Below are 49429 nucleotides of genomic sequence, written 5' to 3' on the forward strand. Positions count from 1 at the left end.
GTAAACCTTCTTTACCGAAAGCTTTATAAGCTCGTACCCATTGTTCAATCGGAGTTGAAGATGGCATCTCATATTTTTTCGATAATAGCTTATAACCCAACTTATCTTGTAAATACTCCTGAACAACTTTCAGTTTAAATCCTTCACTGTATTTTGCCATAGAAAAACACCCCAAAAGTTAGTTTTAACTCTAACTTTTGGGGTGCAGCACCTTTGGACCGCCCTTTTTGGGTTTGGCAGCTAAATTTTAAGAAGGTAAGGGTTGTGGACAACTAATCTTTAGATCCAGCCCTCAGCAACTTTTTTTCTGGGAAATAAGACCCAAGACAAGGAACGCTTCGGCAGCGATACATCGGACGAAACAAAGGGCAGCTTTGTGAGGACGCAGCGATCCTAGCGGTTCTTTGCTTAAAAATCCGCCAGTTTCGCTTACAACAGTAAGGTTTTCACTTAATTCCAAAGATTTTTATTAAAGCTCCTTTTCGGTTAATTGATGTTGTCATGATTCGAAACCAATTATTGTCCAGCTAGCGTAATTGGTAGTAGTCAAAGCATGAATCAATGACAAAGCCACAGTTTTCATATAGTTTCAAAGCATGGGTGTTAGTTGTTTCTGCTTCTATCCTGATGTTTTTTTGCCCTTGTTTAATGAGCATTTCCACCATAAGCAGAAGAATTTGACGGCCATATCCCTTTCTTTGGTAATTAGGGTGAACTGCAAAGGCGGTCAATGTGATGGAATCGATTTCCTGTGTGGCAGTTATTGTGCCTACCGCTTCTTTTCCATGCATAGCAAGGAAAAGGGAGTGTTCTGGCCCCTTGATATTTCTCCTAATCAATTGAAAAGCGTGGTCTTCGAGGTCTCCAAAGGAGGCCATGAAAATCTCCTTTAATATTTCCATGTCATCTTCACCAGGAGATATAAGCTGAATAGGCGAAGGCAAATAGGGCCGTTGGATGGAGTCCGGTCGGAGTTCAAGGCTCGCCTCGGAAAATGATAATGTTCCGCCTGCTGCTTTAATCCACCTCTTACCTGATTCTGAAAAGTGGTCGTTTACACCAAAAATCTTAACGGTTCCCCGTTTTAAACATTCCTTTTTAGCTGCCTCAAACATCATTGTGAAAATGCCCTGCATCCTAAATGACGGGTGAACCATGCCAGTCAATTCCACCTCGTCTTCCTTTACAAAGGAAAACATTCCTAAAAAACCGACTAATATGCTTTTTTTATAATATAAGAAGCTGTTATATTCACCTGATGGCCGGTCCAACAAAAGAGGAATATTCAAAGGGAGCTCCATTTTTATGTGATCATGATTATTACAAATTTGGGCAAGCTGTCTGATTTCTTCGACTTTAGCGTATTTGCATGTATCTTTTATGTACAGGCCCTCTCTTGGTTCCTTTTCATACGTATACAACTCCAATTGCTCCATTCTAAAATTGTATAAAAGAAGACCCGGAATCAGCAGCGAGCAAGATCCCGGGTTTTTTGCAGCTTCAAATTAAAGTGTACTTTGTCCGCATAGCGCCCAGCAACTATAAAAGAGTTTACAGTAAAAATTCGCGGCTGGTGCTCGAGCTGTGGCTTCAGCATTCCTAATCTAATCTGTTATATAAGAAAAATTTTATCTTGTGCTTTATTATTTTGCTTTAATCTTTCCAGTCCATTGCTTAAAGCCGCCTTTAAGCTGGGATAAGTCTTTATAACCTTTCCGGCTTAGCATTTGGGCAGCTTGCCCGCTGCGCATACCGCTTTGGCAGTATAAATAAACAGGCTTGTCCGGACGGACTTCTTTAATTCGAGTTTTAATTTGGGATAACGGGATATTTCTGGCACCAAGAATATGGCCAGCATTAAATTCATTTGGTTCGCGGACATCTATCAATTGAGCCTTACGGTATCCGGCAATAAATTCCTCCTGGGACAGCGTTTTAACAATCCTGCGCTGACGAAGCCAATTATAGACGCCGTAAACAATAACGGCAGCTAGAATAATCAATAAGTATAACAAAGCAACAAACCCCTTTCTCAGGTAAACACTCAAGCAATATTCATTATATAATTGAAATAAACGGGAATCAAAGGAATTTTGTATTATATTGAAAAAAGCAGTTTGCTTTTTATTATGTAAAGCTTTTGATAAACTAAGCAAGTATTATTTCAGGATAAAGAGGGTTTTATATGAAAAAAGAGGTATGGGCTTTTATTGATTCAGGAAACTGTTCACCTGCTTTTAATATGGCATTGGATGAGGCATTGCTAAATTGGCACAGCGCCGGAAAAATACCTCCGGTTATCCGGTTTTATGGCTGGCAGCCTGCTACTCTTTCAATCGGATATTTTCAGAAAGCCGAAAAGGAGATTAACCTTGAAACAGTTAAAGAGCTTGGTCTTGGTTTTGTAAGAAGACCAACAGGAGGGCGCGCTGTCCTTCATGAGCATGAACTTACATATAGCGTAATCGTCACGGAAGAACATCCGGAAATGCCGAAAAATGTGACAGAAGCCTATCGGGTCATTTCGGAAGGAATTCTTGAAGGTTTTCGGAATTTAGGGTTCGATGCCCATTTTGCTGTACCAAAAACGGAAGAGGAGCGAAATGCTCTTAAGGAGCCCCGATCATCTGTATGCTTTGATGCTCCAAGCTGGTATGAGCTGGTGGTGGAAAATCGGAAAGTGGCGGGCAGCGCCCAAACGAGACAAAAGGGAGTAATCCTGCAGCACGGATCAATTTTGCTTGATCTTGAGGATGAAAAGCTTTTTAGTTTATTCCGCTTTTCAAGTGACAGGGTAAAAGAAAGAATGATGAAGAATTTCAAGAATAAAGCAGTTGCGATAAATGACCTTTCCGACCGAACTGTAACAATTGAAGAAGCTAAGCAGGCTTTTGAAACTGGATTTGCAAAAGGGCTGAACATTGAGCTGGCACCCTATACTCTTTCTCCGGAACAGCTTCAAGAGGTACAAAATTTGTCGAAGACGAAATATGAAACAGATGAATGGAATTTTATGCGCTGACCACAATTTTACATAATTTCAACAAAGGACTCATCTTCTCTGAGTTCTTTCTTTTTAATAAAGCAAGCTAAAAATTTTTTCTTTTTTATAAGGTGAGTCTCAATGAATGTGTACGCGTGACAAGCGATTCAGCTAGCTTGCAAAAAATCAAACGCTGAAATCTTTTAAATTCGGTGAAAAAAGTGTTCAAATCGTCCGTATTCTCATTTTTTCGCACTTTATTAAGCTCTTTTTAATTTGACAAAATTAGATAAAATCCAACAACCACACAAGATGTAGTGGTGTCGAAAATATTTGGTACACTATATATTGATTTTCGGGTTTATCGTATGGTACGGTATGGGTATTGTAATTTTAATCGTAAATATAATTCACTACATAGAAAATCTGCAACTTAGATGAAAATTCAATAAAGGGAGAGTCTGCTAATGTCTGTTGTATTAACACAAAATATGAAGGTCAATATCGAGAGGCTAAATAAGGATATTGCCTTATTCCCGCAAGTCCACCCGATAACCTCGGATATGAACATTACACATAAGGGAGTATCGCGCCTGGTCATGATCGACCGTTATTCTTTTAAAGATACGGAGAAGATCACGCTCACCAATGGAGATTTTGTTGTCCTCACCATTAAGGAAGATCCGAAGTTCCCAGCACGGGGAACAGGATTCATCGTGAGCATTGATTGGGAGAAAAAGAAGGCGAAGGTTCTTGTGGAAGATGAATACCGCGGGGTTTTGGACAAGCCTGAGGAAGTTGAAACAGGCATTGTAGACAGGCCAATCGATGTAATTGAAAAGCCGCTTGAAATTTATTACGAGCAAATCGCAAAACGTAATGCAACTGGGCTTGCTTCTGTGGAAACCACTGAAGCAAAACAGAAGGAATGGTTCGAAAAGTTTTATCAGGAGCTAGTCGGCATGAATTTTGTTCCTGCTGGCCGAGTACTATACGGAGCGGGCTCTGATACAGAAGTAACGTTCTTTAACTGCTACGTTATGCCTTTTGTCCAGGATTCACGCGAGGGCATCTCCGAGCACCGAAAGCAGGTTATGGAAATTATGAGCCGGGGCGGCGGAGTAGGAACAAACGGCTCAACACTTCGTCCGCGGAACACGCTGGCTAAAGGGGTAAATGGAAAATCATCAGGATCTGTATCCTGGCTTGATGATATTGCTAAACTTACGCATTTAGTTGAGCAGGGAGGATCAAGAAGAGGCGCCCAAATGATTATGCTGGCGGATTGGCACCCAGACATCATTGAATTCATCATTTCAAAAATGCAAAACCCTAGGATTCTTCGTTACTTAATGGAGAATACCAATGACGAAACGATTAAGAAATATGCTAATGAAAAATTAAAGTTCACGCCTTTCACTGAGCAGGAAACAGCGATGTACCAAGGAATCATCAACTATAAAAACATTCCTGGCCAGGGCGGTTTTAACGATAAAATTATTAAAGATGCAGAAACTAAATTAGCCACTGGCGGAACTTATAGCGTTCATAACTCTGAATTCCTCACTGGTGCCAATATTTCAGTATGCCTAACAAAGGAATTCATGAATGCGGTAGAGAACGATGAAGTATATGATCTGCGTTTCCCTGATGTTGAAAAATATGACCAAGAGGAAATGAAAATTTACAACGAGGAATGGCACCAGGTCGGTGACGTACGCGAATGGGCGAAACTCGGCCATAAAGTGCGCGTTTACCGTACCATTAGAGCAAAAGAGCTTTGGAATCTGATTAATATTTGTGCAACTTACTCCGCCGAGCCTGGGATCTTTTTCATCGACAATGCGAACGAAATGACGAATGCAAAAGCGTATGGACAGCAGGTAGTGGCAACGAATCCTTGTGGTGAACAGCCACTCGCACCATACTCCGTCTGTAACCTTGCAGCGGTTAATCTTGCTAAAATGGCAGATATTGACAATAAAACAGTTGATTTTGAAAAATTAAAGCGTACTGTTGAAGTAGGTGTGCGGATGCAGGATAACGTTATCGATGCAACGCCATACTTCCTTGAAGAGAATAAAAAGCAGGCGTTAGGGGAACGCCGTGTCGGCCTTGGAGTAATGGGGCTGCATGACCTTCTTATCTATTGTGAAACAGAATATGGCTCAGAAGCCGGCAATGAACTTGTTGATAAAGTGTTTGAAACAATTGCCGTGTCTGCTTACCGCGCTTCTATTGAACTGGCAAAGGAAAAAGGCAGCTTCCCGTTCCTTGCTGGAGCGTCCGAGGCGGAAACAAACAGGCTTCGCAGCCGTTTTAGCGAAACAGGATTCATGGAAAAAATGCCGCAGGATATTAAAGACGGTATCATAGAATATGGTATCCGAAATTCACATTTGCTGACTGTTGCTCCTACGGGTTCCACAGGTACAATGGTGGGGGTTTCCACAGGGTTAGAGCCTTATTTCTCTTTCACATACTTTAGAAGCGGCCGACTTGGCAAGTTTATTGAAGTGAAGGCAGATATAGTACAGGAATATCTGGACCGCAACCCTGGCACAGACCCAAATCAGCTGCCGAAATGGTTTGTTTCAGCAATGGAGCTGGCACCTGAAGCACATGCAGATGTTCAATGCATTATCCAGCGCTGGATCGACAGCTCGATCAGCAAAACGGTAAATGCGCCAAAAGGATACACTGTTGAGCAGGTGGAGAAAGTGTATGAGCGCCTGTACAAAGGCGGGGCAAAAGGCGGAACTGTCTATGTAGATGGCAGCCGTGACAGCCAGGTATTAACGTTAAAGGCAGAAGAAAACAGCTTTGAAGAGCATGACGAAATTCAAACAGTATCTTCAGAGAAAAAGAAAGTGGTTTTAGTTGATACAATTAACGAATTGCGCTCCACAAATGTCACAATTGGTTCTGAAGTTGGAGATACATGTCCGGTTTGCAGAAAAGGCGAAGTAAAAGAAATGGGTGGCTGCAATACTTGTACAAATTGCGGTGCCCAATTGAAATGCGGACTCTAAAAGCTAACAAAGATCCCTTCCAAATAAATGGAAGGGATTTTTGTTATGCAAAATTAGCCTCTGAGAAGGGAAAATCTACATAAACAGCAATGATTTTTTAAAATAGATAAATTGTTAAGGCCTGGGCAAAATAAAGCTATGACTTATATGTAAAGATGAGGTGGCAGTTGGTGAAAGAAAATGCCGAAGAAACAAAAGTCAGCCGCTGGTGCCTGGTCAGCATGGCTTCTATCCCGCTCGTTATGACTCTTGGTAATTCAATGTTGATACCTGTGTTGCCGATTTTTGAAGAGAAAGTTGGCATCACGTCCTTCCAGACGAGTTTGGTTATTACGAGTTATTCAATAGCGTCGATTTTTTTGATTCCGGTAGCAGGATATTTATCAGACCGGGTGGGTAGAAAGAAAATTATTTTGCCCGGATTAATTCTGGCTTTGCTTGGCGGCCTGATTGCAGGTTATGCCTCGTGGAAGATTGAAGATCCGTTCACTTGGATCATTATCGGCCGAATCCTTCAGGGTGTTGGTGCATCAGGTGCCGCCCCTATCATTTTGCCGCTCGTCGGTGATTTGTACAAAGATGATGATGAAAAAACGAGCTCCTGCCTCGGAATAATTGAAACGGCGAATACATTTGGCAAGGTTCTGAGCCCGATTCTCGGCTCGGCTTTTGCAGCCTTTCTTTGGTTTTTACCGTTCTTTTCTATTTCTATTTTTAGCTTAATATCGATTTTATTAGTATTTTTCTTTATTAAAGTTCCAAAGGAAGATGATGAAGAACCTGAAAAATTTAAAGAGTTTTTAAAGAAGACAAAGAAAACTTTCAAAAAAGAAGGAAAGTGGCTATACACTGTCTTTATCCTGGGCGGCTTCGCTATGCTGGTATTGTTTGCGGTCCTATTCTTTCTCTCGGACATTTTGGAAAAAAAGCATGGCTTACATGGCATGAAAAAAGGCTTTGTCCTAGCAATTCCTTTGTTCTTTCTTTGCCTTTCCTCATTTATTACCGGTTTGAAGATAAAAGGGAACAAAAAAGTAATGAAATGGATTGTGATTATTTCCTTAATCATTATGAGTGTATTCATTTTGTTTATGGCAAGGAATACTGACAATTTAGTGTTTCTTCTCGGACTTGTTACAATGATTGGCATTGGAATTGGGGCCATGCTTCCTACACTTGATGCGCTTATTACCGAGAATATTGAAAAAGACGAGCGGGGCACCATCTCATCCTTTTATAGTTCAGCAAGGTTTATCGGTGTTGCTGCAGGACCGCCGCTTATGTCTATAGCTAAGAAGGATTTTTTAAGTGTTAGCTTTATTGCCGCAGCAGCAGCCGGTACCATCTTGATTTTCATGGTGATGAAACTCATTAGCGGAAAAAACAATAAAGCAGATCAGGCTGAAGCGTAAATGAAAAACTCTGCCAATTATATTGCGGCAGAGTTTTTCATTTCATAAATTATCGTTCTGCTGACGGATTTCTTCACCGCCAATGATGCTATTTGCAATTTCCTGATCTTCATGCCCATCAACTGAATCACCGGGAATATGCTTCAAGTTAGGAAAATTACCGCCTGTCTGGACCGTCATCACGCTCTCTTCCGGTGCATTGGTCGAATATTGCTTTGTGTTTTTTATATCCTTCATCTCTTTCATCTTCTATGGCTCCTTTAGCTAAATTGAACTGCCTTTAATCATAGAGTATCCGGGGAAATTAGGATATATCCATTAATAGCGTTTACGAGAAGCACTGTTGAATTATTCAGATTTACAGAAGACGTTGCGGGCTTAGCCGTTTTTCCTTTCAGCAGGGCGCTTCCGCTTTTCCATTCGCATTTTCTCGTGCGGTGTTTTTCGGGGAGGCCAACTCAACGTCCTGCGGGAAAAGCGGTTAAAGGGAGAACATCTCAGGCGCAAGCGCCGAGGAGGCTCCCGTACCGCCACTAGAGCGGAAATCAACAGGCATGTTTAACAAAGTCAAAGGAAAAAATAATAAAAGCCGCTATTGGCAAATAACAGAGAACGTGGTGAACAGCATGGAACCTTTTATTCCGCAACTAGTATATATAGAACCGAAGGCGCTTGAATATCCGCTTGGCCGGGAACTGAAAGAGAAATTTGAATCGATGGGGATCGAGATCCGGGAAACAACTTCCCATAATCAAATCAGAAACCTGCCAGGGGAAAATGATTTTCAGAAATACAGGGTAGCTAAGTCAACATTGGTTGTAGGAATCAGGAAGACTTTGAAATTTGATACATCCAAGCCGTCAGCAGAATATGCTATTCCGCTTGCAACGGGGTGCATGGGCCATTGCCATTATTGCTATTTGCAGACTACCCTTGGCAGCAAGCCGTATATTCGGACATATGTAAATCTGGAAGAGATTTTTGAACAGGCTGAAAAATATATGGAAGAACGGAAACCGGAACCGACAAGGTTTGAAGCCGCATGTACCTCAGATATTGTCGGTATTGACCATTTAACTCATTCTTTGAAAAAAACAATTGAATTTATTGGCAGGACTGAATATGGGAGGCTCCGTTTTGTTACAAAGTTTCACCATGTGGATCATTTATTAGATGCAAAACATAATGGAAAGACGAGATTTCGCTTCAGTGTAAACTCGAGATATGTCATAAAGAATTTTGAACCAGGTACCTCTAGCTTCGATGAAAGATTAGAGGCCGCCCGAAAGGTAGCAAAAGCGGGCTATCCGCTCGGATTTATTGTAGCTCCGATCTATCTTCATGACGGCTGGAAGGATGGCTATCTTGAATTGTTTGAAAGATTAAGCAATGCGCTCGATGGGCTTGAACTGCCTGCTCTCACGTTCGAGCTGATCCAGCATCGATTTACGGCTCCAGCAAAAAAAGTTATTCAAAAAAACTATCCAAAATCCAAGCTAGAGCTGGATGAGAGCAAAAGGAAATATAAATGGGGGCGGTATGGAATCGGCAAATACGTTTACCAGCCGGAAGAAGCTAAGGAAATGGAATCGGTTATGAGGGAATATATCGCGCAATTTTTTCCAGAAGCAGAAGTGCAATACTTTACTTAAGCCCCTGATCAATACAAAAAGAAAAACCGGCTTTTTAAAATAAAGCACGGTTTTTCTTTTTGCCCTTTTTGCCTTCAATTACTGTTAATTGGGCTTCTGACTTTTTTCTATTTCTTATTTTCCTTGAAGTTTTGGCCAATGAAAAGCTTGCAACGTTATCGTGCTTCCCCTTGGAGGCACTTTCCCGTCCCTTTTGCCGCTGGACTGATTGTTTAGCAGCCTTAGAGAATGAACGTTGCTCTTTTTTGTTAGGTTTATCCTTTGTTAATCGTTTATATAAAACATAAACAATTCCCGCTGTAATTGCGATAATTAATAGATTCCTGAAGAAACCAACTGGATCAGTAAACATCCGACTAATTAATCCAATGGCACCTAATGCGATGATGCCATAAACAATGTATGAGAATGAACGATTCAACAAAGTCACCTCCTTAAGAGCATCATGAGCAATTTTCAAGGTTTTTAAACTTTGAAAAAGGAAAAAATTCTTTAAATCCGGATTCATTGCCTAATGTTATTTTCTTTACACTATATCCTCGTCTTTTAAACCTTGTTCACCACTTTTTTCTAAGCGAAGCAGTTCGTTAAAGGACGCAATTGCCACATCTACCTGGTCATCGCTTGGTTCCTTTGTTGTTAAAAGCTGAAGCCATAAACCTGGATAGCCAAGGTAACGTAGAACAGGCACATCCCTTAATTTGTTTGTCAGCTGAAGAACTTCAAATGAAATACCAAGTACCACTGGGATTAGAGCAATACGATTCAAAATTCTTGCCCATAATGGATCTGTCGGAACTAAGGTGTATACAAAAACACCGACTATGACAGTGAATAGCATGAAGCTGCTGCCGCATCGATAGTGGAGCCGGGATTGCGACTGGACGTTTTCTACTGTAAGCTCTTTTTGATTTTCAAATGCGTTTATTACTTTATGTTCTGCTCCATGATATTGAAAGACCCTTTTAATTAAAGGTGTCATCGACACTACGTAGATGTATATCAGCAGAAGGAGCAATTTGAAAAATCCTTCAATTAAAATTTGGCCAAAGTCACCTGAGATGACAGGCCGTGTAAGTTCCGCCAGAAAAACGGGAATAAGAGTGAACGCGAATTTTCCGAAAAGGAAGGAAATGACGCCAATGGCGGCTACACCCAATACCATCGCAATTTTCGACGGTTCTTCTTTCTTAACTGTTTCGTCTTCAGACGGGTCAACATCATACCGTTCCGATGAGAAATTTAAATGCCTGGAGCCGGTTGCACTCGCTTCAATGATTGCTACAATTCCGCGTAAGAATGGTATTTTTTTAAATTTTGAAGCGAGCGGCTTGTTTTCCCGGGGAAGCCGGAAGAAGTCTATTGTGGAATCTTTTCTGCGGATGGCGGTAACCGTATGTTTTTTTCCTCCAAACATGACGCCCTCTACAACAGCCTGGCCTCCATATACCCGTTTATTTTGCTGAGACATTTTTCACCAACCTATGCTTTGTTTTTTACACTGCAGGTAGAGATTTAGCTGCACTGGATTATTATCTATTTTACCGAAAAAAAGAAAAAACCTCCACAATAGATTCGCTTTACACATGAAAACAATAATTATAAGATAATCCAGTTTTCGGGCATACTAAGCAGGGAGGTGATGACGGTGTCACAGCACCAAAATGAAAACAGGAATGAAACCATAATAGGATCGTTCATAATGATGGTGGTTATCACAGGCTTTGCTGGCGGGATAATCTGGGGATTCATCGCTCAGGCTGCCTATTTTTTTAATTTTTTGGATATCAGCCCCAAGTTTATTCTAACTTCCTGGAACGGAGCAAAATGGGTATACGGCTGGCTTGGCGTAGTGATTTCCGTATTGCTTCTAAGCCTGTTTTCCATCGTTGCAGCTCTTATATATTATGCATTAATGAGGAGAATCAAGAGTGTAATTGGTGGAGTCATATATGGGTTGCTACTCTGGGCGATTACAATGATTGTGTTTCCGCCTGTATTTCCTGATATGCCCGTATTATCCAAAATGAACAATATCACGATTATCACGGGAATATGTATTTACATAGTTTATGGGGTGTTCATTGGATACTCTATTTCATTCGAGTATTCGGAGCGTGAAAGAATAAAAGAAGTGGATGCATCTGAATAGGCATATCAATAATCAGCCTCGCCTGAAAAAGTAGTAAGCCAATTTTGAATTGTGGTAGAATGTCCGTATTGGACATTCTTTTTCCATTCGGGCTGAATGTGCAAACAGAGCTACTATTTAAAGCGGGTGGACAGATGAAATTTTTATTGATGAATGGCCCTAATTTAAACAGATTGGGGAAAAGGGAACCGGAATATTATGGGACGGCAACGCTTGCAGATCTTGAAGCGGAGCTTGTTGAAGAGGCACGGGCATCAGGGGTTGAGCTTTACTGCTATCAATCCAATCATGAGGGCAGCCTAATTGACGAACTTCACAGGAGAGCGGATGAAGGCATAGATGGAGCAATCCTCAATGCAGGGGCTTTCACTCATTATAGCTATGCATTGCGCGATGCGATAGCGAGTGTAACATATCCGGTTATAGAGGTACATATTTCGAATATTCATGCCCGCGAAAGCTTTCGGGAGGTATCGGTCATTGCTCCTGTTACTAAGGGGCAGATTGTGGGACTTGGATTTGATGGATACCACCTTGCCCTATCGGCATTAATTAAGATGGTAAAGGGGAGAAATTAAATGGAGAAACTGGAGAAATTGCGTACAGCTTTAGAAAAATACGATATAGACGGACTTTTAATTACAAGTACATATAATCGCCGGCATATCGCAAACTTCACCGGTTCTGCAGGAGTTGTGCTTGTCTCGGCTTCTGAAGCTAAATTTATAACTGATTTCCGTTATGTTGAGCAGGCGGCTAAGCAAGCGCTGGGTTTTGAAATAGTCCAGCATAAGGCATCTATAATTGAAGAAGTTGCCCTGCAGGCAAAAATCATGGGGATGCATAAGCTTGGATTCGAACAGGAGCATATGACTTATTTTACATTTAAGGCCTATGAAGCAGCATTCGAGGGTGAGCTTGTACCAACTTCCGGTGTAGTGGAGAAATTACGCTTGATAAAGACACCTTCAGAGATTAAGATATTAAAGGAAGCTGCAGAGATTGCAGATGCAGCGTTTAAACACATAGTCGGCTATATCCGCCCAGGTTTGACAGAGCTTGAGGTATCAAATGAGCTTGAATTCTTTATGCGGAAGCAGGGAGCCACATCCTCATCCTTTGATATTATCGTTGCTTCAGGTCATCGTTCGGCATTGCCGCATGGGGTGGCATCGGATAAAATGATTGAAACAGGAGACTTTGTGACACTTGACTACGGAGCTTATTATAACGGATACGTATCTGATATTACGCGGACATTGGCGGTTGGCGAGCCGGGGGAAGAATTGAAGAAGATTTATGACATTGTCCTCGAGGCACAGCTGCGCGGAATGGCGGGAATCAAGCCAGGCATGATCGGTAAGGAAGCCGATGCTCTGACGCGTAACCTAATTGAAGAAAAGGGATATGGCCAATATTTCGGCCATTCTACGGGACATGGAATCGGCCTTGAAGTACACGAGGGCCCAGCGCTATCTGTAAAGTCAGATACGATCCTTGAACCGGGAATGGTTGTTACTGTTGAACCGGGTATTTACATACCGGGTGTAGGCGGAGTCCGTATTGAAGATGATACGATCATTACAGATAGCGGCAATGAATCGCTGACCCATTCGACTAAAGAATTGATAATTTTGTAATAGAAGCAGGAGGAAAATTAAATGATTTCAGTTAATGATTTTCGTACAGGGTTAACAGTTGAGGTGGATAACGGAATTTGGCAGGTTCTTGAATTCCAGCATGTAAAACCGGGGAAAGGTGCGGCATTCGTCCGTTCCAAGCTTCGCAACCTTCGTACTGGTGCTATCCAGGAAAAAACTTTCCGTGCAGGAGAAAAAGTAAGCAAAGCTCATATTGAAAACCGCAAAATGCAATACCTGTATGCAAGTGGCGACAACCATGTTTTCATGGACTCCGAGTCTTATGAGCAAATCGAGCTTCCTTCAGCACAAATTGAACGCGAGCTTAAGTTCCTTAAGGAAAACATGGAAGTATACATCATGACATTCCAAAGCGAAACGCTTGGAGTTGAACTTCCAAACACAGTTGTTCTCGAAGTAACTGAAACAGAACCAGGCATCAAAGGGGATACAGCGTCGGGCGGAACAAAGCCTGCTACTCTGGAAACGGGATTAACCGTACAAGTGCCATTCTTCATCAACCAGGGAGATAAACTGATCATTAACACCACAGAAGCATCCTATGTATCTCGCGCATAATTAACGCCTTTAATAAGTTTGCAGTATAATCTGCAGTGCATAAATCTTAATTGAACAAAAAAGCTGATTCAATCTGCCGTACATAGCGGCATGGTTGAGTCAGCTTTTTTTATAAGGAAAGAAGTATGACTTTTTAACTGGTACAATGTCTAGCTCCAGCTCCCGGCAACTTTTTTTACGGAGTAAAATAAGGCCCCGACGCACACGACGTGCTAATGCCGGCATCGCCACAGCACGCGGCGAACTTAGTCGGCCTCGAATGTTGTGACCAAGTTGCGATCAAAAGCCATCGACCAAAGGCCATCACAACTCTGTGTTGCGATCAAGTGCCATCGCAACCTTGGTCATAAGCCAATCACTCCGGAAGGCAAAAAACGCCTTCTGTCAGCACTTGTCTTATGCTTGCCGGACTTGCACAGGACGTGCTGGCGTCGGCGTTTGGCACAGGACGTGCCAGACCTTAGCCGATGTTCCTTTGTCAGGATGTGGGTCAGAACGGCGTTGCCACAGGACAAGGAACGCTAGGCAGCGAGGCATCGCACGAAACAAAGCGACAGCTTTGTGAGGACGTGGCGATTTTAGCCGTTCTTCCTATATCCATGGTTGCACTTTTCTTTCCAGAAATCATTGGACGATAGTTCGTAAGGATTGGTCATAAAGTGTACAGGCAGGCATACATTTTTAGTAGTGGACCAGAGTATTTTAGGGGGATGTATCATGAGAAAAATTCTTTCCATGCTGCCCAGCAGGATCGCAGAGCAGATAATGTTAGTTCCTCCAGACACCGCAAGCACGATTGAAGAAATAAGGATCCGGATTGGCAGGCCGCTTGAAGTGATTGCGGCTGGCAGGGTTTTATTTTTTCCGTATGTGGTCAATGAGGAAGATGCGCAGCAGCTGCTGAACCATTTGAGCCAATTTTCCCTATATATGCTGGAGGAGGAATTGAAACGGGGATATATAACAGTATCCGGGGGACATAGGGTAGGACTGGCTGGAAAAGTAATTTTAGAAAACGGTGCAGTCAAGGCAATCCGTGATGTGTCGTCTTTTAACATCCGCATTGCCCGCCAAAAAATTGGGGCCTCAGAACAGCTGGTTGGTTTAATCTATCAAAAACAATGGCTAAATACCCTGATTATCGGGCCGCCGCAGACTGGAAAAACGACTCTATTAAGGGACCTCGCGAGACTGATTTCAAGCGGAAGCGAGAGAGGAAACATCTCTCCAAGAAAGGTTGGAATTGTGGACGAGCGTTCAGAAATTGCCGGTTGCATAAAGGGAATTCCGCAGCTTGAGCTGGGGCCAAGAGTGGATGTTCTTGATGGCTGTCCGAAAGCTGAAGGGATGATGATGCTGATCCGCTCAATGAGTCCGGAAATACTGGTAGTGGATGAAATCGGCAGGCCGGAGGATGCTGCAGCTGTCCTCGAAGCAGCAAACGCGGGGATTAAACTGATGATTACTGCACATGGAACAAGCCTTGAGGAAATAAGGAGGCGCCCAAACATGAAGCATATTCTGGATCAGAATATATTTGAAAGATTTATAGAGCTGAAACGAGAAGACGCTCCTGGGAAAATAGCAACCGTGCTCGATGGGGAAGGCAAGAGAATCCTCCAAGAGGCGGGTGGAATTCTATCATGCTAAAGCTAATTGGCGCCATTTTTATTTTAATGGCAACCACTTGGGCCGGTTTTGAAGCTGGAAGAAACCTTAGCAGAAGAACCCGGCAGCTCAGGCAGTTAAAGGTTGCACTCCAATCATTGGAATCGGAAATCATGTATGGACACACTCCTCTCAGAGAAGCCGCCTTAAAGCTGGCAAAACAGCATTCAAAACCTTTATCTTTGTTGTTTGAGTCATTTGCTGAAAAGCTTTCTGATGGAGGGACAACGGTGAAAATCGCCTGGGATGACAGCTTGGAGGAGATATGGAAATTGCTTTCCCTTAAGCAGGGAGAATTTGAAATACTATCCCAGTTCGGGGAGACGCTTGGCCAGCACAACAGATACCACCAGCAGCAGAAAATCCTTCTCACTATGTCACATCTGGAGCGGGAGGAGCAGGATGCGGCAGAACGCCAGGGGAAATACGAAAAAATGTTCAAAAGCCTGGGATTTCTATCAGGATTGCTATTAATAATTTTGCTGATATAAGCAGAGGAGGAATAACGGATGGGAATTGAGGTGGACGTAATTTTTAAAATTGCGGGCGTCGGGATCGTAGTTGCATTCCTGCATACGATATTGGACCAGGTTGGGAAAAAGGAATATGCACAATGGGTAACCCTTTTTGGCTTTATTTATATTCTGTTTATGGTGGCTTCTATTGTCGAGGATCTCTTCCAGAAAATTAAATCAGTTTTCCTGTTTCAGGGATAAGGGGGGATTTGCCATCGAAATCTTAAAAATCGTTGGCATCGCGCTGGTGGCAACATTCCTTGCATTGATTGTCAAAGAGCAAAAGCCTAATTTTGCATTTCTGTTAATAGTGTTTACTGGATGCGCCATTTTTCTTTTTCTCGCTGATAAAATCTATGAAGTTATAACAATGATTGAAAAAATTGCAATAAATGCAAATGTAAATATGGTTTATCTCGAAACGATCCTGAAGATTATTGGTATCGCTTATATAGCAGAGTTTGCATCACAAATTACAAAAGATGCAGGCCAGGGGGCAATCGCCTCCAAAATCGAATTGGCTGGGAAGGTCCTGATCCTTGCAATGGCAATACCGATTTTGACCGTCATCATTGAAACCATTATCAAACTAATTCCAAGTTAAATGTCATGAACCAGTAAGTTCCAGTGAGGTGATCAATTGAAGCAGCGATTTCAGTATTTGATCCTATTTATCCTTTTTTTATTTTTCGGCACCTCAGATGTTGTACAAGCTTCAGAAACGAAAGCGGCGAGTGAGGCTGTTTCACAGACTCAGACCGAAATGATTAAATCCCAAATAGATGAGCTGGGAGTGGAAGAGCTAAAAGAGTACTGGGATAAAGTTACGACAGAGTACGGCGGATTTTTGCCAGAAAGCCAGAAAGGCAGCCTCTATGACTTTCTCAGCGGCGAAAAACAATTTTCGCTTAAGGAGTGGTTCAAGGGAATTGGAAAATTTATTTTCTATGAACTGATTGCCGGGGGGAAACTGCTCGGATCGCTAATCCTGCTTACAGTGCTGAGCATGTTTTTACAATCGCTGCAAAATGCCTTCGAACAAAGCTCGGTAAGTAAAGTGGCATATGCGATTGTGTTTATGGTGTTAATTATACTGGCACTGAACAGCTTCCACGTTGCCATTACTTATACGAAAGATACGATTGATTTAATGATTGCCTTTTTAATGTCACTCGTTCCGCTTTTGCTGGCTTTGATTGCCACTTCCGGAGGGCTTGTCTCAGCTGCATTTTTTCATCCGGTTCTGCTGTTCTTAATGAACACATCGGGCCTGCTGATCCAATTTGTTGTACTGCCGCTATTGTTCTTATCCGTGATGCTCAGCATTGTCAGCACATTAACTGACCAATACAAGGTCACTCAGCTTGCCCAGCTTCTCAGAAACTGGGGAATCGGTCTGCTTGGAATCTTTATGACGGTTTTTCTCGGTGTCGTCTCCGTTCAGGGTTCATCCACGGCCGTGGCAGATGGAATTACGATTAGAACTGCAAAATTCATTACCGGGAACTTTGTCCCCGTTATCGGGAGGATGTTCACTGATGCAGCTGATACGGTAATAAGTGCGTCCGTCCTATTAAAAAATACGGTTGGCGTTGCAGGGGTTGTCATCCTGCTGCTGATTACCATTTTTCCCGCAATAAAAATACTGACACTTGCATTCATCTATAAATTTGCGGGAGCACTCCTGCAGCCCCTTGGCGGAGGCCCGGTTATTAAATGTCTGGATATCATCAGCAAAAACATCATCTATGTATTCGCCGCTCTTGCGATCGTGTCACTGATGTTTTTTTTGTGCATAACAGTCATTATCGCTGCTGGCAACATTACGCTAATGGTGCGCTAGGGAGGGAACAAATATGGAGTTTTTAACAGGCTGGATCACAAATATAATTTTGTTTGTGCTATTAGCGACCGTGATTGATATGCTCTTGCCGAGCTCTGCCATGCAGAAATACGCGAAAATGGTTATCGGGCTTTTATTAATTGCTACTATCCTGACTCCGGTACTCCGTTTATTTACAGCTGATTTTGAGAATATCATGGCCGAGACTGTCCAATCTTTTAATGGGCCTGAAGAAAAAAACATGGAAAATTTAATGGAATTGAAGAAAAAAGAAATACAAGCCTCACAGCGTGCATATATTTTAGAACAAATGGCTGCCGGGCTAAAGGCGGGCGTGGAAGAGGAGTTGATGGAAGATTACGAGATGGCGATAGAATCGATCGATGTAACAGTCAAAAATGATGAACAGCCTCAAATTCCGGAGGATCTCCAGGGCATAACCGTAAAACTTGCTCCGGCAGAGATTCAAGGGGATGAAGTGGCGGCAGTAGCAAAGGTAGTAATAGATACTAGCAGTCCTCTTCCTGAGCAAAACGTTAATCTAAAGGATGTAAAAGAGTTCCTTGCCGCCCAATGGGCTGTAGAGGAGGAAATGATAGAAATTGCCGGAGAAAGGAGGGGCAGTGAATAATGAAAAATGAAAAGGGGCCGCTTTCCTGGCTTGCTAGATTACGTGGCAGCCAAAATGGGGAAGCAGACAAGAAAAAAAAAGCCTCCATGTACTCATATGCTCTCATCGTACTGGTCGCCGGCCTGGGAATCATGATGGTAAGCAATGTCATAGGGGACAGGCAGGGTGAGCAGTCATCTGAAGCCATTCCGGCAATATCCGAAACCGCAGGAGAAGCCGAGGATATTCCGGCTTTTGGAAAAAAGAATACTTCTGCAGGCAACTCAATAAAGGATTATGAAAGAGGCCTTGAAAATCAGATGAAGGACGCCCTTGAGGCAATAAATGGTGTGGATGACGTAACCGTTGTGATAAATGTGGATGCTTCAGAGAAAAAAGTTTTTGAAAAAAATAGAGTTACTCAGAAACAAGTGACAGATGAAACCGATCAGGATGGCGGAAAACGGGTTGTTGAGGATTCATCAACAGATGAGCAGTTAGTAATCATCCGTTCAGGTGAAAAGGAAGTACCTCTCGTGCTTGAAACCAAAAAGCCTAAAATCAGGGGAGTTTTGGTGGTAGCTAAGGGGGCAGGGAATATACAGGTAAAAAAATGGATTATTGAATCGGTACAGCGCTCTCTTGATGTTCCAAGCCACAGGATCGCTGTAATGCCTAAAAAATAAGGGGGAAATGAAATGTTATTAAAAAAGCAAACAGTATGGTTATTGACAATGCTAAGCCTGGTAGTCGTATTATCGGTGTACTATTTAACCTCTCCGGAGCCAAATCAGACTAATATGGCAGCTACCGGCCAAAAAGAGGACAAACAGAAGGAAGCAACACAAGAAAATGTAGTTCAGACTGAGGAAAAAGGTACTGAAAAGGCTGAAGGGGCTGCTTCAAAGACGATTACAACAACTGCTGATGACGAAGCTTTTGAAGCAATGCGCCTTGAAATTGAAGACGAGCGCAGCAGGCTTAGAGAAGAACTTACAGCTGTAATGGCGAATACAGATCTTTCTGCCGAAGAACGCAATAAAGCTCATGAATCAATTAAGCAGCTTTCCGATATTTCTGTTAAAGAAGGAATGCTGGAGTCATTGATTGTTTCCATGGATTATAACGCCGCACTTGTCAAAATTGATGGCGAAGACGTAAATGTCACTGTAAAATCGGATAAAAAACTCAGCAACGCAGCAGTCGTTGATATCATCAACCTTGTAAGCAAGGAATTAGACGATACGTTAAATGTTGCAGTAGACTTTAAGGTTTCCGAGAAGTAGAAACTCTCTTCCTCGTTAGTAGAAAACTCGCCGATTTGCGAGCCTTGAAAAGGTGATGGCAGAGGTGTAGTTGAGGCCGCAGGACAAGGAGAGCTTTGGCAGCGATACATCGGACGAAACAAAGCGATAGCTTTGTGAGGGTGCGAGTCACACAGACGTTGCCATAGGACAAAGCTTGTAACGGGTTTAAGTTACAACACTGGCGAATTTAGTCTGTGTTCTGCTTTTTGCGGATGGAAAGAAAGATCAATATTTTTAATAAGATGATAACATTTATAATTTCCTATCCGCCCATGAAAAACCATCTGGATCTGTCCAGATGGTTTTTTGAAAGTTAGTAAATAGAAGGTCAATTCGATTCTTCCTGATAAAGCTGCATTACGCGAGAGAGCGATTCAATTGTCTCTGAAATTGATTGGACAAGGGAATTCTGGTCTGTCTGATGCTGGACAGTGGCAGCGAGATCTTTGAGTGCAGCGCTGGCTTCTTGTATCACCAAGCTGAATCGTTTACGGATCGTATGATTCCTTTGGAAGAATCCTTCTTCATATGAATATCGACAACTGCAGCCAAAAAGACGGAAACAAAAGCGGCCTTCATTACAAGCTGTTTTTTCGTCTCCAATTCTCTAATATCAGATGTTTCATTATATCCACTAAACATCCCGCTACGATTCTAGATCAATAATAATGGTTAATATTTCCTGTATATGTAATACGTTGAAGAAAAATATAACCCTTTAAAATGTTCTTACATAACTTATTTTGCATCTGCTTTTTAAAATGATAGTAAAACTCTTGCTATTTTTTTCAGGTTCTTTAGGGAAGGTTATTATTGCTTATAAATTGCAGTAAAATTAAAATTGGGTTATAGGCTGTAACCCTATTATTTAATAGAGAGTGTTATGATATTGAATTTAGGCAAGAAGTTATCGTATGATATTAGTAGCTCGTCTTAATATAAGGGAGCGGTATTTCGCTCTTACTAAACATATGATTAAGTCTGAAAGCTCATTTTATATTAAACATGAACAAGGGGTGCCAGAATGTTAAAGGTGCAGGAAATCAGAGAGCTTATCAAGCTAGTTGACCAATCAAGCATTAGTGAATTTACCTATGAAGCTGAGGGAACGAAGATTGAGATGAAAAAACCCGGCAGTGTTCAGCCTGTCAGTCCGGCATATCAAGCAGTTCCGGTTCAAGCAGTTCAAACTGAAGCAGTTCCAGCTCCAGTTCAGCCGCAAGCAGCTGCCATTGAGGCGCCTGTTGCTGCTGCAAACGCTGCAGAAGCTGCAAAAACAGAAAAAGCCGAAGAAAACTTACATAAAATTGTTTCTCCTATGGTAGGAACCTTCTATCAATCTTCAACACCTGGCGGAGATGCGTATGTACAGGTTGGCTCAAAGGTAAACAAAGAATCGGTTGTATGCATTGTGGAAGCAATGAAGCTGTTCAACGAAATTGAAGCCGAGGTAAATGGAGAAATCGCAGAAATTCTTGTCAAGGACGGCCAACTAGTGGAATATGGCCAGCCGTTATTTTTGGTTAGGCCTGTATAAGGAGCTGTAGACATATGATTAAAAAGCTACTGATTGCCAACAGAGGGGAAATTGCAGTACGGGTCATCCGTGCCTGCAAGGAAATGGGCATTGAAACCGTCGCCGTCTTTTCCGAAGCGGACAGGGAAGCTCTCCATGTCCAGCTTGCGGATGAAGCGATTTGTATTGGCCCGACAGCCTCAAAAGACAGTTATTTAAATTTCACCAACATTATTAGTGCCGCCAAGCTGACGGGGACTGATGCCATTCATCCAGGTTATGGTTTTTTGGCTGAAAATGCCGACTTCGCGGAGCTTTGCAGGGATTGCAGCATCACTTTTGTTGGTCCGTCCCCGGAAGCCATTTCTAAAATGGGAACAAAAGATGTTGCAAGGGAAACAATGCGCAAAGCCGGAGTTCCGATTGTCCCAGGTTCACAGGGTGTTGTAAAGGATCAGGATGATGCCCTGGCTATCGCCGATGAAATCGGATATCCTGTAATCTTAAAAGCTACGGCTGGCGGCGGAGGAAAAGGAATCAGAATTGCGAAAACACAGGAAGAATTGATAAAAGGGCTGCAGATTACCCAGCAGGAAGCTATGACTGCTTTCGGTAACCCAGGGGTGTATATTGAGAAATATATTGAAGATTTCCGCCATGTGGAGATCCAGGTCATGGCTGATAATCACGGCAATGCTATCCATCTCGGGGAAAGAGACTGCTCGATCCAGCGCCGCCTTCAAAAGTTGCTCGAAGAAACGCCGTCACCCGCCATTGATAGCGAAACAAGGAATGAGATGGGGGAAGCAGCGGTAAAGGCTGCTCTTGCAGTAAATTACTCAGGTGCAGGAACAGTTGAATTTATTTATGATTACAATAACCGCAAGTTTTTTTTCATGGAAATGAACACACGGATTCAGGTAGAGCACCCAGTTACCGAAATGGTAACAGGTGTTGATCTGATCAAAGAACAAATCCGTGTTGCCAACGGTGAGAAGCTTTCACTGTCTCAGGAGGATGTAACATTTAGCGGCTGGGCCATTGAGTGCAGGATAAATGCTGAAAATCCTGAAAAGAATTTCATGCCGTCACCTGGGAAAATTCAAATGTATCTGCCGCCTGGAGGCTACGGTGTCCGTATTGATTCGGCAGCATATCCGGGATATTCTATTCCTCCTTATTATGATTCCATGATTGCCAAAGTGATAACCTATGGGGCAACCCGCGAGGAAGCAATTGAAAAAATGAAGCGGGCGCTGGGAGAATTCATTATTGAAGGAATTCACACGACAATACCGTTCCATCAGAAGCTGCTGGCTCATGAAAAGTTTGTCGAGGGAGAATTTAATACAAAATTCCTTGAAATCTATGATGTAATGAATTCATAATGAAGGGGAAACAGGAGGTGCTCATATGAGTGAAAATCAAATGTTAGAAATGAATGAGAATAATAACGGTATGGGGAAAGTGGAAATTGCTCCGGAAGTTATTGAAGTTATTGCTGGTATTGCTGCGGGGGAAATTGAAGGGGTAGCTCAAATGCGAGGCAGTTTTGCCTCAGGAGTGGTAGAACGCCTTGGTAAGAAAAATCACGGAAAAGGCGTAAAGGTAGAATTGACAGAAACCAGCATTAAGGTTGATGTTTATTGTGTTATAAAATTTGGTGTATCTATTCCAAAAGTAGCACAGGAAGTCCAGGATAATATTCGCCAGACTTTACTCAATATGACAGCTTTAGAAGCAGATGAAGTAAATATTCATGTTGTAGGTGTTCAATTCGAAAACGGCAAACAAGAAGTAGAGATTGAGCAGGAGGTATAAGTCCTGCTGCGGTAGCGGTTATCAAATACCTATAATGCAAAGCCTCTGTTTTCGCGATTGGCGGACAGAGGTTTTTCTTTTTGCCGAAAAGGAAAGAATGGTAAGGAGGGATTATTTTCGAAACATCAAAGAAGCAAAATATTTATAAGTAAAACTGTTTTTAATTGAATTTTACAAAAATAAACATAAAAACTTAATAATTATGAAAGACTTACCTAAAATGTTCGTTTTATGCTATTATCTTCATATCAAAAGGAAACGTAAAGGAGCCACGCTATGAAAAGAAGAACAGCGCGCGAAAAAGCATTACAGGCATTATTTCAAATGGAAATAGGAAAAGCCGACATTGGAGATGCCATGGATAGCGTTTTGGATGGACAAGCCAAAGACGAGTATTTTGAGTTTTTGGTGAAGGGCTCTGTAGAAAATAAGGAACAAATTGATACTATCCTTCGCGATAATCTTGAGAATTGGAAGCTTGAACGTCTGGGCAATATTGACAGAAACCTGCTTCGCTTGTCTGTTTTTGAAATGATGAACAACGAAGAGGTTCCTGTAAAAGTGGTTATGGACGAAGCCATTGAAATTGCCAAAGTTTTTGGTGATGATCAATCAAGCAAATTCGTCAATGCGGTACTGTCCAAGGTTAAGGAAGAACTAAAAAAATAATAGACAATTACAGGGAGGAAGTTGAGGATGGCAGCTAAAATAATTGATGGTTCTGAAATTGCTCGTAAGGTTAGAACTGAAATCGCGGCTGAAGTGGCCGAGCTTAAGGGGAAAGGTGTTACACCTGGGCTTGCAGTAATACTGGTTGGTGATAATCAGGCCTCCCAAACATATGTGAAGATGAAGGAAAAAGCTTGTGAGGAGCTCGGAATGCACTCCGTGATGGCAAAGTATCCCTCTTCACTTTCTCAGCAAGAACTGCTTAACAAGATTACCGAACTAAACGAGGATAACACCATTCATGGAATTTTGGTTCAGCTTCCATTACCAAATCATATTGATGAAAAAGCAATAATTGAAGCAATATCTCCTGAAAAAGATGTCGACGGGTTCCATCCAATCAACATTGGCCGGTTAATGACCGGACAGGATACACTCTATCCATGTACACCATATGGGGTTATGGTGATGCTGCAGTATATCGGCTGTGAGATAGAGGGAAAGCATGTCGTGGTGGTAGGCAGGAGCAATATTGTGGGTAAGCCGGTCGGACAGTTATTTTTAAATGAAAATGCAACGGTTACATATTGTCATTCTAAGACTAAGGATTTAAAAAGCTTTACAACTCAAGCTGACATTCTGGTTGTTGCTGTTGGCCGCAATGATACAATCACAGCAGAACATGTGAAGCAAGGTGCCGTAGTCATCGATGTAGGCATGAACCGGAATGAAGAAGGTAAACTGTGCGGCGATGTTTCGTTTGATGAAGTTAAGCAGGTTGCTTCCTATATCACACCTGTTCCAAAAGGTGTCGGTCCGATGACAATCACCATGCTGATGCATAACACGCTAAAAGCAGCAAAAAAGTCGGCGAAATAAACAGAAAGTATTAAAATGTTACCAAATCATTTAAACAAAGCTGTATCCTTGTTTATAATAGCAGGGTACAGCTTTTTTATTAAGATAAGGGATAGCTTATAAGCAAGTTTAGATGTCTAGCTCCAGCGCCCAGCCCCGACGCACAGGACGTGCTGGTGCCGACGGTGCCACAGGATGTGGCCGAACTTAGTCGACGTTCCTTTTTCAGGGCGCTTGCGCTTTTCTATTAGCTTCCATTCTGAAACAACAAAGGAGCTTTTTATGAACGATCAAAAATATCTGACAGTCTCCGCTTTAACCAGATATATAAAACGAAAATTCGATGTGGATCCGCATCTTAGGGATATATATTTAAAAGGGGAGATATCCAACTTTAAGCAGCACTCAAGCGGACACATGTATTTTACGCTGAAAGACGAGCGGGCAAGAATACTTGCAGTAATGTTCGCTGCAAATACTGCTAGCCTTAAATTCAAGCCGCAGAATGGCATGAATGTGCTGCTCAGAGGGGACATAACAGTCTATGAACAGAGCGGACAGTATCAAATGTATGTTAAGCAAATGACAACGGATGGTATTGGAGATTTATATATAGCATATGAGCAGCTAAAGAATAGGCTTGAACAGGAAGGCCTTTTTTCGCCGCTGCATAAAGAAAAGCTTCCAAAGTACCCGTCTGCTGTTGGAGTAATTACATCCCCGACGGGAGCGGCATTGCGCGACATTCTTACAACCCTAAAACGAAGATATCCGGTAGCAAAGGTGATTATTTACCCTGCCTTAGTCCAGGGGACAGCTGCTGCAGCATCTGTTGCAAAAGCGATTACGGCAGCTAATCGCCGGCAAGAAACAGATGTTTTAATTGTAGGAAGGGGGGGAGGCTCAATTGAAGAGCTATGGGCTTTTAACGAAGAAGTGGTTGCGAGAGCCATTTTTGAATCTAAAATCCCGATTATCTCCGCGGTCGGCCATGAAACTGATTATACAATAGCCGATTTTGCTGCGGATTTAAGGGCCCCCACTCCGACTGGAGCCGCGGAAATGGCCGTTCCTCACTTAAATGAACTGATGGAACGTCTGCAAAACAGGAAGAACAGGCTGACAAGATCGGTAAGGGAAAAAGCAAATGCCGATGCGGCCAGACTTGCCCGATTGGATCGGTCATATGCTTTCCGTTATCCGCGCCAGATGTATGAGCAAAAGCTTGAGCAGCTTGATCGGGCGATGGAAAGGCTCAAGCGGGAAAGTAAACGCTTTTTTATTAATAAAACCGATATGCTTCAACGGCATGTTACGGCTTTGAAAAAACAGCATCCCCAACAGAGAATTGCTGATGCGGAATCTGTACTAAATAGACAGGAAAGAAGCATCCGAAGGCAAATGGAGCGAATTTTTGCAGAGAAAGCAAAAAGCCTGACACATGCGATCTCTACATTGGATGCCCTTAGCCCCTTGAAAATCATGGAACGGGGATATAGTTTAACTTTTACAGATAATGACACATTGGTTAAAAGTACTGAGCAGGTGAACAAAGGAGATATCATTACAGTTACATTAAGAGATGGAAAAATTAAAGCAGAAGTGAAAGACAAGAGGGAGAGTGCAGTTAATGAGTGAAGAAAATGAACTAACTTTTGAACAGGCGATGTACAAGCTTGAACAAATAGTAGAAAAATTGGAGGACGGAGACGTGCCTCTGGAGGAAGCCATTGCATTTTACAAGCAAGGGATGGATTTATCAAGACTCTGCCACCAAAAGTTAAAAACGGTTGAAGAACAGCTTACAGAAATATTGCGGGAGGATGGAGAACTGGAGAGCTTCATCGTGCAAGAGGAGGAATAGCGATGAATTTCCAATCCTTTTCAGAAACATATAAAAGAGCTCTCGAACAGGAAATGCAGTCCCAGATTTCCAAACTGCATGCCCCTAACTCTTTAAAGGAAGCTATGCTATATTCGCTGGAGGCAGGCGGAAAAAGAATCAGGCCCATGCTGGTATTTGCGGTGCTGGAGGCATTTGGGCAAAACCCTGACAGAGGCATTTCTGTTGCTGCCGCCATTGAAATGATACATACCTATTCGCTGATCCATGATGACCTTCCCAGCATGGATGATGATGATTTGAGGCGAGGCAAGCCGACAAATCATAAAGTTTTTGGAGAAGCGACCGCGATCCTCGCGGGTGATGCTCTTTTGACATACAGCTTTCAGGCTATAGCTGAAATAGATATGGAGGGTGTAACTCCCATGATGCAGCTTGAGCTAATCAAGCTGTTATCCCGTTCGGCAGGTGCTGAAGGAATGGTTGGCGGCCAAATGGCGGACATAGAGGCTGAGGGGAAACATCTGGCTCTCGAGAGTCTGGAATACATTCATAGTAATAAAACAGGCAAGCTCCTTTCTGCCAGTATACTTGCTGGGGCGATCCTGGCAGAAGCCTCCGAAAGGCAGAAAACCTTACTATTGGAATTTTCTCGGCATTTGGGGCTCGCCTTCCAGATACGTGATGATATCCTCGATATTGAAGGTTCACAGGAGAAAATCGGAAAGCCTGTTGGAAGCGATACGGCAAATTCCAAAAGCACGTACCCGGCGTTGCTGTCAATGGACGGGGCCAAGGAAAAACTGAGCATTCACATTGAACAGGCCCTGCTTTCTCTTGCAAAATCAGGCATTAATACTGAATTGCTCGAAGAAGTGACCGAAATGATTGCTGCAAGGGACCATTGATAAAAAATATAGAGTTTGTTTACGAAAGTGTTTTATGCTATAGTGATGGTAAAATTGATAATTGAACCGCCCAAATTGCCCAGCCGTTACCACAATGTGATAGCGGCTGTTTTTTAGCGGAAGGTTTGCGGGGCGCCAAAAGAAAAGGGCCCTGATACAACAGAAAGAAAGCGAGTGATCCTATTTGGATCTTCTATCAATACAAAACCCGACATTTTTAAAGAATTTAAATAATGCACAATTAGAGGAACTCAGCAGTGAGATCAGAAAATTCCTGATTGAAAAATTGTCAGTGACAGGCGGGCATATAGGCCCCAATCTTGGAGTGGTAGAGCTCACAGTTGCATTGCATAAGGAATTTAACAGTCCCGACGATAAAATTATCTGGGATGTTGGCCACCAATCGTATGTGCATAAGATTTTGACCGGACGGGCGGGCGAGTTTGATACACTACGTAAATATCAAGGGCTGTCAGGTTTTCCAAAGCGTGCAGAAAGCGAGCATGATGTCTGGGAAACCGGCCATAGCTCGACATCCCTGTCAGCGGCAATGGGAATGGCAATTGCAAGAGATCTGAAAAAAGAGAAGAGCTACATTCTTCCGGTCATTGGTGATGGTGCGCTTACGGGCGGAATGGCTCTTGAAGCGTTAAATCATATCGGCAGTGAGAAAAAAGATATGATCGTCATCTTGAATGATAACGAAATGTCGATTGCACCTAATGTTGGGGCGCTCCATAACGTTCTGGGAAGGCTAAGGACCGCAGGCAAGTACAATTGGGTCAAGGATGAGCTTGAGTATCTATTGAAGAAAATTCCGGCAGTTGGCGGAAAGCTTGCCTCGACCGCTGAACGGGTAAAAGACAGTTTAAAATATCTGTTCGTTTCCGGTATGTTTTTTGAAGAACTTGGCTTCACGTACCTGGGACCGGTTGATGGACATAATTATGAAGATTTATTTGAAAATCTGCGCTATGCCAAGAAAACCTCTGGCCCGGTTCTGCTGCATGTGATTACAAAAAAGGGGAAAGGCTACAACCCTGCAGAAAGCGATACAATCGGTACATGGCACGGTACTGGCCCTTATAAAATTGAAACTGGGGCTTTTGTGAAACCAGTCAATACCCCGCCAGCCTGGAGCAAGCTGGTCAGTGAAACAGTTCGGGAGCTTGCCCGGGAAGATGAGAGGATCGTGGCGATTACCCCGGCGATGCCTGTCGGCTCCAAGCTGGAGGGTTTTGCGAGTGAATTTCCGGATCGGATGTATGATGTCGGGATTGCCGAAGAGCATGCGGCCACAGTTGCTGCGGGCTTGGCGACCCAGAATATGAAACCGTTTCTTGCGATCTACTCGACCTTTTTGCAGAGAGCATATGACCAGCTGGTACATGACATCACCCGCCAGAACCTCAATGTATTCATTGGAGTTGACCGCGCTGGATTGGTAGGGGCAGATGGAGAGACACACCAGGGAGTATTCGACATTGCGTTTTTAAGGCATTTGCCAAATATGGTTTTGATGATGCCAAAGGATGAAAATGAAGGCCGGAATATGGTGTATACAGCACTTAAATACGATGGCGGGCCAATTGCTATGCGTTTCCCAAGAGGAGAAGGCGTGGGCGTTCAAATTGATGAACAATTTACAAACCTTCCGATCGGTTCTTGGGAAGTATTAAAGGATGGTAAGGATGTTGCCATTCTCACTTTTGGCACAACAATTCCGATGGCGCTGGAAGCTGCAGACATCCTAAACAAACAGGGCATTTCTGTTCGAGTAGTGAATGCACGTTTTATTAAGCCGCTGGATGCAAAAATGCTGAATGAATTATTTCAGCTGAAAATGCCAATTTTAACAATAGAAGAAGCCGTTTTACAGGGCGGGTTTGGCAGTGCTGTCCTAGAATATGCACATGACTGCGGTTTCCATAATGCTGTCATCGACAGATTGGGAATTGCGGACACATTTATTGAACATGGCTCTGTTGATAAGCTTCTGGAAGAAATAGGTCTGACTGTTGAGAATACCGTTCAAAGAATTAAAATGATTTCACCAAAAAAGCAAAAAAGGGCATGACACCATGAAGGTAAAAAAAGAACGACTTGATGTATTACTCGTGGAGCAAGGATTAGCAGAAACGAGGGAAAAAGCTAAAAGAAGCATAATGGCAGGCCAGGTATATGGTAACGAAGAAAGGCTTGATAAACCGGGAGAAAAAGTGCCGGTTGATATCAACCTTACTATCAAAGGCAAAGTGATGCCGTATGTCTCAAGGGGCGGGCTCAAGCTTGAAAAGGCACTTAAAACCTTTGACCTTGAAATAAAGGATAAGATTCTCCTCGATATTGGTTCGTCGACCGGAGGCTTTACGGATTGCGCTCTCCAAAACGGGGCAAAGATGTCTTATGCCCTGGATGTAGGTTATAATCAGCTTGCCTGGAAGCTTCGCCAGGATGAAAGAGTGAAGGTGATGGAGAGGACAAACTTCCGCTATGTAACGCCTGCTGACCTTTCGGGAGAAATGCCGGATTTTGCAAGCATTGATGTGTCATTCATCTCTTTAACCTTGATTTTGCCTGTCCTAAAAACACTCCTTGTTCCGGGAAGCGATGTTGTAGCACTCGTTAAACCCCAATTTGAAGCGGGCAAGGAGCAGGTTGGGAAAAAGGGGATTGTCAGGGAACCGAAAATCCATAAGGGAGTGCTGAATAAGATCATTAGCTTCGCCCAGGGGGAAGGTTTTGACATAAAGGATGCATCGTTTTCACCTATTACAGGTGGAGATGGAAACATTGAGTTTTTACTCCATTTATTCTGGTCCGCCCAAAAACAAACTGGAGAAATCCTTTTAAAACAGTCGGTTGAAGATATTGTAAAAGAAGCCCATGAGCAGCTTAAACAATCCAAAAATGACGATGAAATATAATGAAGACCCCGCCAATTTTATTCATTGGCGGGGTTTGTTCCTTTCATTTAATCAGGAAAGCTCGGAGCATATCTGAAGAGGCACAGGCGTTATCATAGGCCGGCTACCCAATCGAGAACCATTGCCTGAGGTAATTACAGCAATCCCTAATAAAAAGACAAAAAAAGGAAAAAGTAACTAGAAAGGCGAATAGTGTAATAATTAGACGTTTTATGAAGAAAAAAATTGTACAATTGCTATAAATCGGCTACCATTATTTTTGAATATGGCAAAAGCCTGATACAGTATCATTTAATTCTTAAAGAGGTGCTCCTACGGATGAATAAAGGACAACGGCATATTAAAATCAGGGAAATCATTGCGAACAACGATATAGATACGCAGGATGAATTGGTAGATGAATTAAGGAACGCAGGATTCAATGTAACACAAGCAACCGTATCCCGGGATATAAAAGAACTTCATCTCGTTAAAGTACCTCTGATGGATGGAAGATATAAATATAGTCTCCCTGCGGATCAGCGGTTTAATCCGCTGCAAAAGCTGAAACGCTTGCTAGTTGACGCTTTTGTCCGGATTGATTCCGCTAGCCATTTACTTGTAATGAAGACACTTCCGGGAAATGCCCAAGCGATCGGCGCGCTTATCGATAATCTTGACTGGGACGAAATAATGGGAACGATTTGCGGTGACGATACATGCCTGATCATATGCCGTACCCCAGAAGATACAGAGAAAATTACTAATAGATTTTTAGATATGCTCTAAAGGAGAGGACAAGGCTTGTTAACCGAATTGTCGATTAAAAATTTTGCCATTATAGAAGCCCTTTCGATTTCCTTTGAAAAGGGCTTAACCGTTTTAACCGGTGAAACAGGTGCCGGTAAGTCAATCATCATTGATGCAATCCATCTGCTTGTTGGCGGCCGGGGTTCGGCGGAGTTTGTCCGACATGGAGAATCAAAAGCAGAATTAGAAGGTCTGTTTGAAATTGAGGATGAAAACCATCCGATTATGGAGAAGGCTGCAGAATTCGGAATAGAGATAAGCGATGGGATGATTGTGCTGCGAAGGGATTTATCGGTGGCAGGGAAAAGCGTATGCCGGGTAAACGGGAAATTGGTCACAATTGCGGGACTAAGAGAGATCGGCAGCACGCTGATTGATATCCATGGGCAGCATGAGCATCAGGAGTTAATGGACAGCCATCTTCACTTGCCTCTTCTTGATCAATTCGGAGGAGAAAAGCTGGCTGCTTCGCTTTCAGAGTATCAAGTGCTCTATAAAGATTATGATTCAGCATTAAAGCAATTAAACAAACTGAGCCAGGATGAAAAGCAAATGGCTCACAGGCTGGACTTGATTCAGTTTCAGTTTGATGAAATCCAAAAAGCTGATTTGAAACTGAAAGAAGATGAAGAGCTTGCGGAAGAACGAAAGAGAATCAATAATTTTGAAAAGATTTTTGAATCCCTTCAAACGAGCTACGAGGCACTTCGAGGAGATCACCGGGGATTAGATTGGCTATCAGTAGCCATGAACAACCTGCAAGATGCGGCAAGCATTGATGATTCTTTAAAAGGTACGGCTGAGACTGTTTCAAACAGCTATTATATCCTTGAAGACATGATTTCCACAATTAGCGAGCAGCTGGAAAACCTCGAATATGACCCGGTCCGGATTGATGAAATTGAAAGCCGTCTTAATGAAATCAATCAGCTTAAGAGGAAATATGGAAATAATATTGAAGAAATAGTTGAATACGGGGCAAGAATTGAAGAAGAAATAGAAACACTTCAAAACAGGGAAACACATATTGCTAAGCTGCAAACTCAGGTTAAGTCCATAAAGGAAGACCTGCTTGTAGAAGCGAAAAACCTTTCAGAGTTAAGGGTGAAAGCTGCGAAACAGCTCACAAAGCTTATCCATCAGGAATTAAAAGAACTTTACATGGCAAAAACAATATTTAATGTCCATTTTTATAAGACTGGCCAGGAGTATTCTGAATTTGGCAGCCAGGAAATCCTAAAAAATGGACTGGATGAGCTTGAGTTTTATATATCAACTAACCCAGGAGAACCCCTTAAACCGCTATCCAAAATTGCTTCCGGCGGGGAGCTTTCAAGGATCATGCTTGCCCTGAAAAATATATTTTCAAAACACCAGGGAATAACTTCAATTATCTTTGATGAAGTCGACACAGGTGTAAGCGGCAGGGTAGCTCAAGCGATAGCTGAGAAAATTCACAGAGTAGCCGTTCACTCACAGGTTCTGTGTATCTCTCACCTGCCCCAGGTAGCTGCAATGGCCGATACCCACTTATTCATTGCCAAGGAAATAAAAGGCGGAAGAACAAAAACTAGTGTCACACCATTAAATGAACAAGACAAAATAGATGAAATCGGCCGGATGATCTCAGGGGTAGAAATCACGGATTTAACTAAACAGCATGCTAAAGAGCTTCTGGTGCAGGCAAAGTCATTAAAAAAAGGATAGGAACAACTGGATTTTTCACAGTGAAATAAAAAGAAGGGCATGTTCCAGGATCACATCTTCGCTCCTTATTTACACAAAATAGTTTGCTCATTCAATGTAAAGCTATCCAAAAACGGATAGCTTTTATTTTGTGCCACAGTTATAAATGGCTGTTTTGAAGGCTAAATTAAACATGTAGCCATTAGCGAGACCAAAGAGGCGAGGAGAGGTGAATGGATTGAAGTTTATATGGATCAACAGAATCATCGGTGGAATTCTCCTTGTTTCGCTATTATTAGCAGGTCTTTACCAGCCGCTACGTGAATACCTGACCATCCCAGGAAAGATTGTCCTTTTTGAAGGTGAATCCTATAACATCCCTAAAATGCTTCCTGTTACTGCAACGGTAAGTGCAGAACAAAATGTGTCTTTGAATGAGCAAACCAATTTCATTACGTTAGGTGCAGAACAGCCAGGAACAAATGAGCTGCTTTTGGATTTTGCCGGCCTTCCAATTAAAAAAGTTGATGTGGAAGTAATCAAAAATTTCAAAGTAATACCCGGGGGACAATCCATCGGCGTGAAACTCAATACGCTTGGTGTCCTAGTGGTAGGACACCATTTGGTTAAAACAGCAGAAGGGAAAAAGTCACCAGGAGAAATTGCCCATATTAAGGTCGGAGATAGAATAACGGAAATCAATGGAATAAAAATAGAGAAAATGGCGGATGTTTCCCATTTCGTACAGCAGTCAGGAAAAGACAGCAAGCCTCTTCAGCTAGTTATTAATCGAGAAAATGAAGAAATAAAAACAACTTTGCTTCCTTTAAAAGATAAAGATGAAGGTGTATATAAGCTTGGATTGTATATTCGTGACTCAGCTGCCGGGATTGGCACGATGACGTTCTATCATCCCGAGACACGGAAATACGGAGCGCTGGGCCATGTAATTTCCGATATGGATACGAAAAAACCAATCGTTGTAAAAGACGGACAGGTAGTTCGATCCACAGTGACATCGATCGATAAGGGGAGCAATGGTGATCCCGGGGAAAAGCTGGCTAGCTTCTCAGCTAATAGATCGGTGATTGGAGATATTTCCAAAAACAGCCCATTCGGCATTTTTGGAAAACTAAACCAGCAAATTCCTAATGGTGTACTTGATAAACCAATGCCAATTACGTTATCGCATGAAGTGAAGGAAGGCCCTGCTCAGATATTAACTGTGGTCAACGGGTCTGCAGTACAGCCATTTGATATCGAGATAGTCAGTACCATTCCACAAAAATTTCCAGCGACCAAAGGGATGGTTTTAAAGGTTACAGATCCCGAATTGCTTGAAAAAACTGGTGGAATTGTCCAAGGGATGAGCGGAAGTCCTATCATTCAGGACGGAAAACTGATCGGAGCAGTTACTCATGTGTTTGTAAATGATCCTGCCAGCGGATATGGGGTTCACATTGAATGGATGTTGAATGAAGCTGGCATAGATATTTATGAAAAAACGAATGCTAAAGCAAGCTGAAATAAAAAGTTACATCTGTCCTAGACCTTGCCCCTATGGCAAGGTTTTTGTTTCTCCAGAAATAAAGCCCCCCCAATTGGGGACGCCAGCTACGTCCTACTCTTACAGGGGGAGAGCCTACATCGGAACAGCAATGGACAAATACGAAGATGGCGTGAGGGTGTCTGCTCCCGTTTGAATTAAATAATGGCGCATAAATAAAAAGATTATTCGACAAAATTTTGGAAAACGTAAAAAAATAGTCGAAAACATGAGAAAGAAGGAGGAAAATAGAGCGTTTCGGTTATTTTATATAAAAAATCAAAAATTAAAAGGATTTTGGTTCCCATTGTCGAAAAGTTACCTTACAATAGAATTTATAATATTTGGAAAGAAACATGAACGTTCTTGAGGAGGAACCAAGGGTGACTAAAATAAAAGTGTGTGTAGTGGATGATAATAGAGAACTCGTGGGGCTTTTAGGGGAGTATATTGCCTCCCAGGATGATATGGAAGTGGTAGGAGTAGCGCATAATGGACAGGAATGCTTAAATTTGCTTGAGAATATAAGCCCTGATATTTTGCTTCTCGATATCATTATGCCCCACCTGGACGGTCTTGCTGTACTTGAAAAGCTGCGTGAATTAAAAAAAGGCCCTATGCCTAATGTAATTATGCTAACTGCTTTTGGCCAGGAGGATGTTACGAAAAAGGCAGTCGATTTAGGTGCATCCTATTTCATATTAAAACCATTTGATATGGAAAACCTTACAAGTCATATCCGTCAGGTTAGCGGTAAAGCGAGTAGCTTTCCCAAGAAAGCGTCTTCCTTTTCTTTCAGAAGCACCCCAGATAATAAACCGAAGAATCTTGACGCCAGCATTACCAGTATTATCCATGAAATTGGCGTACCAGCACACATAAAGGGCTATTTATACTTAAGAGAAGCTATTTCAATGGTATATAATGACATAGAGCTTCTTGGTTCCATTACAAAAGTGTTATATCCGGATATTGCAAAAAAGTACAATACAACTGCGAGCCGCGTGGAACGCGCGATACGCCACGCTATCGAAGTGGCGTGGAGCAGGGGAAATATAGAATCGATCTCATCACTTTTCGGCTACACAGTGAGCATGTCTAAAGCAAAACCAACAAACTCAGAATTCATCGCGATTGTTGCAGATAAGCTGCGTCTTGAACACAAAGCTTCTTGAAACGGTTAGGGGCGTAGCTAAGCTGCCGCCATTCGTTCTTAGTCAGCTGTCATTAAAGTAATTTCGTGAAAAGACCAATGACAATTGTCACATTGGTCTTTTTTTTGGCTGGAATGTATTTCCGTGAAAAGACAGCATTAGAACTTATCTTTTGAGATTCCTTATTTTGGATAAGAATTTTTGCAGGTTCGATCTGAAAATGAAGTTTCTCCCTTTTTTAACAGAATTGTCAAAAAGCTTTTATTTTTGCTAAGAAATTATTTTTAATGGAAAATTTAACACAAAGTAATTTTGGTTTCTTTTATACTAAAGGTAGCTTAGGCAATCACTCGTAGGAAGGATAGAATATAAGTGGAAATAGTAAGAAATGAATTCCTATTACTGGAGGAGGAAAACGGCTTTGTATTTATAACGGTAATCAAAAAAGGTTATCCTCTCCTGATGATAAATAAGCTACTTTCCAATCTCCCGCGCGTAAACCTTAATAAGTTTTTGCTTTTAAAGGAAGCCGTCGACTCAGCCACCGGGGAAAAGGTAGAGGTAGGTGTGCTTAAGCCTGAAGTGGAATGTAATCTTTCGAAAGATCTGATGACTGCTAAAATCCGTCTTTACTGCACGCAGGAAGAGTTGGACAGCAATTACGATACATATGTCTCTAAAATTCTTGATTTGCTGCATTATCATAACGTCCGGGAAGGCATTAAGGTAGAGGTGCTGCAGGGTGAGCTTGAGGCTGGAAAAGAAATACTTATCGCAGAGGGTGTCGAGCCGGTTAATGGCGAAGATGCCGTCGTTACCTATTTTAAAAGATCTGATAGAAAACCAAAAATAATGGAAGATGGCAAAGCTAATTATTACGAAATGAATTTTATAGATGAGGTAAAAAAAGGAGACTGGTTGGGGGAGAGGATTCCTCCCAAAGACGGTAAACCAGGGAAGACTGTTACAGGCGACTTTATCCATCCTAAACCTGGCACTAATAAGAAGCTGTTTTATGATCATAAAACTATCGGCGAGTTTGAGGAAGACGGAAAAACTGTCCTTAGGGCACTTATAGAAGGTGTAGTAGAGTTCCAAGCCGGAAAAATCGTTGTTGGTGATCATTTAGTTATTGATGGGGATGTAGGAATCGAAACCGGAAATCTTGATTTCATTGGCAGCATAACGGTTAAGGGAACAGTTATGGATGGCTTTGAGGTTACTGCAACCAAGGATATTTCTATTTTGAGTGAGCTGGGCATCAGCGGAATTAATCGTCTAGAATCCAAGAGAGGTGATATTTTTATAAAAGGCGGCATTTTCGGAAAAGGCCAGTCCGTCGTATTAGCGGCGAAAAACATTTTCCTTAAGCATGCCAATGAATGCACATTGGAAGCTGGAGAAAACATTCATATTGGCTTCTATTCCCTGGGATCCATATTAAAAGCAAAAAGTATCATCGCGGATGGATCGAAGGGAAAACTGATTGGCGGCATTATTGAAGCGCGCAGCAAAGTGACTGCTGGGATAATCGGCAATAGGCTGGAAAGGAAAACAGTTATCCATGTTGCTGGTTTTAATCGGGAAAAACTAAAAGCTGAGCTGGATGAAATGCTAATGGAATATAAGCAAAAAGTAATGGAGGTTGAAAAGCTTAAACGGAAGCTTGAAGTATTTGACAGCTTTATGGGCAAGCTTAATACCTCTCAGCATAAACAATTTGAAGAAACAAGAGATATTTTTGATGCATTGATGCATCGCATCTTCACCCTAGAAGAAAAACGCAAATCCATTATGGAAATGCTGGAGACGAAAGGGGAGGGTGAAGTATGTATCGGCCAAATTGCTTTCCCTGACACCCAACTGGAAATCAAACATCTAAAGAAAAAACTGAATTCTGGTGTAAAAGGGACTTTCTATTCTGAAAATAATATTATGCACTTCGAGTAGTATACATAATACGAAATCTGGCATCAAACTACACTCCCACAGAATCGTTATTCATCCAAGCAACGATTAAAAAATCAAGGACTGTAATAAAAAGCTGAAATCAAATCATACCCGTAAGGAGGTTACATTGTGAAGATTTATGGCCATAGGGGGGCGGCAGGTACCCATCCGGAAAATACTATGATTTCCTTTGAGGAAGCCCGGCGTGCAGGCGCAGATGGAATTGAACTGGATGTTCAATTAACCAGTGATGGGGAAGTGGTTATCATTCATGATGAATCACTGGATCGGACTACAAATGGCAGCGGTTTTGTAAAGGATAAGTGTTTGAAAGAACTGCAAAAATTTGATGCAAGCAATAAATTCAGCCATTTATATGGAGAGACTGAGATTCCGACATTACAGGAACTTATTGACTGGCTTAGAGGAAATAGTCTCCTATGTAATATAGAACTGAAAAACAGTAAATTCTTTTATCCAGGTATGGAAGAAAAGGTGATTAAGCTTGTGAGGGAAGCCAGACTTGAAGATCGGATAATCCTTTCATCTTTTAATCATTATAGTATTGTACTTTGTAAAAAAATCGCAGAGGAAATCGAGATTGCGCCGCTCTATCGGGACGGGTTGCATATGCCGTGGGCATACGCTCGATCGCTAGGAGCGGGGGCAATCCACCCAGACATAAAAGCTGTTCCGAATGAAATTATTCGAGCCTCCATTGAAGCAGGTGTTGCCGTGCGCCCTTATACAGTTAATAAGGAGAAAGACATAGAAAACCTTCTTGCAGTCGGCTGCAGCGCCATTATTACTGATTTCCCGGCAAAGGTTGTATTAATGAGAGATCAATTTTTTAACAAGAATAGCAATGTTAATGCGGATATTGGTGGCATTGGCTCCCGATTAAAAAATACGTAGCGCTTGCTTTTTGTAGTCAGAGCGTTTTTAGTTGGAAAGCTGCCTAAACTGATTTCCACAATTTGTGGCTGTTAGGGACAAAGCAAGAAATGGTGATTAGACTGAATCATGGAAGAAATCGATTTAGCCTCCCATATACTTCCATAAAAAGCCAAAACACTACAAACAGAAGTAAAGCAGCTTTAGCTGTAATGAAATTATAAAAAGTTAAACAGGAAGAATTAATAAAGCACTCAACGGTTTCAGGCTGCATACTCATAAGGAGAAAGCAGTCTGTCAGCCAATGGGTGCTTTTTAACCTTCTTATTTTCTTTTTTGGAAGGTTGATGTAATCCTCACAAATTAACACGCCTGATTTTGCTAAACTCCCCAATACCGTCTGCTCGCTGTCTACTTAAAACGATCTTGTACCTTTTGTTTTTTACGGTCACGATGAAGAACAAAACCCGCGATAAATCCTATCCCGCCGACAGTTAATATCAAACCTGCCAATAATTGAACCCATAATAGAGTAAATGGGTGCTGCAATATTCCAAATACCATATCTCTCATTAACTTTATTCCATAAGCAGCAAGTGCACCAGGAATAAAAAGTATCACAAACGCAATCAACCGTTTCATAGCAATTGAATCCCTTCCAATTAAGACATATACATAAGAAATGATAAGTCATATTGCTTTTTTGTCAAGAACTGCCTTTAGCATAAATTTGTCTCCCCTTTTAATTAAGATTACAATATAAATAAAAAGTGAAACACTTTGCAGAGGATTAATGAAAAACATTGCAATAAGAAAAGCAGAAGCATTTGACTAGGAGGGCTTTTCATGCAAAAAGTAATGATTGTAGGGGCCGGAAATGGCGGAACAGCCATTTTGAAAATATTGCTAGAGTCTGATATTTTATCTGTGGCCGCTGTTATTGACATTGATCAGAACGCACCAGGCATTAAATTGGCTTCAAGATTCGATATCCTAACTGCAACAGATTGGTCGGCTGTTCTTGATGATACATATGATTTAGTAATTGACGTAACCGGCAGCCAGGAAGTTTTTCTTAAATTAAGGCAGACAGCTGTGAATCGAACAGCCTTAATACCGGGCTCAGTTGCATTTATAATCGCCAAGCTCCTCGAGGAAAAAGAAATGCTGATTGGCAAGCTTCAGGCTGAATCGGTAAAGTGGGATTTAATCTTCAATTCAACGGACGATGGGATGATCGTTGTTGATGATGAGGAGAAGATAATCTTTTTTAATAAAAGTGCCGAGCGGATGACTGGATACAGCAGAAAAGAAGCAATTGGCAAGAATATAGTGAAAGTTATCGAGACCAGCAGGCTACCGCAAGTATTAACGCAAAAGCGGATTGAGGCCAATCAGGAACAGGTGCTGGCAAATGGCCGAAAAATTATTACCACCCGGATTCCAATGCTTGGCGAAAACGGTGAAGTATATGGGGCTTTTGCAGTATTTAAAGATATTACCCAAGTTGTAGATCTTGCTGAAGAAATTACCAATTTAAAGGAAATTCAAACAATGCTCCAGGCAATCATTCAATCAAGCGACGATGCCATATCCGTTGTGGATGAAATGGGGCATGGTATATTGATAAATCCTGCTTATACAAGAATTACCGGGCTAACGGAAGAAGAAGTAATAGGGAAGCCTGCTACAACGGATATCTATGAAGGCGAAAGCATGCATATGCAGGTCCTGCAAACTAGAAGGGCTGTTCGCGGAACGAATATGCGTGTTGGCCCTGGAAAGCGGGAGGTTATTGTAAACGTGGCCCCAATTATAGTTGATGGAAGATTGAAAGGCAGCGTCGGTGTTATTCATGATATGTCTGAAATTCAGCAATTAAATCAGGAGCTTAACAGAGCCCGGCAGATAATCCGCACTCTGGAAGCCAAGTATTCATTTGAAGATATTATTGGGATTTCTGATGAAATGGCCCTTGCTATAGACCAAGGGATGCTAAGTGCAAAAACTCCCGCAACGGTTCTTCTTCGCGGGGAATCCGGCACCGGAAAAGAATTGTTTGCCCATGCCATTCATAATGCCAGTGACAGGAAATTTAATAAATTTATAAGGGTGAATTGTGCAGCCCTATCAGAATCCCTGCTAGAAAGCGAGCTGTTTGGCTATGAAGAAGGAGCCTTTTCGGGGGCAAAGCGCGGCGGGAAGCGAGGCCTGTTCGAGGAGGCAAATAACGGCAGCATTTTTCTTGATGAAATCGGAGAGCTTACTCCAAGCACCCAAGCCAAGCTGCTAAGGGTGCTTCAGGAAAACGAAATACTCCGTGTTGGAGGGACAAAGGCCGTACCGATTAATGTTAGAGTAATAGCAGCAACTAATGTAAATCTGGAAAAGGCCATTGTCAGCGGTTCCTTCCGTGAGGATTTATACTTCCGGTTAAACCGGATGCCAATACATATTTCGCCGCTCCGTAAAAGAAAAGAAGACATTCCGGCACTGTCAGAGCATCTAATCCAGAAGCTTAACCAGGAATACGGCCGAAGTATTGAAGGGATAACCCCTATGGCATTACAGAAATTAACGATGTACGAATGGCCAGGCAATGTTCGTGAACTTGAGAACATTCTGGGCAGGGCAATTATTTTTATGAAGCTTTCAGAAACCATGATTGATGAACAGCATATTCCTGAGTTTCTTCAGGACAATGAGCAGGATGGGGGACACGTAAAGGTGCCATTAATAAACAAAGACCTGTCGGGCAAACCGTTATCCTTGATGATGGACAATTACGAGCGATCAATTATTAAACAAAAAATGGAAGAACACAAGGGCAATAAAACTGCAGCGGCAAGGTCATTGGGAATCTCTGTCCGAAATTTATATTATAAGCTTGAAAAATATAACCTTGAAACAATTGGCATGCAATAATTTTCGTGTTCATGCAAAATTTTGCAGATATAAAAAATAGAAAGCGCTTTCTTCAAGGGGTGGGGTTTTGGCACGCATCTTGCAAGTAATATATATGTGACTAGAGTGTTGTACAAAAGGGATTGTACTGCTTGAAAATACAGACACTTGTGGAAAACGACTGCAAGTCGTTCGATTTTTTACCTCCAGGTCTGATTCCACCGAAAGCAAGCCATATCATTGGCACTTGCACGGCCGGAGAAAATTAACAAACGATAATGTGCTAATCTTTTTTTAAAACAATATCAGGAGGAAAATTTCATGGAAATTTTCAAATATCTAGAACAATATGATTACGAACAACTTGTATTTTGCCAGGATAAACAATCAGGGCTTAAAGCAATCATCGCCATTCACGATACCACATTGGGCCCTGCATTAGGGGGAACCCGTATGTGGACTTATGCCTCTGAGGAAGCAGCAATTGAAGATGCGCTTCGCCTTGCAAAGGGAATGACTTATAAAAATGCAGCTGCTGGACTGAATCTTGGAGGCGGAAAAACCGTTATTATCGGAGATCCGCGCAAGGATAAAAACGAAGAAATGTTCAGGGCATTTGGCCGCTTCATCCAAGGGCTGAACGGACGGTACATTACAGCGGAAGATGTTGGCACAACGGTTGCTGACATGGATATAATCCATGAAGAAACAGATTACGTGACTGGAATCTCCCCTGCATTTGGTTCGTCTGGGAATCCATCACCTGTAACAGCCTTTGGAGTGTACCGCGGCATGAAGGCTGCAGCTAAGGAAGCTTTCGGAAGCGATTCCCTGGAAGGCAAGGTTGTCGCAGTTCAGGGGGTGGGCAATGTGGCATATAATTTGTGCCGCCACCTGCATGAGGAAGGAGCCAAGCTAATCGTAACGGATATTAATAAGGAATCCGTTATGAGGGCAGTAGAGGACTTTGGAGCCAAAGCTGTGGACCCAGATGAAATTTATGGTGTTGAATGCGATATTTATGCTCCTTGCGCACTTGGTGCAGTTATTAATGACGCCACCATTCCACAAATCAAAGCTAAGGTAATAGCAGGGGCGGCAAACAACCAATTGAAGGATACAAAACATGGAGATATCATCCACGAATTAGGTATTGTTTATGCTCCTGATTATGTAATTAATGCCGGAGGAGTAATTAATGTAGCAGATGAATTGTATGGATATAATAGTGACCGGGCAATGAAGAAAGTGGAAGGCGTCTACAGTAATATTGAAAAAGTAATTTCAATTGCAAAGCGTGATTGCATACCAACTTATAAAGCTGCAGACAGAATGGCGGAAGAAAGAATTGAGCGTATGAGAAATTCCCGCAGCCAGTTTTTGCTGAATGAAAAACACATTTTAAATCGACGTCGCTAATCTCTTTAGCGGCATTTGGTGGCGTGTGACTCTTGATTACACTCAAATGATGGGGGCATCGATGCAATGGGTTTGCATGGAAGGGCCCCTTCTGGCCAGAGGCGAAAGCGCTGTACAGGAGATTTGGTGAAAGCTTTCTTTTTAAGAGGATTATTACAGTGGAAAATCATGAAAATATTGCAGGCAAAACGGCATTGTCTGATATCACGGTAGATGTTCGGCAAATTTGAAAAATGATTGCTGAGTGAAATGAACAGGCCAAACTTGTTTATTCTGCAATGGGGGTCAGATGGCAAAGAAAATCGGTGCAGCCAGTGCGTGCTTTTAGGAAAGGCGGACGCGAGTAATGCAGACTGGCGGCCATACATATGGCAAAGTATTTGTTTGTGTAATTTTTTCCCGGAATGAGTGGTTACAGATGTAATTCTTCATTCTGGGGAAAAGGGGTTGAAGGCTATAGCAGAAGATCGCATTACCCAATGTCTTAATCAGGAGGTTATTTAATGGCTCAAGAGTTTGATTTAGTAATAGTTGGCGGAGGGACGGGCGGTTATGTGGCTGCAATCCGCGCTGCGCAGCTTGGATTAAAGACAGCAATCGTTGAAAAAGGAAAGCTTGGGGGCACATGCCTCCACAGGGGCTGCATACCATCCAAGGCCTTATTACGTAGTGCAGAGGTATTTAGCACAGTAAAAAAGAGCGCGGAATTCGGGGTTATCACCGGTGAGGTCAGCCTGGATTTTGGCAAGGTTCAGGAAAGGAAGACAACCATCGTAGAGTCTCTGCACAAAGGTGTACAGCATTTAATAAAGCAGGGGAAGATCGAGGTATTTGAAGGAACCGGGCGTATACTAGGCCCTTCGATTTTTTCACCGATGACTGGAACGATCTCTGTTGAAATGAACAATGGTGCAGACAATGAAATGCTCATTCCGAAAAATGTTATTATTGCCACTGGCTCAAGGCCAAGGACTCTTCCAGGCTTAGAAAAAGACGGGCAGCAGGTATTAACCTCAGATGAAGCACTTCAGCTTGAAAAACTGCCCAAGTCAATTATTATTGTTGGTGGCGGAGTAATTGGAATAGAATGGGCATCCATGCTGCATGATTTTGGTGTTGAAGTAACAGTGATTGAATATGCCGACAGAATCATCCCAACAGAAGATCAGGAAGTCTCCAGGGAAATGCAGCGACTTCTGAAGAAACGGGGCGTCAAAATCATAACTGAGGCAAAAGTTCTGCCTAAAACGTTAGAGAGAAGGGAACAGGTAACTATTTCTGCCGAAGTAAAGGGCAAAACAGAGGCATTCTCTGCAGAAAAAATCCTCGTATCCATAGGAAGACAGGGAAATACCGAAGGAATCGGCCTAGAGAATACAGAAATTCAAATTGAAAAGGGTTATATCGTTACAAATCAATATTATCAGACGAAGGAATCACATATTTATGCAATAGGGGATTGCATCGGCGGCATGCAGCTTGCCCATGTTGCATCACATGAAGGTATCACGGCTGTAGAACATATCGCAGGTGAAAAACCCGAGGCCGTCGATTACTCTCTCGTTTCGAAATGTATATATTCTTCCCCGGAAGCAGCCAGTGTTGGCTTCACCGAGTCGGAAGCTAAAGAAAAAGGCTATACTGTAAAAACAGGAAAGTTTTCGTTTAGAGCGATTGGAAAAGCGCTTGTGTTTGGGGAGTCTGACGGCTTTGTAAAGATTGTGGCAGATGAAAAAACGAATGACATACTGGGTGTCCATATGATTGGGCCGCATGTAACTGATATGATATCAGAAGCCGGCCTGGCAAGAGTCCTTGATGCAACACCTTGGGAAGTGGCTAAAACAATCCACCCGCACCCGACCCTTTCCGAAGCTATCGGCGAAGCAGCACTGGCAGTTGATGGCCTAGCCATTCATTCATAAATAGATTCTGATAGGATAAACAACTGCTTTTTCAAGTCACTTCCTGGATCAATCAAATTTAAGATGATAACTTTTTGAATATGTATAGATGTTTAGCTTCCAGCACCCAGCCCCGAAGCACACGACGTGCTAGTGCCGGCATCGCCGCAGGACGTGGCGATCTTAGCCGGCCCCGAGGTCATAAGCCAAATTCCTCCAGAAGGCAAAGAACGCCTTCCTCCGGAATTCGTCTTATGCTTGACGGAGGCTCACACGATGTGGGTCAGAACAGCGTTGCCACAGGACGTGGCGAACTTAGCTGTCCTTCTTCTGTCAAGGCGCTTTTCGCTTTTCTAAAAAGGAGGATTTTGAATGGTTAAAAATCGTCATAAAGCATTGGGACTCAGTGATGAGACCGTATTGGAAATGTATGAAACGATGCTGTTGTCACGACGGATTGATGAACGGATGTGGCTATTAAACCGTTCAGGTAAGATACCGTTTGTTATTTCCTGCCAAGGCCAGGAAGCTGCCCAGGTTGGTGCAGCATTCGGTTTGGACCGTGAAAAGGACTACGTATTGCCTTACTATCGTGATGTCGGTATTGTGCTCACTTTTGGAATGACAGCACGTGATCTAATGCTATCCGGATTTGCAAAAGCAGAGGATCCAAACTCTGGAGGCCGCCAGATGCCGGGTCACTTTGGACAGAAAAAGAACAGAATTGTAACAGGTTCTTCGCCTGTTACAACCCAGGTTCCACATGCAGTAGGTATTGCGCTTGCAGGAAAGATGGAGGGCAAGGATCTTGTCACGTTCGTAACGTTTGGAGAAGGTTCCTCCAACCAAGGCGACTTCCATGAAGGTGCCAATTTTGCCGGAGTCCATAAGCTGCCCGTTATTTTCATGTGTGAAAACAATAAATATGCTATTTCGGTGCCAATTGAAAAACAGCTGGCCTGCGAAAAAGTTTCAGACAGGGCGATCGGGTACGGAATGCCTGGAATTACGGTTGATGGGAATGATCCGCTTGAAGTTTATGCTGCAGTGAAGGAAGCAGCCGACCGCGGCCGACGAGGGGAGGGTCCAACGCTTATCGAGGCTGTTTCCTACAGGCTTACTCCTCACTCAAGCGATGATGATGACCGGAGCTACCGTGCGCCGGATGAAGTTGCTGAAGCAAAAACTAAGGATCCTATTATCACTTTCGGAGCTTATTTAAAAGAGACCGGTGTAATGGATGATGAGGCTGAAAAAGCGATTCATGATAAAGTAATGAAAATTGTAAATGAAGCAACGGATTATGCTGAGAATGCACCATATGCAGAAGCTGAAAGTGCAATGAAATATGTTTATGCAGAGAAGTAAGGGGGAATTCGGATGCCGGTAATTTCGTATATTGATGCTGTAACTATGGCAATTCGCGAAGAAATGGAAAGAGATTCCCGAGTATTTGTTGTCGGAGAAGATGTGGGAAAAAAGGGTGGGGTGTTTAAAGCGACCCAGGGCTTATATGACCAGTTTGGCGAGCAGCGTGTAATAGATGCTCCGCTTGCCGAATCAGCGATAGCAGGTGTAGGTATTGGTGCTGCTATGTATGGGATGCGGCCAATTGCTGAAATGCAATTTGCTGATTTTATCATGCCTGCGGTAAACCAAATTATCTCAGAAGCGGCCCGCATTCGTTACCGCTCGAACAATGATTGGACCTGTCCGATTGTTATCCGGGCTCCATATGGCGGCGGTGTCCATGGAGCTTTGTACCATTCTCAATCGGTAGAAGCTGTATTTGCCAATCAGCCTGGCTTGAAAATTGTAATGCCCTCCACACCTTATGATGTGAAGGGGCTTCTAAAGGCTTCCATCCGTGATGAGGATCCTGTACTTTTCTTTGAACATAAACGCGCATACCGATTGATCAAAGGAGAGGTACCGGCTGACGATTATGTGCTTCCTATTGGTAAAGCTGATGTTAAACGTGAAGGCGATGACATTACTGTTATCACCTATGGCCTTTGTGTCCATTTTGCTCTTCAGGCTGCCGAAAAGCTTGCAAGCGATGGAATCTCTGTTCATATCCTTGATTTGCGCACAGTGTATCCTTTGGATAAAGAGGCTATCATGGAGGCTGCTTCAAAAACCGGGAAAGTACTGCTTATCACGGAGGATAACAAGGAGGGCAGCATAATCGGTGAGGTATCAGCGATCATTGCGGAAAACTGTTTGTTCGATCTTGATGCTCCAATCATGAGACTTGCCGGTCCAGATGTGCCAGCAATGCCTTATTCACCAACGATGGAGAAATATTTTATGGTCAACCCAGATAAAGTTGAAAAAGCAATGCGTGAGCTGGCTGAGTATTAAGCTCTGCATTGGCAAAAGGAGGTTTAGGCTTTGGCTATCGAACAAATGAAAATGCCCCAGCTAGGGGAAAGTGTTACGGAAGGTACCATCAGTAAATGGCTTGTCTCCCCTGGAGACCATGTGAATAAATACGATCCAATCGCCGAAGTATTGACCGATAAAGTTAACGCAGAGGTTCCCTCTTCTTTTACAGGCGTTATAAAAGAATTGCTGGCAGGAGAAGATGAAACCTTAGCTGTTGGAGAAGTCATCTGTACAATTGAAATATCCGGCGGCAATGAAGAGGCCGAAGTAGCTGCCCCTGGTGAAGAGATAGCAACGGTAAGGGAACAGGAGCCAGCTGCCCAGGCTGCAAAAGGTACAGAGTTTGGCAAGGTCCGGTACTCTCCCGCTGTTCTGAAAATTTCACAGGAGTATGGAATTGACCTGACTCAAGTAAGCGGTACTGGAAAAGAAGGACGGATCACCCGTAAAGACTTGTTAAAGCTAATCGAATCCGGAAATATACCAAAACCAGGTACAGCCCCATCTACATCTTCACAAGAAGCTGCACCTCCAGATCAAGAGCAGGTTAAACAGCCGGCTCCTCAAACAGCAGGGAGGAAGCAGGAATCACTCCCTGTCCAGCCGGCTGCTGGAGACACTGAAATTCCTGTCACGGGCGTACGGAAGGCGATTGCGGCAAATATGCTTCGCAGCAAGCATGAAGCCCCTCATGCCTGGACTATGGTCGAGGTGGACGCTACAAACCTGGTAGCTTACCGCGATTCCATAAAACATGAATTTAAACAGAAAGAAGGCTTTAATCTTACTTATTTTGCATTTTTTGTTAAAGCTGTTGCACAAGCACTAAAGGAATTCCCGCAAATCAATTCTATGTGGGCCGGGGATAAAATTATCCAGAAGAAGGATATTAATATTTCAATCGCTGTTGCCACAGAAGATGCCTTATTTGTGCCGGTAATAAAGAATGCAGATGAAAAAACAATTAAAGGAATAGCTCGGGAAATAACCGAGCTTGCATCAAAAGCAAGAAACGGAAAGCTAAAGTCCGAGGAAATGCAGGGAGGCACATTTACTGTCAATAATACAGGTTCCTTTGGCTCTGTGCAGTCTATGGGCATCATAAACTATCCTCAGGCAGCAATCCTTCAAGTTGAGTCCATTGTGAAAAGGCCTGTCATCATTGATGGAATGATTGCAGTCAGAGATATGGTTAACTTATGCATGTCATTGGATCACCGCGTACTGGATGGGCTGGTATGCGGACGTTTCCTGGCAAGAATAAAAGAGATAGTGGAAAGTATGTCTAAGGATAATACCTCAATCTATTAAATTCTGCAGACTAATAAATTTTAAGTGATAACCATGTCAGCATGCCTCAGGGTTCTTTCCTTTTTGGCTGTATAATGAAGTATCCATTCGATCGCAGCAAGTAAACACAAAAAAGCCCCAAGCAAGCGATATAGCAGCTTGCTTGGGGCTATTATTTATTGCTAATTAGTATTTGCTGTTTATTTCATTGACCATATTATAATAAGAATTTTCCGCAATAGACAGGCCCTCTACTTTTGCTACAACATTTACACCAAATCTGCCATTCATGAATGAATTATTTTGGATTGAAATATCTTTGAATACATAAGTTCCATCGTAGCCTTTATTTATACGGATCAAATCAGATTCAGAATAATTAGCTTCATTGCCATTGGCAATGGTGTTTCCCTTCACAGCCACACTATTTCCGCCAGCAATATCGATTGCCGCAGAATAACTCCCAATTCCATCGATCACATTGTTTTCAACAATGACTTGATCTGCGTATACTGATATTGCCGACCACATGTCATACTTATTGCTTACATCATAGGTTTCATAAAAATTGTTGGCTTTAAAGCTGTTAGTGATATGATTACCTTTTATCTCTGCACCTGGCGATTGAATTTTAATTGCCCTTTTGTGAGTCTTTTTAAAAGTATTGTTTATGATTTTCAGACCCACATCAGTTTTAAAACCCTGGACTACAATGCCATCTCCGTCATCTTTGGGCCCAATTTCCGATATGGTGGAGTTTTGAATCGTAATATCCTTGCTGGCTGGCTGAGATTCAAGGGCAGGGCTGACTAGAATCCCTCTAGCAACTTTATGGTCCCAGCCAACCTCGGAGGAAACATTATCTGCAAATACATTCTGAATAACTAGTTTATCCAGCATAATCTTTTCTGCTCCGCCTTCAATCCGTATTCCAATCGGAGTTGAATTTGAGTGGGGTTTGATGGATGGCTGCCCAAAATTTTTAAATGTAGCCGAATGCAATAGTACATTTTTTGATCCATTCATGATCGTTATCCCGCGCAGCACAAAATGGTTACCATCTATAGTTAGATCGTGAATATTGATATTTTCCCCATATGCCCTTAGCATGGTCAATCCTTCAGATTTTGCTTTTATAATTGAGTTACTTCCAAACAATTCCGTGTATTCCTTAACAGTTAAAGTATCACTTACTAAATAGGTTCCTTCAGGGAAAAAAACTTTTTTATTTCTTCCATAATACAATGCCTTTTTAATGAAAGATGTGTCATCTGTAACTCCATCACCTGCTGCTCCATAATCCTTTACATTGATGATGCCATTTGTTGCATGAACTGAAGCTGATAATCCAAATAAAAATAAAAGTGTCATAGAAGCAAGTATACCCGTTCTTTTGATATTCATAAACCAACCCTTCTTCAGTAATTCAGAAATCTAATTGAGCACTGAGGGTTATATCGGATCTTTCTTCTATTTTTGCAATAAAAATGTAAAAATAATTTAATAAAGAAAAAATATTTGTTATAAAAGAAAAGCGGAAGCGCCCTGGTCAGCCCTGACAAGCATAAGA

Annotated in this window: 48 protein-coding genes; 38 read left to right on the forward strand and 10 right to left on the reverse strand. The window is 42.4% G+C overall.

Going from position 1 to position 49429, the window contains the following annotated elements:
* The 3 genes from D0469_RS22125 to D0469_RS08675 all read right to left on the reverse strand — a co-directional run.
* On the reverse strand, window positions 1-160 hold a 160-nt coding region (locus D0469_RS22125; RefSeq protein WP_142919177.1), incomplete at its 3' end, for a helix-turn-helix domain-containing protein.
* A gap of 367 nt (window positions 161-527) precedes the next feature.
* The gene (locus D0469_RS08670) at window positions 528-1421 is read right to left on the reverse strand and encodes a GNAT family N-acetyltransferase (RefSeq protein ID WP_158553398.1); all 894 of its coding nucleotides are present in this window, start codon (window positions 1419-1421) and stop codon (window positions 528-530) included.
* A gap of 222 nt (window positions 1422-1643) precedes the next feature.
* Window positions 1644-2015, reverse strand: coding sequence for a rhodanese-like domain-containing protein (locus D0469_RS08675; protein ID WP_117326354.1), 372 nt, complete (start codon window positions 2013-2015; stop codon window positions 1644-1646).
* 170 nt (window positions 2016-2185) lie between these two features.
* Here D0469_RS08675 and D0469_RS08680 point away from each other — a divergent pair, with 170 nt between their 5' ends.
* The 3 genes from D0469_RS08680 to D0469_RS08690 all read left to right on the forward strand — a co-directional run bounded on the left by D0469_RS08680 (window position 2186) and on the right by D0469_RS08690 (window position 7427).
* Entirely contained in the window at window positions 2186-3022 is an 837-nt protein-coding gene (locus tag D0469_RS08680; RefSeq protein ID WP_117326355.1) for a lipoate--protein ligase family protein, read from the forward strand.
* A 428-nt stretch (window positions 3023-3450) separates the two neighbouring features.
* Window positions 3451-6015 carry a vitamin B12-dependent ribonucleotide reductase gene (locus D0469_RS08685; RefSeq protein WP_117326356.1) on the forward strand — a complete coding sequence of 855 codons (2565 nt, stop codon included), beginning with the start codon at window positions 3451-3453 and terminating at the stop codon, window positions 6013-6015.
* Window positions 6016-6236: 221 nt separating this feature from the next.
* The gene (locus tag D0469_RS08690) at window positions 6237-7427 is read left to right on the forward strand and encodes an MFS transporter (protein WP_117326392.1); all 1191 of its coding nucleotides are present in this window, start codon (window positions 6237-6239) and stop codon (window positions 7425-7427) included.
* 42 nt (window positions 7428-7469) lie between these two features.
* On the opposite strand, the gene D0469_RS08695 is transcribed toward D0469_RS08690, so the two are convergent.
* Entirely contained in the window at window positions 7470-7673 is a 204-nt protein-coding gene (locus tag D0469_RS08695) for a hypothetical protein (protein WP_233522995.1), read from the reverse strand.
* A gap of 380 nt (window positions 7674-8053) precedes the next feature.
* Between D0469_RS08695 and splB the strand changes: the two genes are divergently transcribed.
* Entirely contained in the window at window positions 8054-9079 is a 1026-nt protein-coding gene (gene splB, locus D0469_RS08700; RefSeq protein WP_117326394.1) for a spore photoproduct lyase, read from the forward strand.
* Window positions 9080-9113: 34 nt separating this feature from the next.
* Here the strand turns inward: splB and D0469_RS08705 are convergent, their stop codons facing one another.
* Both D0469_RS08705 and D0469_RS08710 read right to left on the reverse strand, forming a co-directional pair.
* Complete coding sequence (locus tag D0469_RS08705) at window positions 9114-9500, reverse strand: SA1362 family protein (protein WP_142919178.1); 387 nt, start codon at window positions 9498-9500, stop codon at window positions 9114-9116.
* Between the two features lie 105 nt (window positions 9501-9605).
* Complete coding sequence (locus D0469_RS08710) at window positions 9606-10550, reverse strand: DUF1385 domain-containing protein (RefSeq protein ID WP_117326358.1); 945 nt, start codon at window positions 10548-10550, stop codon at window positions 9606-9608.
* A 177-nt stretch (window positions 10551-10727) separates the two neighbouring features.
* Between D0469_RS08710 and D0469_RS08715 the strand changes: the two genes are divergently transcribed.
* The 12 genes from D0469_RS08715 to D0469_RS08770 all read left to right on the forward strand — a co-directional run bounded on the left by D0469_RS08715 (window position 10728) and on the right by D0469_RS08770 (window position 19372).
* Complete coding sequence (locus D0469_RS08715; protein ID WP_233522996.1) at window positions 10728-11231, forward strand: YqhR family membrane protein; 504 nt, start codon at window positions 10728-10730, stop codon at window positions 11229-11231.
* Window positions 11232-11365: 134 nt separating this feature from the next.
* The gene (aroQ, locus tag D0469_RS08720; RefSeq protein WP_117326395.1) at window positions 11366-11809 is read left to right on the forward strand and encodes a type II 3-dehydroquinate dehydratase; all 444 of its coding nucleotides are present in this window, start codon (window positions 11366-11368) and stop codon (window positions 11807-11809) included.
* Complete coding sequence (locus D0469_RS08725; RefSeq protein WP_117326360.1) at window positions 11810-12871, forward strand: M24 family metallopeptidase; 1062 nt, start codon at window positions 11810-11812, stop codon at window positions 12869-12871.
* 21 nt (window positions 12872-12892) lie between these two features.
* Window positions 12893-13450: an elongation factor P gene (efp, locus tag D0469_RS08730; RefSeq protein ID WP_117326361.1), complete on the forward strand. Its 558-nt coding sequence runs from the start codon at window positions 12893-12895 to the stop codon at window positions 13448-13450.
* Window positions 13451-14167: 717 nt separating this feature from the next.
* A complete protein-coding gene (gene spoIIIAA / locus D0469_RS08735; protein ID WP_117326362.1) occupies window positions 14168-15100 on the forward strand; it encodes a stage III sporulation protein AA in 933 nt (310 codons plus the stop codon).
* Window positions 15094-15609 carry a stage III sporulation protein SpoIIIAB gene (gene spoIIIAB, locus D0469_RS08740; RefSeq protein WP_117326363.1) on the forward strand — a complete coding sequence of 172 codons (516 nt, stop codon included), beginning with the start codon at window positions 15094-15096 and terminating at the stop codon, window positions 15607-15609. The genes spoIIIAA and spoIIIAB overlap by 7 nt, the downstream gene beginning before the upstream one ends.
* Window positions 15610-15627: 18 nt before the next feature.
* Window positions 15628-15834 carry a stage III sporulation protein AC gene (gene spoIIIAC / locus D0469_RS08745; protein WP_101597128.1) on the forward strand — a complete coding sequence of 69 codons (207 nt, stop codon included), beginning with the start codon at window positions 15628-15630 and terminating at the stop codon, window positions 15832-15834.
* Window positions 15835-15847: 13 nt separating this feature from the next.
* Window positions 15848-16237, forward strand: a complete 390-nt coding sequence (gene spoIIIAD / locus D0469_RS08750; protein ID WP_199478431.1) for a stage III sporulation protein AD — start codon at window positions 15848-15850, stop codon at window positions 16235-16237.
* Window positions 16238-16273: 36 nt separating this feature from the next.
* Window positions 16274-17476, forward strand: coding sequence for a stage III sporulation protein AE (gene spoIIIAE / locus D0469_RS08755; protein WP_117326364.1), 1203 nt, complete (start codon window positions 16274-16276; stop codon window positions 17474-17476).
* Between the two features lie 13 nt (window positions 17477-17489).
* Window positions 17490-18107 carry a stage III sporulation protein AF gene (gene spoIIIAF, locus D0469_RS08760; RefSeq protein ID WP_117326365.1) on the forward strand — a complete coding sequence of 206 codons (618 nt, stop codon included), beginning with the start codon at window positions 17490-17492 and terminating at the stop codon, window positions 18105-18107.
* Window positions 18107-18772, forward strand: coding sequence for a stage III sporulation protein AG (spoIIIAG, locus tag D0469_RS08765; RefSeq protein ID WP_117326366.1), 666 nt, complete (start codon window positions 18107-18109; stop codon window positions 18770-18772). The genes spoIIIAF and spoIIIAG overlap by 1 nt, the downstream gene beginning before the upstream one ends.
* Window positions 18773-18784: 12 nt before the next feature.
* Window positions 18785-19372, forward strand: a complete 588-nt coding sequence (locus tag D0469_RS08770) for a SpoIIIAH-like family protein (RefSeq protein WP_117326367.1) — start codon at window positions 18785-18787, stop codon at window positions 19370-19372.
* A gap of 349 nt (window positions 19373-19721) precedes the next feature.
* Here the strand turns inward: D0469_RS08770 and D0469_RS21055 are convergent, their stop codons facing one another.
* Both D0469_RS21055 and D0469_RS21060 read right to left on the reverse strand, forming a co-directional pair.
* Window positions 19722-19868: a hypothetical protein gene (locus D0469_RS21055; protein WP_158553399.1), complete on the reverse strand. Its 147-nt coding sequence runs from the start codon at window positions 19866-19868 to the stop codon at window positions 19722-19724.
* Window positions 19865-20035, reverse strand: coding sequence for a hypothetical protein (locus D0469_RS21060; RefSeq protein WP_158553400.1), 171 nt, complete (start codon window positions 20033-20035; stop codon window positions 19865-19867). Before D0469_RS21060 ends, D0469_RS21055 begins: the two co-directional genes overlap by 4 nt.
* 382 nt (window positions 20036-20417) lie before the next feature.
* Here D0469_RS21060 and accB point away from each other — a divergent pair, with 382 nt between their 5' ends.
* The 16 genes from accB (at window position 20418) to D0469_RS08850 (ending at window position 37975) form a co-directional block, all read left to right on the forward strand.
* A complete protein-coding gene (gene accB, locus D0469_RS08775) occupies window positions 20418-20930 on the forward strand; it encodes an acetyl-CoA carboxylase biotin carboxyl carrier protein (protein WP_117326368.1) in 513 nt (170 codons plus the stop codon).
* A 14-nt stretch (window positions 20931-20944) separates the two neighbouring features.
* The gene (accC, locus tag D0469_RS08780; RefSeq protein ID WP_117326369.1) at window positions 20945-22297 is read left to right on the forward strand and encodes an acetyl-CoA carboxylase biotin carboxylase subunit; all 1353 of its coding nucleotides are present in this window, start codon (window positions 20945-20947) and stop codon (window positions 22295-22297) included.
* A gap of 25 nt (window positions 22298-22322) precedes the next feature.
* A complete protein-coding gene (locus D0469_RS08785; RefSeq protein ID WP_117326370.1) occupies window positions 22323-22730 on the forward strand; it encodes an Asp23/Gls24 family envelope stress response protein in 408 nt (135 codons plus the stop codon).
* A 276-nt stretch (window positions 22731-23006) separates the two neighbouring features.
* Window positions 23007-23399, forward strand: coding sequence for a transcription antitermination factor NusB (nusB, locus tag D0469_RS08790; RefSeq protein ID WP_117326371.1), 393 nt, complete (start codon window positions 23007-23009; stop codon window positions 23397-23399).
* A 27-nt stretch (window positions 23400-23426) separates the two neighbouring features.
* Entirely contained in the window at window positions 23427-24278 is an 852-nt protein-coding gene (folD, locus tag D0469_RS08795) for a bifunctional methylenetetrahydrofolate dehydrogenase/methenyltetrahydrofolate cyclohydrolase FolD (protein WP_117326372.1), read from the forward strand.
* 261 nt (window positions 24279-24539) lie between these two features.
* Window positions 24540-25895 (forward strand): exodeoxyribonuclease VII large subunit, encoded by a 1356-nt coding sequence (gene xseA, locus D0469_RS08800; RefSeq protein ID WP_117326397.1) that lies wholly within the window; start codon window positions 24540-24542, stop codon window positions 25893-25895.
* On the forward strand, window positions 25888-26121 hold the full coding sequence (locus D0469_RS08805) for an exodeoxyribonuclease VII small subunit (protein WP_117326373.1): 234 nt from the start codon (window positions 25888-25890) through the stop codon (window positions 26119-26121). Before xseA ends, D0469_RS08805 begins: the two co-directional genes overlap by 8 nt.
* Window positions 26122-26123: 2 nt before the next feature.
* Entirely contained in the window at window positions 26124-27008 is an 885-nt protein-coding gene (locus D0469_RS08810) for a polyprenyl synthetase family protein (protein WP_117326374.1), read from the forward strand.
* Window positions 27009-27192: 184 nt separating this feature from the next.
* Window positions 27193-29085 carry a 1-deoxy-D-xylulose-5-phosphate synthase gene (dxs, locus tag D0469_RS08815; RefSeq protein ID WP_117326375.1) on the forward strand — a complete coding sequence of 631 codons (1893 nt, stop codon included), beginning with the start codon at window positions 27193-27195 and terminating at the stop codon, window positions 29083-29085.
* Between the two features lie 4 nt (window positions 29086-29089).
* Window positions 29090-29935: a TlyA family RNA methyltransferase gene (locus D0469_RS08820; RefSeq protein ID WP_117326376.1), complete on the forward strand. Its 846-nt coding sequence runs from the start codon at window positions 29090-29092 to the stop codon at window positions 29933-29935.
* 318 nt (window positions 29936-30253) lie between these two features.
* Window positions 30254-30703, forward strand: coding sequence for a transcriptional regulator AhrC/ArgR (gene ahrC, locus D0469_RS08825; RefSeq protein ID WP_117326377.1), 450 nt, complete (start codon window positions 30254-30256; stop codon window positions 30701-30703).
* 15 nt (window positions 30704-30718) lie between these two features.
* The gene (gene recN, locus D0469_RS08830) at window positions 30719-32431 is read left to right on the forward strand and encodes a DNA repair protein RecN (RefSeq protein WP_117326378.1); all 1713 of its coding nucleotides are present in this window, start codon (window positions 30719-30721) and stop codon (window positions 32429-32431) included.
* A 217-nt stretch (window positions 32432-32648) separates the two neighbouring features.
* A complete protein-coding gene (gene spoIVB / locus D0469_RS08835; RefSeq protein WP_117326379.1) occupies window positions 32649-33935 on the forward strand; it encodes a SpoIVB peptidase in 1287 nt (428 codons plus the stop codon).
* Between the two features lie 377 nt (window positions 33936-34312).
* Complete coding sequence (gene spo0A, locus D0469_RS08840; protein WP_117326380.1) at window positions 34313-35131, forward strand: sporulation transcription factor Spo0A; 819 nt, start codon at window positions 34313-34315, stop codon at window positions 35129-35131.
* A 351-nt stretch (window positions 35132-35482) separates the two neighbouring features.
* On the forward strand, window positions 35483-37060 hold the full coding sequence (locus D0469_RS08845; protein ID WP_117326381.1) for a DUF342 domain-containing protein: 1578 nt from the start codon (window positions 35483-35485) through the stop codon (window positions 37058-37060).
* 129 nt (window positions 37061-37189) lie between these two features.
* Window positions 37190-37975 (forward strand): glycerophosphodiester phosphodiesterase, encoded by a 786-nt coding sequence (locus D0469_RS08850; protein WP_325048938.1) that lies wholly within the window; start codon window positions 37190-37192, stop codon window positions 37973-37975.
* Window positions 37976-38365: 390 nt separating this feature from the next.
* Here D0469_RS08850 and D0469_RS08860 read toward each other — a convergent pair whose 3' ends face one another.
* On the reverse strand, window positions 38366-38596 hold the full coding sequence (locus D0469_RS08860) for a DUF2627 domain-containing protein (protein ID WP_117326384.1): 231 nt from the start codon (window positions 38594-38596) through the stop codon (window positions 38366-38368).
* Window positions 38597-38800: 204 nt separating this feature from the next.
* Between D0469_RS08860 and D0469_RS08865 the strand changes: the two genes are divergently transcribed.
* The 6 genes from D0469_RS08865 to D0469_RS08890 all read left to right on the forward strand — a co-directional run bounded on the left by D0469_RS08865 (window position 38801) and on the right by D0469_RS08890 (window position 47880).
* Window positions 38801-40879, forward strand: coding sequence for a sigma-54 interaction domain-containing protein (locus D0469_RS08865; protein WP_117326385.1), 2079 nt, complete (start codon window positions 38801-38803; stop codon window positions 40877-40879).
* Window positions 40880-41179: 300 nt separating this feature from the next.
* Window positions 41180-42277, forward strand: a complete 1098-nt coding sequence (gene bcd / locus D0469_RS08870) for a branched-chain amino acid dehydrogenase (protein ID WP_117326386.1) — start codon at window positions 41180-41182, stop codon at window positions 42275-42277.
* A gap of 503 nt (window positions 42278-42780) precedes the next feature.
* Window positions 42781-44202, forward strand: a complete 1422-nt coding sequence (gene lpdA, locus D0469_RS08875) for a dihydrolipoyl dehydrogenase (RefSeq protein ID WP_117326387.1) — start codon at window positions 42781-42783, stop codon at window positions 44200-44202.
* Window positions 44203-44553: 351 nt separating this feature from the next.
* Window positions 44554-45549 carry a thiamine pyrophosphate-dependent dehydrogenase E1 component subunit alpha gene (locus tag D0469_RS08880; RefSeq protein ID WP_117326388.1) on the forward strand — a complete coding sequence of 332 codons (996 nt, stop codon included), beginning with the start codon at window positions 44554-44556 and terminating at the stop codon, window positions 45547-45549.
* A 12-nt stretch (window positions 45550-45561) separates the two neighbouring features.
* The gene (locus D0469_RS08885) at window positions 45562-46545 is read left to right on the forward strand and encodes an alpha-ketoacid dehydrogenase subunit beta (protein WP_117326389.1); all 984 of its coding nucleotides are present in this window, start codon (window positions 45562-45564) and stop codon (window positions 46543-46545) included.
* Between the two features lie 30 nt (window positions 46546-46575).
* Entirely contained in the window at window positions 46576-47880 is a 1305-nt protein-coding gene (locus tag D0469_RS08890; RefSeq protein ID WP_117326390.1) for a dihydrolipoamide acetyltransferase family protein, read from the forward strand.
* Window positions 47881-48045: 165 nt separating this feature from the next.
* Here the strand turns inward: D0469_RS08890 and D0469_RS08895 are convergent, their stop codons facing one another.
* Window positions 48046-49263, reverse strand: a complete 1218-nt coding sequence (locus D0469_RS08895; RefSeq protein ID WP_117326391.1) for a glycosyl hydrolase family 28-related protein — start codon at window positions 49261-49263, stop codon at window positions 48046-48048.
* Between the last annotated feature and the right edge of the window lie 166 nt (window positions 49264-49429).

Origin of the sequence: Peribacillus saganii (assembly GCF_003429095.1) — a bacterium.
GTDB lineage: Bacteria > Bacillota > Bacilli > Bacillales > DSM-1321 > Peribacillus > Peribacillus saganii.

Excerpts from the sequence above, each read along its gene's own strand:
- xseA (WP_117326397.1), top strand. The coding sequence starts at position 24,540 with ATGAACGATCAAAAATATCTGACAGTCTCCGCTTTAACCAGATATATA.
- spoIIIAB (WP_117326363.1), top strand. The coding sequence starts at position 15,094 with ATGCTAAAGCTAATTGGCGCCATTTTTATTTTAATGGCAACCACTTGG.
- D0469_RS08685 (WP_117326356.1), top strand. The coding sequence starts at position 3,451 with ATGTCTGTTGTATTAACACAAAATATGAAGGTCAATATCGAGAGGCTA.
- D0469_RS08865 (WP_117326385.1), top strand. The coding sequence starts at position 38,801 with ATGCAAAAAGTAATGATTGTAGGGGCCGGAAATGGCGGAACAGCCATT.
- efp (WP_117326361.1), top strand. The coding sequence starts at position 12,893 with ATGATTTCAGTTAATGATTTTCGTACAGGGTTAACAGTTGAGGTGGAT.
- accC (WP_117326369.1), top strand. The coding sequence starts at position 20,945 with ATGATTAAAAAGCTACTGATTGCCAACAGAGGGGAAATTGCAGTACGG.
- D0469_RS08810 (WP_117326374.1), top strand. The coding sequence starts at position 26,124 with ATGAATTTCCAATCCTTTTCAGAAACATATAAAAGAGCTCTCGAACAG.
- D0469_RS08690 (WP_117326392.1), top strand. The coding sequence starts at position 6,237 with ATGGCTTCTATCCCGCTCGTTATGACTCTTGGTAATTCAATGTTGATA.
- lpdA (WP_117326387.1), top strand. The coding sequence starts at position 42,781 with ATGGCTCAAGAGTTTGATTTAGTAATAGTTGGCGGAGGGACGGGCGGT.
- spoIIIAA (WP_117326362.1), top strand. The coding sequence starts at position 14,168 with ATGAGAAAAATTCTTTCCATGCTGCCCAGCAGGATCGCAGAGCAGATA.
- D0469_RS08805 (WP_117326373.1), top strand. The coding sequence starts at position 25,888 with ATGAGTGAAGAAAATGAACTAACTTTTGAACAGGCGATGTACAAGCTT.
- spoIIIAC (WP_101597128.1), top strand. The coding sequence starts at position 15,628 with ATGGGAATTGAGGTGGACGTAATTTTTAAAATTGCGGGCGTCGGGATC.
- D0469_RS21060 (WP_158553400.1), bottom strand. The coding sequence starts at position 20,035 with ATGTTTAGTGGATATAATGAAACATCTGATATTAGAGAATTGGAGACG.
- D0469_RS08820 (WP_117326376.1), top strand. The coding sequence starts at position 29,090 with ATGAAGGTAAAAAAAGAACGACTTGATGTATTACTCGTGGAGCAAGGA.
- spoIIIAG (WP_117326366.1), top strand. The coding sequence starts at position 18,107 with ATGAAAAATGAAAAGGGGCCGCTTTCCTGGCTTGCTAGATTACGTGGC.
- D0469_RS08860 (WP_117326384.1), bottom strand. The coding sequence starts at position 38,596 with ATGAAACGGTTGATTGCGTTTGTGATACTTTTTATTCCTGGTGCACTT.
- D0469_RS08880 (WP_117326388.1), top strand. The coding sequence starts at position 44,554 with ATGGTTAAAAATCGTCATAAAGCATTGGGACTCAGTGATGAGACCGTA.
- D0469_RS08770 (WP_117326367.1), top strand. The coding sequence starts at position 18,785 with ATGTTATTAAAAAAGCAAACAGTATGGTTATTGACAATGCTAAGCCTG.
- accB (WP_117326368.1), top strand. The coding sequence starts at position 20,418 with ATGTTAAAGGTGCAGGAAATCAGAGAGCTTATCAAGCTAGTTGACCAA.
- D0469_RS08785 (WP_117326370.1), top strand. The coding sequence starts at position 22,323 with ATGAGTGAAAATCAAATGTTAGAAATGAATGAGAATAATAACGGTATG.
- D0469_RS08710 (WP_117326358.1), bottom strand. The coding sequence starts at position 10,550 with ATGTCTCAGCAAAATAAACGGGTATATGGAGGCCAGGCTGTTGTAGAG.
- spo0A (WP_117326380.1), top strand. The coding sequence starts at position 34,313 with ATGAACGTTCTTGAGGAGGAACCAAGGGTGACTAAAATAAAAGTGTGT.
- bcd (WP_117326386.1), top strand. The coding sequence starts at position 41,180 with ATGGAAATTTTCAAATATCTAGAACAATATGATTACGAACAACTTGTA.
- D0469_RS08725 (WP_117326360.1), top strand. The coding sequence starts at position 11,810 with ATGGAGAAACTGGAGAAATTGCGTACAGCTTTAGAAAAATACGATATA.
- splB (WP_117326394.1), top strand. The coding sequence starts at position 8,054 with ATGGAACCTTTTATTCCGCAACTAGTATATATAGAACCGAAGGCGCTT.
- D0469_RS08695 (WP_233522995.1), bottom strand. The coding sequence starts at position 7,673 with ATGAAAGAGATGAAGGATATAAAAAACACAAAGCAATATTCGACCAAT.
- spoIIIAF (WP_117326365.1), top strand. The coding sequence starts at position 17,490 with ATGGAGTTTTTAACAGGCTGGATCACAAATATAATTTTGTTTGTGCTA.
- D0469_RS08895 (WP_117326391.1), bottom strand. The coding sequence starts at position 49,263 with ATGAATATCAAAAGAACGGGTATACTTGCTTCTATGACACTTTTATTT.
- D0469_RS08680 (WP_117326355.1), top strand. The coding sequence starts at position 2,186 with ATGAAAAAAGAGGTATGGGCTTTTATTGATTCAGGAAACTGTTCACCT.
- ahrC (WP_117326377.1), top strand. The coding sequence starts at position 30,254 with ATGAATAAAGGACAACGGCATATTAAAATCAGGGAAATCATTGCGAAC.
- folD (WP_117326372.1), top strand. The coding sequence starts at position 23,427 with ATGGCAGCTAAAATAATTGATGGTTCTGAAATTGCTCGTAAGGTTAGA.
- D0469_RS08885 (WP_117326389.1), top strand. The coding sequence starts at position 45,562 with ATGCCGGTAATTTCGTATATTGATGCTGTAACTATGGCAATTCGCGAA.
- nusB (WP_117326371.1), top strand. The coding sequence starts at position 23,007 with ATGAAAAGAAGAACAGCGCGCGAAAAAGCATTACAGGCATTATTTCAA.
- aroQ (WP_117326395.1), top strand. The coding sequence starts at position 11,366 with ATGAAATTTTTATTGATGAATGGCCCTAATTTAAACAGATTGGGGAAA.